Annotated in this window: 44 protein-coding genes and 4 pseudogenes (2 of these 48 cut by a window edge); 23 read left to right on the top strand and 25 right to left on the bottom strand. The window is 58.8% G+C overall.

Features of this window, described 5'->3' with window-relative positions; genetic code table 11:
• The 4 genes from LH19_RS25765 to LH19_RS25750 all read left to right on the top strand — a co-directional run.
• A protein-coding gene (locus tag LH19_RS25765) for a hypothetical protein (RefSeq protein WP_054734760.1) crosses the window boundary here: on the top strand, positions 1 to 365 show its end. It extends 949 nt beyond the left edge of the window; 365 of the gene's 1314 nt are visible here — the last part of the coding sequence; the start codon falls outside the window, past its left edge; its stop codon occupies positions 363 to 365.
• A gap of 98 nt (positions 366 to 463) precedes the next feature.
• Positions 464 to 2701, top strand: a complete 2238-nt coding sequence (locus tag LH19_RS25760; RefSeq protein WP_054734754.1) for a TonB-dependent receptor — start codon at positions 464 to 466, stop codon at positions 2699 to 2701.
• A 38-nt stretch (positions 2702 to 2739) separates the two neighbouring features.
• Positions 2740 to 4290, top strand: coding sequence for a carboxylesterase/lipase family protein (locus LH19_RS25755; RefSeq protein ID WP_158514503.1), 1551 nt, complete (start codon positions 2740 to 2742; stop codon positions 4288 to 4290).
• An 81-nt stretch (positions 4291 to 4371) separates the two neighbouring features.
• Entirely contained in the window at positions 4372 to 5583 is a 1212-nt protein-coding gene (locus tag LH19_RS25750) for a serine hydrolase domain-containing protein (protein WP_054734747.1), read from the top strand.
• A 397-nt stretch (positions 5584 to 5980) separates the two neighbouring features.
• On the opposite strand, the gene LH19_RS25745 is transcribed toward LH19_RS25750, so the two are convergent.
• The 3 genes from LH19_RS25745 to LH19_RS25735 form a co-directional block, all read right to left on the bottom strand.
• On the bottom strand, positions 5981 to 6370 hold the full coding sequence (locus LH19_RS25745) for a type II toxin-antitoxin system VapC family toxin (protein ID WP_054734744.1): 390 nt from the start codon (positions 6368 to 6370) through the stop codon (positions 5981 to 5983).
• Positions 6367 to 6612 (bottom strand): AbrB/MazE/SpoVT family DNA-binding domain-containing protein, encoded by a 246-nt coding sequence (locus LH19_RS25740; protein WP_054734742.1) that lies wholly within the window; start codon positions 6610 to 6612, stop codon positions 6367 to 6369. Before LH19_RS25740 ends, LH19_RS25745 begins: the two co-directional genes overlap by 4 nt.
• A gap of 217 nt (positions 6613 to 6829) precedes the next feature.
• Positions 6830 to 7327 carry a HipA N-terminal domain-containing protein gene (locus LH19_RS25735; RefSeq protein ID WP_082396406.1) on the bottom strand — a complete coding sequence of 166 codons (498 nt, stop codon included), beginning with the start codon at positions 7325 to 7327 and terminating at the stop codon, positions 6830 to 6832.
• A 202-nt stretch (positions 7328 to 7529) separates the two neighbouring features.
• Between LH19_RS25735 and LH19_RS25725 the strand changes: the two genes are divergently transcribed.
• From LH19_RS25725 to LH19_RS25710, 4 genes and pseudogenes are all read left to right on the top strand, one after another.
• Positions 7530 to 8117, top strand: coding sequence for an NAD(P)/FAD-dependent oxidoreductase (locus tag LH19_RS25725; protein ID WP_054734732.1), 588 nt, complete (start codon positions 7530 to 7532; stop codon positions 8115 to 8117).
• Positions 8118 to 8162: 45 nt separating this feature from the next.
• A pseudogene (locus LH19_RS28920) lies at positions 8163 to 8393 on the top strand (hypothetical protein); the annotation flags it as partial.
• 357 nt (positions 8394 to 8750) lie between these two features.
• Positions 8751 to 9086: a DUF4286 family protein gene (locus LH19_RS25715; protein ID WP_145923678.1), complete on the top strand. Its 336-nt coding sequence runs from the start codon at positions 8751 to 8753 to the stop codon at positions 9084 to 9086.
• Between the two features lie 137 nt (positions 9087 to 9223).
• Complete coding sequence (locus LH19_RS25710; RefSeq protein ID WP_082396405.1) at positions 9224 to 10450, top strand: molybdopterin molybdotransferase MoeA; 1227 nt, start codon at positions 9224 to 9226, stop codon at positions 10448 to 10450.
• A gap of 57 nt (positions 10451 to 10507) precedes the next feature.
• Here LH19_RS25710 and LH19_RS25705 read toward each other — a convergent pair whose 3' ends face one another.
• Together LH19_RS25705 and LH19_RS25700 are read right to left on the bottom strand one after the other, a co-directional pair.
• Positions 10508 to 11368, bottom strand: coding sequence for an NAD(P)-dependent oxidoreductase (locus tag LH19_RS25705; RefSeq protein WP_054734720.1), 861 nt, complete (start codon positions 11366 to 11368; stop codon positions 10508 to 10510).
• Positions 11365 to 12264: a TauD/TfdA dioxygenase family protein gene (locus LH19_RS25700; protein WP_054734717.1), complete on the bottom strand. Its 900-nt coding sequence runs from the start codon at positions 12262 to 12264 to the stop codon at positions 11365 to 11367. The genes LH19_RS25705 and LH19_RS25700 overlap by 4 nt, the downstream gene beginning before the upstream one ends.
• A 101-nt stretch (positions 12265 to 12365) precedes the next feature.
• On the opposite strand from LH19_RS25700, the gene LH19_RS25695 reads away from it, so the two are divergent.
• Entirely contained in the window at positions 12366 to 13529 is a 1164-nt protein-coding gene (locus LH19_RS25695) for an alpha-hydroxy acid oxidase (RefSeq protein WP_054734712.1), read from the top strand.
• A gap of 296 nt (positions 13530 to 13825) precedes the next feature.
• Here the strand turns inward: LH19_RS25695 and LH19_RS25690 are convergent, their stop codons facing one another.
• Positions 13826 to 14707 carry a patatin-like phospholipase family protein gene (locus LH19_RS25690; RefSeq protein WP_054734709.1) on the bottom strand — a complete coding sequence of 294 codons (882 nt, stop codon included), beginning with the start codon at positions 14705 to 14707 and terminating at the stop codon, positions 13826 to 13828.
• A 1-nt stretch (position 14708) separates the two neighbouring features.
• A complete protein-coding gene (locus LH19_RS25685; RefSeq protein WP_054734706.1) occupies positions 14709 to 17051 on the bottom strand; it encodes a TonB-dependent receptor in 2343 nt (780 codons plus the stop codon).
• 223 nt (positions 17052 to 17274) lie between these two features.
• Here LH19_RS25685 and LH19_RS25680 point away from each other — a divergent pair, with 223 nt between their 5' ends.
• Together LH19_RS25680 and LH19_RS25675 are read left to right on the top strand one after the other, a co-directional pair.
• On the top strand, positions 17275 to 17817 hold the full coding sequence (locus LH19_RS25680) for a TetR/AcrR family transcriptional regulator (protein ID WP_234716243.1): 543 nt from the start codon (positions 17275 to 17277) through the stop codon (positions 17815 to 17817).
• 88 nt (positions 17818 to 17905) lie between these two features.
• Positions 17906 to 19052: pseudogene (locus tag LH19_RS25675) on the top strand (IS701 family transposase); the annotation flags it as partial.
• 74 nt (positions 19053 to 19126) lie between these two features.
• Here the strand turns inward: LH19_RS25675 and istB are convergent.
• The 6 genes from istB to LH19_RS25645 all read right to left on the bottom strand — a co-directional run bounded on the left by istB (position 19127) and on the right by LH19_RS25645 (position 26672).
• Entirely contained in the window at positions 19127 to 19984 is an 858-nt protein-coding gene (gene istB, locus LH19_RS25670) for an IS21-like element helper ATPase IstB (protein WP_054734702.1), read from the bottom strand.
• Positions 19981 to 21237 carry an IS21 family transposase gene (gene istA / locus LH19_RS25665; RefSeq protein ID WP_054734700.1) on the bottom strand — a complete coding sequence of 419 codons (1257 nt, stop codon included), beginning with the start codon at positions 21235 to 21237 and terminating at the stop codon, positions 19981 to 19983. The genes istB and istA overlap by 4 nt, the downstream gene beginning before the upstream one ends.
• 786 nt (positions 21238 to 22023) lie before the next feature.
• Positions 22024 to 22815, bottom strand: a complete 792-nt coding sequence (locus LH19_RS25660; protein WP_054734698.1) for an enoyl-CoA hydratase-related protein — start codon at positions 22813 to 22815, stop codon at positions 22024 to 22026.
• 32 nt (positions 22816 to 22847) lie between these two features.
• Entirely contained in the window at positions 22848 to 23501 is a 654-nt protein-coding gene (locus tag LH19_RS25655) for a PaaI family thioesterase (protein ID WP_054734696.1), read from the bottom strand.
• Positions 23482 to 25110 carry an AMP-binding protein gene (locus LH19_RS25650; protein WP_158514500.1) on the bottom strand — a complete coding sequence of 543 codons (1629 nt, stop codon included), beginning with the start codon at positions 25108 to 25110 and terminating at the stop codon, positions 23482 to 23484. Before LH19_RS25650 ends, LH19_RS25655 begins: the two co-directional genes overlap by 20 nt.
• A 326-nt stretch (positions 25111 to 25436) precedes the next feature.
• Positions 25437 to 26672, bottom strand: a complete 1236-nt coding sequence (locus LH19_RS25645) for an acyl-CoA dehydrogenase family protein (protein WP_082396404.1) — start codon at positions 26670 to 26672, stop codon at positions 25437 to 25439.
• A gap of 121 nt (positions 26673 to 26793) precedes the next feature.
• Here LH19_RS25645 and LH19_RS25640 point away from each other — a divergent pair, with 121 nt between their 5' ends.
• Entirely contained in the window at positions 26794 to 27696 is a 903-nt protein-coding gene (locus tag LH19_RS25640) for a LysR family transcriptional regulator (protein ID WP_054734688.1), read from the top strand.
• Positions 27697 to 27820: 124 nt separating this feature from the next.
• On the opposite strand, the gene LH19_RS25635 is transcribed toward LH19_RS25640, so the two are convergent.
• Complete coding sequence (locus tag LH19_RS25635) at positions 27821 to 28840, bottom strand: DUF2889 domain-containing protein (protein ID WP_054734685.1); 1020 nt, start codon at positions 28838 to 28840, stop codon at positions 27821 to 27823.
• Between the two features lie 341 nt (positions 28841 to 29181).
• Here LH19_RS25635 and LH19_RS25630 point away from each other — a divergent pair, with 341 nt between their 5' ends.
• The 6 genes and pseudogenes from LH19_RS25630 (at position 29182) to LH19_RS25600 (ending at position 35917) form a co-directional block, all read left to right on the top strand.
• A complete protein-coding gene (locus LH19_RS25630) occupies positions 29182 to 31401 on the top strand; it encodes a TonB-dependent receptor (protein ID WP_054734681.1) in 2220 nt (739 codons plus the stop codon).
• 63 nt (positions 31402 to 31464) lie between these two features.
• On the top strand, positions 31465 to 32412 hold the full coding sequence (locus tag LH19_RS25625) for an SMP-30/gluconolactonase/LRE family protein (RefSeq protein WP_054734677.1): 948 nt from the start codon (positions 31465 to 31467) through the stop codon (positions 32410 to 32412).
• Positions 32330 to 33594, top strand: a pseudogene (gene mftD / locus LH19_RS25615) (pre-mycofactocin synthase MftD). The gene LH19_RS25625 and the pseudogene mftD overlap by 83 nt, the downstream one beginning before the upstream one ends.
• A complete protein-coding gene (locus tag LH19_RS25610; protein ID WP_234716242.1) occupies positions 33591 to 35006 on the top strand; it encodes an MFS transporter in 1416 nt (471 codons plus the stop codon). The pseudogene mftD and the gene LH19_RS25610 overlap by 4 nt, the downstream one beginning before the upstream one ends.
• Positions 35007 to 35008: 2 nt before the next feature.
• Entirely contained in the window at positions 35009 to 35443 is a 435-nt protein-coding gene (locus tag LH19_RS25605; RefSeq protein WP_054734668.1) for a cupin domain-containing protein, read from the top strand.
• Positions 35444 to 35539: 96 nt separating this feature from the next.
• The gene (locus tag LH19_RS25600) at positions 35540 to 35917 is read left to right on the top strand and encodes a cupin domain-containing protein (RefSeq protein ID WP_062913034.1); all 378 of its coding nucleotides are present in this window, start codon (positions 35540 to 35542) and stop codon (positions 35915 to 35917) included.
• Between the two features lie 130 nt (positions 35918 to 36047).
• On the opposite strand, the pseudogene LH19_RS25595 reads toward LH19_RS25600, so the two are convergent.
• Positions 36048 to 37350 (bottom strand): annotated as a pseudogene (locus LH19_RS25595) (IS701 family transposase); the annotation flags it as partial.
• Positions 37351 to 37462: 112 nt separating this feature from the next.
• Between LH19_RS25595 and LH19_RS25585 the strand changes: the two are divergent.
• Positions 37463 to 38634 (top strand): IS3-like element ISSpma3 family transposase gene (locus LH19_RS25585; RefSeq protein WP_145923318.1). Its coding sequence is split into 2 segments (ribosomal slippage): positions 37463 to 37715 and positions 37715 to 38634, totalling 1173 coding nucleotides; the frame shifts between segments, so codons are not numbered across the junction.
• Between the two features lie 75 nt (positions 38635 to 38709).
• Here the strand turns inward: LH19_RS25585 and LH19_RS25580 are convergent.
• The 5 genes from LH19_RS25580 to LH19_RS25560 form a co-directional block, all read right to left on the bottom strand.
• Positions 38710 to 40191: an aldehyde dehydrogenase gene (locus LH19_RS25580; RefSeq protein WP_054735412.1), complete on the bottom strand. Its 1482-nt coding sequence runs from the start codon at positions 40189 to 40191 to the stop codon at positions 38710 to 38712.
• A gap of 66 nt (positions 40192 to 40257) precedes the next feature.
• Positions 40258 to 41439, bottom strand: coding sequence for an amidohydrolase family protein (locus LH19_RS25575; protein WP_054735409.1), 1182 nt, complete (start codon positions 41437 to 41439; stop codon positions 40258 to 40260).
• A gap of 303 nt (positions 41440 to 41742) precedes the next feature.
• On the bottom strand, positions 41743 to 42858 hold the full coding sequence (locus LH19_RS28245; RefSeq protein ID WP_082396401.1) for an acyl-CoA dehydrogenase family protein: 1116 nt from the start codon (positions 42856 to 42858) through the stop codon (positions 41743 to 41745).
• Positions 42855 to 44081 (bottom strand): acyl-CoA dehydrogenase family protein, encoded by a 1227-nt coding sequence (locus tag LH19_RS25565; protein ID WP_054734660.1) that lies wholly within the window; start codon positions 44079 to 44081, stop codon positions 42855 to 42857. Before LH19_RS25565 ends, LH19_RS28245 begins: the two co-directional genes overlap by 4 nt.
• Complete coding sequence (locus LH19_RS25560) at positions 44081 to 45322, bottom strand: CaiB/BaiF CoA transferase family protein (RefSeq protein WP_054734657.1); 1242 nt, start codon at positions 45320 to 45322, stop codon at positions 44081 to 44083. The genes LH19_RS25565 and LH19_RS25560 overlap by 1 nt, the downstream gene beginning before the upstream one ends.
• A 308-nt stretch (positions 45323 to 45630) precedes the next feature.
• Between LH19_RS25560 and LH19_RS25555 the strand changes: the two genes are divergently transcribed.
• Complete coding sequence (locus LH19_RS25555; RefSeq protein WP_006954973.1) at positions 45631 to 46845, top strand: IS256-like element ISSpma2 family transposase; 1215 nt, start codon at positions 45631 to 45633, stop codon at positions 46843 to 46845.
• On the opposite strand, the gene LH19_RS28240 is transcribed toward LH19_RS25555, so the two are convergent.
• From LH19_RS28240 to LH19_RS25535, 4 genes are all read right to left on the bottom strand, one after another.
• Positions 46819 to 47547, bottom strand: a complete 729-nt coding sequence (locus LH19_RS28240) for an enoyl-CoA hydratase/isomerase family protein (RefSeq protein WP_082396400.1) — start codon at positions 47545 to 47547, stop codon at positions 46819 to 46821. The genes LH19_RS25555 and LH19_RS28240 overlap by 27 nt on opposite strands.
• A gap of 36 nt (positions 47548 to 47583) precedes the next feature.
• Positions 47584 to 48327, bottom strand: a complete 744-nt coding sequence (locus tag LH19_RS25545) for an enoyl-CoA hydratase/isomerase family protein (protein WP_167346308.1) — start codon at positions 48325 to 48327, stop codon at positions 47584 to 47586.
• Between the two features lie 40 nt (positions 48328 to 48367).
• Positions 48368 to 50623, bottom strand: coding sequence for a TonB-dependent receptor (locus tag LH19_RS28235; RefSeq protein WP_158514498.1), 2256 nt, complete (start codon positions 50621 to 50623; stop codon positions 48368 to 48370).
• Between the two features lie 258 nt (positions 50624 to 50881).
• The gene (locus LH19_RS25535) at positions 50882 to 51784 is read right to left on the bottom strand and encodes a LysR family transcriptional regulator (RefSeq protein ID WP_145923677.1); all 903 of its coding nucleotides are present in this window, start codon (positions 51782 to 51784) and stop codon (positions 50882 to 50884) included.
• Positions 51785 to 52127: 343 nt separating this feature from the next.
• On the opposite strand from LH19_RS25535, the gene LH19_RS25530 reads away from it, so the two are divergent.
• Together LH19_RS25530 and LH19_RS25525 are read left to right on the top strand one after the other, a co-directional pair.
• Complete coding sequence (locus LH19_RS25530; protein WP_006954973.1) at positions 52128 to 53342, top strand: IS256-like element ISSpma2 family transposase; 1215 nt, start codon at positions 52128 to 52130, stop codon at positions 53340 to 53342.
• Positions 53343 to 53603: 261 nt separating this feature from the next.
• The gene (locus LH19_RS25525) at positions 53604 to 55238 is read left to right on the top strand and encodes a GMC family oxidoreductase (RefSeq protein ID WP_054734639.1); all 1635 of its coding nucleotides are present in this window, start codon (positions 53604 to 53606) and stop codon (positions 55236 to 55238) included.
• Positions 55239 to 55567: 329 nt separating this feature from the next.
• Here the strand turns inward: LH19_RS25525 and LH19_RS25520 are convergent, their stop codons facing one another.
• Entirely contained in the window at positions 55568 to 56782 is a 1215-nt protein-coding gene (locus LH19_RS25520) for an IS256-like element ISSpma2 family transposase (protein WP_006954973.1), read from the bottom strand.
• Between the two features lie 185 nt (positions 56783 to 56967).
• On the opposite strand from LH19_RS25520, the gene LH19_RS25515 reads away from it, so the two are divergent.
• Positions 56968 to 57671 carry the 5' portion of a cytochrome P450 gene (locus tag LH19_RS25515; RefSeq protein WP_054734637.1) on the top strand. 265 nt of this gene lie beyond the right edge of the window, so the window shows 704 of its 969 coding nt (coding positions 1-704); the start codon lies at positions 56968 to 56970; its stop codon lies off the right edge, out of view.

The following is a 57671-nucleotide window of genomic DNA, read 5'->3' as shown; positions in this document are numbered from 1 at the left end:
GGCTGCATCTCGGCGCCAATGCCGCGGCGCGCGACTATCAGGAAATGCCGGGACGATTGCTCCCGCTGCCGAGCGCTGATCCCTATCGCTTCCTTATGACCTCACCCGAGCTCGTCGAACGTGCCCGGCAAATTTTCGACGGTCAGCCCGGCATCGAGATGGCCTATCCGTCCTCCGAGGGAGCTGCGGGCGAGCTCTCTGAAGTGATCAAGGCGGGCTACACGCGCCACGCCGGCATTTTCGGGGCGCACCGCCACCATCATGCCGCGACCGACATATTATCGACCGTCGTACCCGAGCCGCTTGCCGCTACGGCGCGTGGCTTTTGCGACCTCCTGAGCGCGATAGTCCCCAATCCCCGCTGAGGGCGGCCCCGGACGGGTGCCGTTTTCCGGCTTGACTCATTCGTCCTTATGCACAAAATTATCGATAATAATTGTAATAAGACGATGGGGAGAGACTTATGGGACGCCAGGCGCATCTTCTTTTCTGCACGGCTGCCATTTGGGCGGCTGCGTCAGCCACGCCCGCCTTCGGTCAGGAAGAGAGTCCCGAGGCCCTTCCGGCCGCCGAGGCAGCCGACGATGGCGCGATTGTTGTCACGGCGCGGCGCCGCGAAGAGCGGCTCGCCGACGTGCCGACCGCAGCTTCGGTCATCGATATCACTTCGCTCACCGACCGCGGCGGGGCGACGGGAAGCGGCGAACTCCTTGCCGACCAGCCGAGCGTGCGTTTCAACAATCTCAATTCATCGGTCACTTCCGAAATCTCGATCCGTGCCTCCTCGACCGCGCGCGCGACCAATGGCGATCCCAGCGTCGGGCTCTACCGCAATGGCGCCTATATCGCGGGCGGTCCGGTCGGCGGACGCAACTTCACCCGGCTCGACTTGCTCGACATCGGCCGCGTTGAGGTGCTGCGCGGCACGCAGGGTGCGCTTTACGGCCGCAATGCGGTCGGAGGCGCGATCAACATCATCTCGGCCGAGCCCCAATTCGACCTCTCGGGCTGGGCGAGCGCACGCTATGGTTTCGAAAACAACAGCTTCCAGATGCAGGGCGCGGTCAATGTCCCGCTCGCCGACGGCCTCGCTCTTCGCCTGAGCGGCGATCTTGTCGAGCAGGACAAGGGCTTCTTCTACAACCCGGACAATGACGTTTATTTCGACCGGCAGAAGGGGCATGGCCTTCGCGGCCAGCTGCGCCTTAAGCGCGGGCCCGTCGATGCGATCATCATTGCCGAGACGCAGCGGCTGACGACGCCCGCCATCCATTATCAGATTTTTATTCCAGCGGGCACGCCCGGCTTCCCGGGCGGCTATATCCAGGACCGCTTCCGCTATCCATGGAACACCGCGCCGCGCGCGAGTCAGGACGTCGACGGGCTGCAGGCGATCGTTCGCGTCGATCTCGGCGGCGCCGACCTCACCTCGACGACCTCGTTTCGCAAGCGCCATTCCGAATATGATCTCGACAATGATGCTATTAGCCCCGCAGAACTGGCGCGCGCTCGCGCTGCGGGAGAGGTCGGGGCGCTGACCCCGCTCGATCCGAACACCGCCTCCTATGTCGTCGATACGACCGACAATTTCTCGCAAGACATCCATGTCACCGGCTCGAACGGCCCGCTGGCCTGGCTGGTCGGCGCCGAGATGCTGCTGCTCGACAGCGATTTCTCGGTGACGACGACGCGCACGCCGACACTCGCCAATCCATCGCCGGGCAATATCGCCCCCGCGCGGCTCCATTTCGAAAGCTATGCGGCATATGGCTCGCTCGGTTACGACATCACCGAAAGTCTCAACCTGACCGGCGAGTTGCGCTACACCCGCGACAGCCGCAGCATTAGCGCGCGGCTCTATGATCTTGGCACCGGCCTGCCGACCGGCGGCCCCTCGCGGGTCATCGACGACAGCATCAACGCCGACAATCTCTCCTATAATGCGACACTCTCCTATAAGCTCACGCGTGACGTCCTTGCCTATGCCAAGGTCGGGAGCAGCTATCGCGCCGGCGGCTTCAACACGCGTCTCTCCGACCCGCGAGCCCCGAGCCCGGTGCAGGTCCTTTTCGGCAACGAGAACAGCACCTCCTACGAAGCGGGTTTCAAAGGAAGCCCGGTGCGCCGCGGCTATTTCGCGATCGCCGGCTATTATACCGAGCTTGAAGATCTGATCGCTCAGGTCGACGACGGTTGTGCGCTCACCAATCCGGCGTGTCCGGTCGCGGCGGTCGCCTATCTCACCAACGCGGGCGATGCGAAGAGCTGGGGCGTCGAGGCCGAGTATAGCCAGGGATTCGATCTCGGTGAGGGGAGCGGGCGTCTCGCGCTCAGCGGATCGCGCCAAGGTGGCAAGGTCAAGAGCGGCCGTTATGACGGCCTCGAGCTCGCGCAGGTCCCCGACTGGCTCGCCTCGGCCAACCTCAACCTGCGCTACCCGGTCACGAACGACATATCGCTCACCAGCAACGTTCTTGTCAGTGGCCAATGGGGCGGCAAGCAGGAGCTCACGGCGAGCTCGGTCGATCTCGACGACTATGTCCTCGTCAATCTTCGCGTCGGGGTCGAGGTCGGGAAGGTCAGCATCAGCGCCTTTGCGAACAACCTCTTCGACAAAATCTACTATGTTGCGCAGGCGCCGACGATCAATCGCTACAGCCAGCCCCGCGTCATCGGGGTCGAAGGACGCATCTCATTCTAGTGCCCCTCGCCGCTGGCCGGAAGGGGAAGGAAGCCGGCGTGCGGCATTGGGTGGCGATCGGGGTGCTTGCAGCCGCGGCGCTGCTCGCGCCGGCTCCGGCCGCTCTCGCGGCGGATGTCGCGCCGGCGGTGAAGCTGGCGCAGGGGCGCCTAGCCGGAACGAGCGAGGCTGGCATCGAGCGATTTTTCGACATCCCCTTCGCCGCGGCTCCGGTCGGCCCGCTGCGCTGGCGCGCGCCGCAAGCGGCGCCGCGCTGGACGGGCGTGCGCGGTGCCTCGAACTTGGGTCCCGCTTGCCCGCAGACGGTTCGGCCCGCGCTCGTCGCCGGCGGGGTCGCCGATCGTCAGTCCGAAGATTGCCTCCAGCTCAACATCTGGCGTCCCAAGGGCGCGAGAAAGCTTCCCGTGATGGTCTGGATTCACGGCGGCGCGCATGTCATCGGCTCGGGCACCTTCCCGGCGTTCGACGGCACCGCCTTCGCGCGGCAGGGCGTCATTCTCGTGACGATCAATTATCGCCTGGGGTCCCTTGGCTATTTCGCGCATCCGTCGCTCTCCAAGGGCGCGCCGCGCGGCGAGGCGATCGCCAATTATGGGCTGATGGACCAGCTTGCCGCACTGCGCTGGGTCCGGAAGAATATCGCAGCCTTTGGCGGCGATCCCCACCAGGTGACGCTGTTCGGCGAGTCTGCGGGCGCGATCGGGGTGACGACGATCCTGGCGCTGCCCGAGGCGAAGGGGCTCTTCGCGCGCGCGATCGTGCAGTCCGGCGTTGGGTTGCTCGATCCGCGTCCGCTCGCCGAGCAGGAAGCGCTCGGCGCCGCGCTGGCGCTGCGTGCCGGCGCTCGGATCGACGCATCGCCCGCCGAATTGCGCGCGCTTCCCGCCGCTGCGCTCGTCGCGGCGGGAGATGTCCGCACCGCAGGCGCCATGACCGGCCCGATCCTTGACGGCAAACTGATACGCGAAGCGCCCTGGCGCACCTTGTCGCGCGCCGAACCCGTCGATGTCCCGCTACTCGTCGGCGCCAACAGCAATGAAGCGAGCGTCATCCTAGCCATGGGCGTCCCGCCGGCAGCGGCGCTCGACTATCTCGGTCCCGACCCGGCCGCCGGCCGCGCGGCCTATGGGGCGGGACTTGCCGACGACGAGCTCGCCCGCCAGATACTCGGCGACGCCTGGTTCGTCGCACCCGCGCGCTGGCTCGCGGCGCGTACGGCGCGCGGCGCGCCCTCTTACCTCTATCATTTCGGCTATGTTGCGGCTGCCCGCCGCGACCGCGCGAAGGGGGCCGCGCATGGCTCCGAGATTCCATATCTGTTCGGGACACTCGACTATTTCGCCGCGCTTGCCGGGCCGGTCGACGAAGAAGATCGCCGCTTTGGAGAAGGTGTTTCCGCTTGCTGGATCGCCTTTGCCAAAACGGGCGTCCCGCGCTGCGCGCTGGTTCCCGATTGGCCGCGCTATTCCGAAGCCGACGACCGCCTTGCCCATTTTGCGCCGCGTTCGAGCGTCGTCGACGGATTTCGCAAGCCGCAGCTGGACCATCTGCTGAAGGTTCATTTCGGGAGCGGCCAACCCGGGCCCTAGCCCGTTCGGCCGCATAGCCCCTCCGGTTCGAAAATGTGCAACGAAGATTGGAGAGAGAAAATGGCTGGAAGAAAAAGACTGATGTGGATTGCCGCCGGTACGGCAATGGCCGGCGCCGCGGCGTTTGCCGCGCAGGCGAATTTCGGTAGCGGTGACGGCGGGGAGGGGCACTATATGGTGCAACTGCCGCCGGCGGTGCCCTCGGCCAAGGTCTCGCCTTTGGCGGCGCCCGCGACGGTGCCGGCCAGCCTCACGACGACCGTCGGAGGCTATAGCTACGACTGGACTGCGCTACAGGCCGCGATCGATGCCGATACCGAGGTTGCGAACGGCTATTTCATCGTCGGCAACGCGTCCGATCCCGCCTATCTCTTCGCCTATGAAAAGGGCAGCTTCGGCATCGACCGGGTTACCCCGCTGGCCTCGGCTTCCAAATGGTTTGCCGGCGCACTCGGCATGCGGATGGCGCAGGCCGGGATCGTCACGCTCGAGGATCCGATGCGACCACCGCTTGCCTTCTGGACGACGAGCGGCACCAAGAAGGACGTGAAGCTCAAACACACGCTGTCGATGACATCGGGCTTCAACGCGAGCCCGCTTGTCGGCGGTTGCCAACTGCTTCCCGGCCAGACCCTCTATAATTGCGCCAAGAGCATCCACGACCTGCGCTATGACATTTTGCGCCCCGGCAACGCACCGGGTGCGCAATATAGCTATGGACCGCACGGTATCCAGGTTGCCGGCGCCTATCTCGAGGCGAAGGATACCAGCATAGCGCCCGGCACCTCGCCGACGCGCGAGCGTAACTTTCACGAGCTTTTTGCGCAGCATGTGACGACTCCGCTCGGGATGACGAGCACGACCTGGTACGAGCCGGCGGGGAGCGCACCCACCAATCCGTGGGTCGCCGGCGGCGCTTTCTCTACCCCGCGCGACTATGCGAAGCTGCTGCGTGCCTTTCTCGGCGGCAGCTTCATAAGCGACATGGCCGCCTTCACCCAGCAACGAACCGCGGGGCTGCCGCGCGTCTTCGTGCCGGCGGGCGCGACGAATTGGGAATATGCCCTCGGCTCCTTCGTCGAATGCGACACGCCCGCGGCATGCGCGACATCGAAGATCAACTCATCGCCCGGCGCCTATGGCTGGACCGGATGGATCGACCGCGAGACCGGTTACTACGCCCTCATCGCAACCCAGATCGCGACCGGCGGCGACCGCAAGGGCGTCGAACTTGAGCAGGTCATGCAGGACCTCATCGAGGACGCGATCGCCAACCGTACTCCGGCGCCCTGAGAACCTCTCACAGATGCGCTCCTCCGGCGCGGCGGTCATCACCGCCGCGCCGCTTTTTATCGGGATCGAGGCGGTAGGATAGGGCACGTCTTTCGCCGGGAAGCGAAACCATTCCCGCTCTCGATGAGCCGCTGATCCCTTGGCCGAAGCCGGACCTCCTTCAATCAACCCGCAAAGGGTCCCGGCGCGCCGCTTGGACCTTCGTTTCGCTGCGGTGATTGCGGCACGCCCCGGCCCGCAACGCTGCACCTTGTTCGAAGGCTGCCGCGAGCACGGATTCGGGCGTAAACATGTAACCAATAGGTCCCTTAAGCTGTTAATATTTAACATAATCCTTATTATCGAACATTAGAAATTGGCATTCGAGAGCGATCTCGACGGTCGAATTTTTGATCGCTCAACGGATAATCACGACCTCGACCTCGACATCCGATTCGATCGCTTTCCAACCCTTGTCGGCCGTCCAGGCTGCCAGACCGTCACGCTTCGCCAAGGCCATGCAGAACCGATCGCCAAGCGACAGGCCTGCCGAGGCCGTTGATTTGCGAAGGCGGCCTGCGAGGTTTGCGAGTTCCTTGTCTGCCGGAATCCATTCAATCGGTAGCGGATCAAGCATTGCATCTATGTCGCGGCTATTCATACCTGCGTGAACGAAATAGCTCACGACCTCGCTATAGTTGATCACGCTCATTCGGGCATCCGAAATTGCTGCCGAAACCTTGTCGGCGCCGGGTTCAGAACGGATCATTGCGATCAGGGCCGATGCATCAAGTATAAACTCGCTCACTCGCCGCTATCCTCCCTGCGGTGGGCCAGAAACCTCTCGACCGACACATCGCGCCCGCCTTCGGCAAATCGCCTCGCAATGGCCTGCGCGCGCGCGACAGCTTGGGCTGCAGTGCGCAGGACTACTCCGTCTTCCGTCTCTTCAAGGAAGACGGCACCGCCGTCGCTCAGTCCCAATCGTTTCCGGATGTCAGCTGGCAGGCTCAATCGTCCCTGCGGCGTTATATTGACCTGAATTGTCATCTGACACTCCCATCACATCCTATGCCCACTAGCACAATATAGCCTCAATTTTTACTTTCAGCAACGGGTTGCCTAATATGGCACGAATTGCGTATCATGCCACGTTGGGACGCCGGTCAAACGGGTTAGCGCGATCTCAAGTCCAGACGGATTGCCGGAAAACGTCCGTCAAAATCCGTAAGAATCAGCTTTGTCCGCACCAGTTGCGCAAGGCTGATCAAGCTCCCTGACGCGCGATCTGCAGGGCCTTTAGTGCCAACCGTCCGGCTCGGTCGGACACAATGGCTGGGAGATCTCCGAGGTCTGCTGGCTCCCAAAGACCGGGCACCGCAACGCCATCGGCGATAGCGCTCTGGACGCTGGCTCCGAGCGCCGCGGCCCGTCGTCGAAGGGAAGGCAGGCCGAAGCCGCCGTCGTTGGCGAAGCGCTCGAAACTGTCAGCATCCACGTCCTCGAGGGTTGGCGCCCGCCCAAATCGCATTGCAAGCGTCGCGGACAGCTCGGGCCACATGTGCGTCAAAACGGCCTTGCACAGCGCGTCCCCAAACCGCTCCCCCCGTTTGGGCAGGGCATGCGAGAGTGGGCGGGCGTCTGAATCCGCCAGCCAATCGGGTGAATAGTTGAAGTGCATTGCTCCGCCGCGATCGACCGTCAGTTCGCCGGCAATGCTCTGATCCGACCAGACGATAAGGCGATCGAGAATGCTGGCATTCATGCGCGCTGGCTCGCGATGACGATCACGTCGGGTCGGGTCGGGTCGGGTCGGCGGATTTGGAGTTCGCAGCCCAAGCCGCCAAGGACCGTGACGCAGCGCGACGTCGTCACGTAAAGGTCCGGTTTCGGTCGCATGTTTCCAGTGTCCGGACCGAAGGCGGAAGAATAGCGGGCGTGACACTCGCTGACGGCGAGCGGATCGATTGCCGCCGACCGACCCCTGGTGTAATGCGCTGCTCCGCGATGTCGGCCTCGATGAACGATGGCCGCTCGAGCCGACGCGTATCCAGATCGTTCATATCGACAGGCCCGCGAGCATTGTCGGCGACATTCTGATATGCGCCGATCCGATCAGCGGCGTTTACTTTCGATCACAAAATCGCGGACAACAGATTCTCGTCGGATCGGTGCTGGCGGAGGATGAAAGAGAAACGGTCGATCCCGACCATTTGCCAGCCTATGTCGATGACGATTTCGCGCGCCTGAAACTGCACGCGCTGCAACACCGCCTTCCCGGTCTGTCTTATGCCGCTGCCGTCCACGGTTACAGCGGCCTCTATACAATCAATCGCAGCGACGTGCACCCCGTCGTCGGACCGACCCCGGTCGGCGGTCTCTATGTCGCCAAAGGCTGCAGCGGCCACGGCTTCAAGCTGGCGCCCTCGATTGGTTCGCTTATCGCACAAGCGATTACGGGAGAAAGCGGCTCGTTCGATACGGATGTTGACCCTGCTTTTCTGGCCCTTGATCGTCAGCCGATACTTCTCTCGACCAAGACCGCACTGGCGTAGCGGTGCGAATTCGGAATGGCCGATCGCCGGCAGGTCTCGTTGAGAATGGTGACACGCCTCGAAGAGGAGACCCGGATCGGCAAGGGCGGGACCCTGGCGGCGCAGCTGTCGCGGCTCGACCTGGTGGTGCTCGACCGCGTCATCCGCCACTGCGATATCGTCGAGACCGGCAACGATAGCTGGCGCTCCAAAAACGGCAGCCGACCGCCACCTTCGGCGCCTTCAAAGATCTATCTTGCGCTGCGTGCGGCCATCCTCGACAAACCTACATCATAACCGAAAAGGGGGTCCCTTTTGCGCGCCGATTGACACGCATCGGCATAGCCGTGCCTGCAGAAGAGAAACGCAACGGGGCACCAAAGCGACGGATTTCTCATGCAAATCAGCAACGAGAGATTGATGAAACCGGCATAGGAACCATCACATATTCTGGCAAATGCGGGACCATTCCGAAAAGCCGATTTTCAACCGCCAAATCACCCCGATCTGCATGCAGCCCGCGACATGTTGAAGTTCGCTTATTATTCTTGGAGAAATCGAATTCATTTGCCGCGACGGCATCGTTCCGCCCTAATGCCGAGGTAGGCTGTTATATATGCCAATTAAGTATTGCCGAACGAAAGGGGGACCGTCGTGATCGTCTCAAAGCTGATTGTTCTGTCAAACCCGGTTGAGGGCAAAGAGGATGAATTCAACAAATGGTACGATCAACAGCACGTGCCCGACATCATGAGAGTTCCCGGTGTCGTAGGAGCCCAACGGTTCAGGGGCGGAGCGGGCACGAAGTCGGGTGTGGGATCATTTCGTTACCTCGCCATATTCGATATCGAGAGTCCGGAGCCTGGACTCGTGGTGGATGAAATCATGCGTCGATCTGGAACCGATGAAATGCCTAGGAGCGATGCCATTTCATCGACGCGATTTGCGATGCTCTATGAGCCGATCGGAAACCGCCTGGAAAAGGCATAGTCCGCGAAAAGACAAGAGGTTGGTCCGCGATTTATGCTATCCCGTTTGCCGTGTCCGCTGCGGCGCCGAAAGGTTGAAGAATCGGCCCCTGCGTTGAATTGGCTAAGCGCGTCCGACCTTCGCCGTTGGAGAAGAGTATGAAATCTACGGCAGAATCCACGGCCGATACGATTTGCGTCGCGAAGAATAGCTTTGATAGTGCACAAGAGATTCTAGCGGACCATATACGTCGGCTGGACGTAGAAGTCGTCGGTATCGACGATGCTGGCGGGCGATGGCTGGCGGAGCCGGTGTTGGCTTGCCTCGATGCACCGCGATGGGATTGTGCGGCGATGGACGGCTATGCCGTACGTGATGCTGACCTTGATGGCGGTGCGTCAGTACTGCGCGACATCGGGACCCGGTATGCCGGCGCGGGCAAAGCGAATTGCATTGGTCCGGGTGAAGCGATGCGCGTGATGACGGGTGCGAATGTGCCGCTTGGTGCAGACCGGATCGTCATGATCGAAGATTGCCTTGTCGATTCCGGCACCATCGTTCTCAACGATCCACCGCTGGGGAAATCGCACATCCGACGCCGCGGTTCAGATTTTACCGCTGGGCAGATCCTGCTGCCGGCCGGCCGCATGCTGACTCCGACGGCTTTGGCGGCCGCGGCCGCGGCCGACCACGCTAAAGTGGCCGTGGTGCGGCAGCCGCGCGTCCTGCTGATCGCGACTGGTGACGAGATTGCTGCACCTGGATCTGCCTATCTCAGTGAGCGATCGATTCCGGACAGCCTCAGCGCGTCCATCGCGCTTCAATGTCGCCTAGCAGGTGGGGTCCTATTGTCTGAGAAACGCCTTGTCGACGCACCCGCTCTGATCCGCAGCGCGCTCAGCGGCTCGCCGGCAGATGTCGTCGTCATCATCGGCGGCGCATCGCACGGCGACCGAGACTTCAGCCAATCCGCGCTCATGCCGCTCGGCCTGCATATCGCATTCGCCGGCGTTTCGATAAAACCGGGAAAACCTGTCTGGTACGGCCATATCGGAAAGACGCACATTCTCGGCATTCCCGGTAGCCCAACTGCGGCGCTCACTGTTGCCCGCCTGTTTCTGGTCCCGCTTATCGCCGGCTTGTCGGGCGGCGATCCGGCAACGGCGCTGGACTGGCGACTGCAACCCACGTCGAAGCCCCTTCAATCCAATGGGTCCCGCGAAGCTTTCCTCTGCGCGACCTGCAGCAAGGGTGCGGTCGAAATATTCGACCGACAAGAGGCATCCGCCCAAGCGGCGCTCGCTTCGACAAACGCGATCGTTCGACGCGCCGCCAATGCCCCTGCCCAACCGGCGGGATCGCTCGTTCCCGTCCTGTCGATCTGAAACCGCCCCAATCTCGGAATCGGAGTCCCCAAAGCCCGGCCTGGGGAGAGCCTCCTCCTATGCCCCGGCTTCGCCCGGCCTCGAGTGCGCGATGGCCCAGTCGATGCGGTCAAGCACTGCTTGTCCCAATGCCACCTCTTCTCCCAGTTCCTTCGCCATGCCGATTGCCAGAGCAACGTCCTTGTGGCGCAGGGCAGCGATCCGCTCACGGTCTTCGGGAGCTTGACGCTCGCCCATGAGCCTGTTCCAGTTCGCGATCGTGAAGTTCGTGCCTGTGCTGACCGAGAGCAGGCTCACCGCCACATTCTCGGGAATGCCTGCCGCAACTGCCAACCGCATGCTCTCGACTGCAGCGACGACCCCGGCATTATAAAGCAAATTATTCGCCAGCTTGCCGGCCTGACCCGCCCCCAAATCGCCAAGCAGGAAGATATTCGCCGCCATGTGGCCGAAGAGCGTCCGGCACCGTTCGAGAACGGCATCGTCGCCGCCGATCATGAAAGTTAGCTTACCGGCGCGCGCACCGACGTCGCCGCCGCTTACGGCAGCATCGAGAACATCCACCCCGCGCGCGGCACATCGAGCGCCGATTTCCTTGATCGCTGACAAACTCATTGTGCTGTGAATCGCGATGATCGAGCCGGGCCGCATCGACCCCAGCAGTCCGCCCTCGCCGAGAACCACCGATCGGACCTGCTCCGTCGTCTGAACGACGATCGCCACAAGATCGGACCTTTCCGCGAGGTCGCCCAGAGAATTTGCGGCGTGCGCACCCAGTGCCTGCAGGTCGCGCATCGGCTCCGGGACATGGTCAAAGACCGTCAAAGCGAAGGGTGAGATCGCTATCCTTTCCGCCATCGGCTTGCCGATGTTCCCGAGCCCGACGAAGCCGACGCGCGAAATCTCGGATGTGGTCATAGGACAGCTTCCTTGGACGGTATCGCGCCTACGACAGCCGCTTGCCCTTTGGTAGAGGGGACCGAACCGTGCACGGGATTGACGATCACTCTTCGCAAGGTTCGCCGCGAACCGGGGATAGGCCGCGCCCGAGCATGCTGGAGCATGAAATTGTCCCAGACGAGGAGGTCGCGCGGACGCCAGTGATGGACATGGCAGTTTTCCGGAGCGAATAGAAGCCGATAGGCGCGCTGGATGATCCTTTCGCTCTCGTCGATAGACACGCCTTCGACATGGCTGGTCTGAAGTTCGGTTACGAACAGCAGTGGCTTGCCCGTTCGAGGGTGCCGCTTCAGCACGGGGTGACGAGTCCGAGGGAAGCTTTCGATGGAGGGCTCTTCGGCCATCAGGTCCAGCCTCGCTCGCTGGTTGTCCTCCTTCAGCCGCGCTTCCAGACTTTGTGCGTGAACAGCCGTCAGTCCGGCAAGATAATCTCGCTCCTCCGCTTCCAGATCGTCGACCGCCCCCTTGCAACTCGCGAAGTGCGTCGGGACCGCTGCCGTCGTGTCGATGTCGAGAGCGTAGAGCGAATTGACCACATGCTGATGCGGCGTATTGGCTCCATCCTGATGAAAGGGAAGCCGGTGAACGGTCCAGTCAGTCTCGGCTTCGACCGTCGACATCTGTGTGTGGAGCCTTCCGTCAGCGAATTCCGAGCAGACGGGACCAAAGATCGACATTAGCGCGACATGCGCGTCGGCATCCACATGTACGTCGCGGAACAAGAGCAGGCCATATTCGTCGAGCAGCTGCCGCAGTATCGCCGCATTTTCCTCGGCGATCGGAGCGCCGGGGTTCAGCTCCTTCACTTCGACACCTATCCGCCGCGACAGCGGCTCAAAACCAACCCCGACCATCCTGACCTCCAAAATCCCATTGTCCGACAATCCTACTTGCCCGGCGTCCTTGAATCAAGCATTGAGGAGAGGCATCGTTCCGGGTGCTTTTGAAGGCAACCATGCATGGCCGAGCAATGACGAAATCCCTCTCGCTGGAAGATTTTGACCGGGCGGCTCGCCGAAGGCTGCCGCACCCGTTGTACGCCTATATTGCAGGAGCCGCAGAGGACAATTTGAGCCTAGGCGACAACCGAACGGCAATGCGCAGCTGGAATTTCGTTCCGAGAACGCTTCGCGATGTGAGCGGCCGGACCATGCAAACCGAATTGTTCGGCACCGGCTACTCAGCGCCTATCGGCATCGCGCCGATGGGCCTGTCCGCCTTGATGGCGTTTGAAGGCGACAATCTGCTGGCACGGGCGGCGGCGAACGCAAAGATACCCATGATATTGAGCGGAACGTCGCTCATCCCGCTGGAAGAAGTCGTTCGGCATGTGCCGGGTATCTGGTTTCAGGCGTATCTTCCAGGCGAGGCGGCGCGCATCGAACCAATGATCGATCGTATTGCCGCCGCCGGCATCGAGACCCTGATCTTGACAGTCGATGTCTGTGTTTCCGCCAATCGCGAAAATCTCGTCCGGGCGCGATTCTCGACCCCTCTGCGGCCCTCGATCCGACTTGCCTGGGACGGGTTGACCCACCCTCGATGGCTGATCGGAACTCTCGCGCGTACATTCGCGGTCCGCGGCATGCCGCATTTCGAGAATAGTTCAGCGACCCAAGGCGCGCCGATTTTCGCTCGGACGGCAGAGCGCGATTTCGGTGCACGTGAAGCATTTTCATGGGAGCATGCACGCTTGATCCGGAAGCGCTGGGACGGCCGGCTCATTCTCAAGGGCATATTGTCGGCCGACGATGCCCGGATCGCGAAGGATATGGGAATCGACGGGGTTATTGTATCGAACCATGGCGGTCGCCAACTCGATGGCGCAGCCGCCCCGTTAACGGTCCTTCCTGCCATTGTGGATGCTGTCGGCGCGATGCCGGTCATGATCGACAGCGGTTTTCGCCGCGGGGGGGACGTGCTGAAGGCGATCGCGCTGGGAGCACGAATGGTCTTCATTGGCCGCCCTTTCCTGTTTGCCGCCGCCGCCTGGGGCGAAGCGGGTGCCGCGCAAGCGATCAGCCTCATCAAAGCCGAAATTGATCGCAACATGGCATTGCTGGGCGTCTCTTCACTGGCAGGCCTTGACCGGAGTTTCTTGACGCGCGCCGAGCCGTAGAGGGTTTACGCAAGGCGGGGCGCACGAGAGGCATCGCGCCGATTTTTGGATCTTTCTATCCGGCGCCATATGAGAGGTGATACGTAACACGGAGACGACGCCGATTGGGTGATGCCCCCGGTTTCAAAACGAATGTCCCCGAGGATATCTGAAGGTCGCGCACGACCAGTGGATCCGCCGTCTTATCCTCACTTCGACCATGCGCCGCGCGGCGTAGAAATGGGCCTTTCTATCCTGTGCGAACAGCGCGCCTATTGCTGTACCGTAACGTCCCTGATCCCAGCAAATTGCTGAATTCAATGCAGCGCATCAAATTGCAAAACTGAACAGTCGCGTAGTTGAAGCGCCTGGCTGCGCCCAGCTTCGGCAGCCGCCGTCCGCGTGCCGGTCGCGAGAGGGTTGGAACCCATAGCCAATCGCGATGACTCACTCGGACAAATAATCCTGACTTTTGTGTCGTTCTCCTCGAGTTTACGCCGCTGATCCGAAAGGTCGCGACCGAACGTTGCGGGCCCGTCCAGACCGACCGGCGATATGATGAGGACATGTGCAGCGCCTTCCGCCAAGTCAGCATTGTCAGAAGATCGAACACCGCCATCGATATAGCGCCGCCCATCGATCTTCACCGGCGGCCATATACCGGGAACTGCGCAACTTGCCGCAACAGCATCAATCAAATCGACACCGCTATTCCGATCAAACAGTCTTGGTTCTCCGCTGTCAGCGTCCACCGCCACCAATGTGATTGGACGGACAGGCCAATCGCGGCTAGGCAATCGATTGGCGATCACATCGAGACGCTCCGCCTCTCCTCCGACAGGCGCCATGGCCGCCAACCTGCGCGCGCGCTCGACAGGTGAGTCGACATCACCCACGAACTCCCCAAAAACCTGCAGTAGACGGCTGACAGCATCCGGCGGCGGCTCAACTTCACGCACTTGCAAGGCAGTCAGAACTTGACGTTGATAGTGCTCTTCTAGCGTAAGGCTTGCCGCAATCATGACGGCGACCACCGCGCCCGCCGACGTTCCAATAATCCGGTTGAAGCGATGCGGGTCAAGACCGCGTTCGCTTAACCCGAAGATCAATCCAGTCATCCAAGCGATTCCGGCGACACCGCCGCCGCCCAGTACGAGAGTATTGCCTTCCCCTGCGTGATGATCATCGTCCAAAGCCATGTCAGAATTTCGCGCCAAAAGTAACCAAAATCTGGCGTGGGTTGCCGTAGAATGCCGTCGCTACGCCCTCTCGCCCGACTTGCGGACGCAGGCGTCCTTGGGCATCGCGCAGCGGGGTACCGTCTGGTGCCGTGAACAGAATCTGATAGCCCGACGTTATATACCGCTTGTCGGTAATATTTTTGGCATGTAAACCAATGGAATAGCGGTCATTTTTCGATGACCAGACAAGACTGGCATCTAGTAGCCCGTATTTTGGCTGATCCAATAAGGGACTCGGCGTCTCCAGCTGAGTGGTCTTGCTCCGGTAGGAAACAGTCGTTGAGCCATGCAGCATTCCAGAAGCTACCGGTAAATCTATCCCGAGCTGACCGGACAACGTCCACTTCGGCGTATTCTGGAATCGCCGCAACTCTGCGACATCCACACCTCGGGCATCGATGAATCGAAGAAACTTTGCATCGATATAGCCGAGACTTCCCGAGACGTTGACGGCCGAGCCGCTGCCTGCGAAATCGCGCGCCAAAAGCGCCGACGTCTCGAATTCCAGACCCTTGAATCTTGCCTGGGCCGCGTTTGTCGTAATGCCGATGAACGTTTCGTTGCTGCCATCGCCGTCAGAATCAAATCCGACCGCCCCTGGAATCTGGACGTCCTTGTAATCTGCATAAAACCCGGCGAGCGCGAACCGCATTCGGCGATCGAACAGCGAAGCTTTCCAACCCACTTCATAGCTGTCCACGGTTTCAGGGTCGAAGGACATAAATTCGAAGACGTCCTCGGCGTCGACCACGCCGTTGTCGTTGAAATCACGCGCGGCAGTCGAAGCGCCGCGTGGATCGAACCCGCCACCCTTAAAGCCCTTGGCGTAGGACACATAAAGGGTATGGTCGGGGGTCGGTTTGTAGGTCAGCGACGCCCGCGGTGTAAATTTCCTGAAGGTTCGTTCGCCGCGGAAGTTCGAGGATGTAGAAAGCACGATCGGATTGCCGCCGAATATCGCCGACGTCCCCAGCCGATTCTGGCGGAGATTCTGGCCGACGCGGTGGTCCGAAGTATATCGCCCGCCCAAGGATAGTGCGAACTGGTCCGACAAATCGAAGGTGAAATCGCCGAACACCGACCATGTCCTGGTCTTGGCCAACGATTCCGTAGCCGAGTTGAGATTGGGCAGCGTTGTGAACACCAGCAGATCCAGGAATGTTTCGCTGTCAGCATCGAGGTAATAGAAGCCGATGAGTCCGTGCAGCCTGCTGGTGTCGTACAATAGCTGGAATTCTTGGCTGACCTGCTCGTTGCGGTAAGCGATTGGCCCGTCAGCGTCGATGGCCGGCAGCGCGTCGAAGTCGATAGGCGACGTACTGCTATCCTTACGCCAAGCCGAGATGCTCCTTATGGTGACGGCGTCCGTGAGTTCTGCAGAAGCAGTCATGGTTAGGCCATAAGCCGTGAGGTTTTGGCGCGGGTTATTCGCGCCAGCCCGCGTATCATAGACATCGCTCAGCACTGGAGTGCCAGAGAACACGCCCGGAATGACCCGGTGCCCATTGCGCGGGTCCGACTTATCCCGTGTATAATCGCCGGAAATGCGGATCAGCATATGGTCATCCGGCGAAGCGAACTCCACGGTGCCGCGTCCGGCCCAGATATCCTTGTTATAGTTTTCGAGACCGTTGGTCAGATTGTGTCCAAAGCCGCCGCGCGACAGCCGAGCAACCGAACCGCCCACCCTAAGCTGGTTGCCGATAGGAGCGCTGACCGTGACAATTCCGTCCGCTTGATCGTAGCTGCCATAAGCGGCGCGCAGCTTCAGCTCGAATTGATCCGGCAATCGCCTGGTAACATACTTCACCGCCCCACCGATGGAGTTCCGACCATATAATGTTCCTTGCGGGCCGCGCAAAACTTCGATTCGTTCCACGTCGTAAATGTCGAGAATCGCGGCCTGCGGGCGGTTGAGGTAAACATCGTCGATATAGATGCCGACCCCTCCCTCGAAACCCGACACCGGATCCTGCTGTCCTGTCCCGCGAATGAACGCCGTGAGGGTCGAATTGGTACCGCGCGAATTTTCTAGCGTAACGTTCGGCGTCGTCGCGGCAATGTCGGTGATGTCGATTGCGCCTCGAGCTTCGAGTTCGGATCCGGAATATGCAGTGACAGCCACGGGCACGTCGAGCAAATTCTCCGCGCGCCGACGCGCCGTTACAACGATATCTCCAGCAGACTCTACGGCTGCGCCCTGCCCTTCTTGCGGTCCATCCTGCGCCATGGCTGGCTGTATGATGGTCGCCACGAGCAGAACGCCAGAGGCCCAGCGTGCGGTCAATAAATTGCGATTCATTTGACTCTTCCCCTCCCGTGTCCCACCATTGCAAGACACAATGGCGAGTTATGAATTATGATTCATTTTTCTATGTTCAATTATCATTTATGATTCACAATTCAAGGTTTAATTGCGGGATTGCCTTCGCGTGAAAACGGACGCACGCCAAAACGTTTCAGTGGATCCACCTATGCGCAAGGTTCCTCGCACTCGACGGGGCCGAGAGACTCTGGTCACGATAATGGAGGCCGCTCTTCAGGAGTTCGGCGAAAAGGGTTTCCACGAAGGATCGATCAGCGAGATAAGTCGACGCGCCAACCTCGCGCCGGGTGGCATTTACAATTATTTCGACTCCAAGGACGAGATATTCCGGGCGCTGGTGACGGACATCAATGTGCAATTTCGCGACCAGATTGCTGCCCAGGTGCGTACCGCAGCAGATGAGATGACCGCGGAAAAGCGAGTATTGGAGACCGGGATCAACTTCGTTCGCCAGCACAAGGGGATATACCGGATCGTTACCGAAGCCGAATTTATTTATCCCGAGGGCCACCGTGCGCTTTATGAGGCCCTCGTCGAACGGGTGGGCAACCGACTGCGAGATGGAGCGCTAAGTGGTGAAATTCGTCCCGATGTTGGTGAAATTCACGCCTGGGCGATCATCGGCATAAATGTGATGTTAGCGTTACGCTACGGCGTCTGGGCCGCCGACGAAGCCCCGGATCGTGTTTCGGCCGTTGTCAATGATATGCTAAAGCACGGCTTGAACAGCCGGACGACCTAGCACTACTTTGGCAGAAGCTTGATTTTTGGGATTCCCATTTGGGTTGACGAGTGATTCATAGGGAGCCGACGTTGGAAGGGTGTCGGCGATGGATGGTGATTGGCGGGATGAGTTGGAGCGTTGGCTGGCGCCCTATCTGAAGGGTCTTGGCCATAAGGCCCGGCAGCGGATGTGCCCGGCCTATGTTGCCGGCCTATGTTGCCGGCCTGATCGGCCCGGGGGATCGCAAGAGCATCCAGCCGATGGCGGCGCGGTCGAGCGAAGTGGGATACGATCGCCTGCATCACTTCATCGGCGCGGGTCTGTGGGATAGCGCACCGCTGGAGGCGACATTGTGGGACCAGGCCGATACGCTGGTCGGCGGCGGCAAGGCATGGCTGATCATCGACGATACTGCGCTGCCGAAGAAGGGGACGGCATCCGTCGGCGTGGCGCCGCAATATGCATCGGCGCTGGGCAAGAATGCGAACTGCCAGACGCTCGTATCGGTGACGCTGGCATCGCGAGAGGTGCCGATCATGCTGAGCTTGCGCCTGTTTCTGCCAGAGAGTTGGGCGAATGACGAGGCGCGCATGGTCAAGGCCGGTGTGCCCGAGCCCTTTCGCCCCTATCGTACCAAGCCGGCGACCGCGATCGAGGAGATCGACCGGGTCATCGCTGCCGGGGTGCGGTTCGGCTGTGTGCTCGCGGATGCCGGATACGGCCTCTCAGCCCCTTTCCGTCAGGCGCTCAGCGCCAGGGACCTGCGCTGGGCGGTCGGGATCCCCCGGCACCAGAAGGTGTATCCCGCCGACGTGCAACTGATCTTCCCTGTGGCGGGACGCGGACGCCCCCGGCGGCACCATGTTCCGGACACCCCATCGCGTGCCGCCCACGCCATGCTCGAGGGCGTAAAATGGCGACAGGTCAGTTGGCGCCGAGGAACGAAGGGGCGCCTGAGCGCGCGCTTTGCCGCCATGCGCGTGCGCATCGCCGACGGACCGCCGCAACGCATCGGCGCTTCGGGCGCGCAGCACATGCCCGGGGAAGAAGCATGGCTGGTCGGCGAGCATCGCTCCAGCGGCGAGCGCAAATATTATCTCTCGAACCTGCCCGCAGATACGCCGGTCAAGGATATCGCCGGCGCCATCAAGGCGCGCTGGATCTGCGAACAGGCGCACCAGCAACTCAAGGAAGAGCTTGGCCTCGACCATTTTGAAGGCCGATCCTGGACAGGTCTCCATCGCCATGCCCTCTGTCAATGGGCCCTGAAGTTTCCGCAGATGTGGGCAGTTAAAATTCCCGATGTCGGTGGTTGGGGGGGCGGTGATCAGCCGTGCTCGGGATCTTGATTTCCTTTCATTGGTGGTCGGCCGCGGCGCTTCGGCGCTGGCGGATTGAACGAGGCGGCGCTGCGCAGGTTTTCGGGCACGAGAGCGGCGTGCTCTCGCATGCGATAGCTGGATCCCTCGATCTGGATGACGACGGCGTGATGGAGGAGCCTGTCGAGCAGTGCGGTCGCGACGACGGGATCGCCGAAGACCTCACCCCACTCGGCGAAGCCGCGGTTGGAGGTAAGGATCATGGCGCCCTTTTCGTATCGGGCGTTGACGAGCTGGAAGAACAGGTTCGCGCCGCCCGGCGTGACCGGCAGGTATCCGATTTCGTCAACGACGAGCAGCGATGCCCTGGTGAGGAAGCGGATCTTCTCTCGAAGCGTGCCCTCGCGCTCGGCCTTGGCGAGCTGGGCGATCAGGTCGGCGAGCGGGATGAAGTAGACCGCTTTGCCAGCACGGACAGCTTCGACGGCAAGCGCCGTGGCAATGTGGCTCTTGCCGGTGCCAGGAGGTCCGAGCAGGTGGACCACCTCGGCGCGCTCGATGAAGTCGAGGCCGGCCAGCGCCAGGATGCGGTTCTTGTCGAGCGAGGGCTGGAACGAGAAGTCGTAGCCGGCGAGCGTCTTGACCACCGGCAGCCGAGCCATGCGCAGGGCCGCCTTGATGCGCCGGTTCTCGCGCAGCGACAGCTCTTCGCCGAGCAACTCGTCGAGCGCCTCGATGCCGTCGATCTGGCCCTGCTCGATGCGCCTGAGGGTCGCATCCAGGATTTCGAGGGCCCTGGGCATCTTGAGGCTGACGAGGCTCCGGCGGATCGAGTCTACGCGCGCAGAAGGAGCCGCGCCGTTCATGGCCGTCTCTCCGTTGCCAGGCCCGCGCCGATCGCTTCATAAATCGCCAGCGAGCGCAGCGGCACGTGATCCCCGATCCGACCGATCGTCATTGTCGGCCGATCCGGCGTCCGCGGCTGCGGCCGTCCGGTGCGATGGCGCCGATCGATACGATATTGCCGGCGCCCTTCGAGCACGGAGTGCTCGGCAACAACGATGCCCCGGTCGATGATACGGATCAGGTCCGGCAGTTGCTCGATCTCGACGATCCGGCGCGCCCGGTCGGGCACGCTATAGAAGTTGCCGCCAACCGATACGAAGCCGTCATGGGTCACCCGCCTCTCGAGCTTCAGGACCGCATTGAAGCGGTGCTCAGGCAGGCGCTGCAGCTCGCCCTGCTCTTCGGCAAAGGCTTCGGTGACCACGCGCTGGGTCGTGCCATGGACCCGCACGTTGGCGACCGTGTCGAGCCAGACGATAAGCTGGGCATTGAGGTCCTCCATGTTGCGGAAGGAGCGTCCCAGGAAGAAGTCCTCGCGGATGTAACGGAACGGCCGCTCGACTTTCCCTTTCGTCTTCGCACGATAGGGTCGACACGCCCTCGGCTGGAAGCGATAGTGCTTCGCCAGCGCCAGCAGCGAGCTGTTGTAAACGATGTGGCCCTGATCGTCCTCACCCGTGACCGCCGTCTTCATCCGGTCGTAGAGGATTTCGATCGGTACGCCGTCCATCGCCTCGAACGCCTGCATATGGCAACGCAGCAGCGTCTGGAGATCCTGGTGCAGCACAAAGCGAGCGAAGAGGAAGCGCGAGTAGCCCAGCACCATGCTGAACAGCCAGACAATGCGCGCCATGCCAGGATCATCGGTAAATTCGACGACGAAGCGCGCGAAGTCGACCTGGCCCTGTACGCCCGCCCTGGTTTCAAAGCGGACCTCGTAAGGCTTGGGATCGTGATCGGGACGGATCGCCGCCAGGTAACGCTTCACCGCCGTGTAGGCGCCCGAGTAGCCCATTTCCCTGATCTCGCGGGTCAGGCGCGACGCCGTCAGGTCCGGGAACGTCATGATGCGCTCGCGCAGGAACTCCATGTAAGGCGCGATCTTGCACGGCCGTCCGATCTTTCGCGGACCATAGGCCGGCGCTTCCACGCCGCGCTCGATATATTTGCGAACGGTCTTGGGATCGCGGCCCGTCCGGCGGGCAATCGCCGTCACCGACAGCCCCTGCCGATGCAACTCCAATATCATCATCGCTTCTCCAAGTCGGATCATCGGCGCCGCCTCCCATCAGGAGACCTTCTCGCGCCGATTTTGGCGTTCCCCAATGAGCCGGGGTTAACCCCGGCTCATTGGGGAACCAGGTCCAACAATCGGGGAATTTTCAAAGCCCACTTTTGCGGAGAATTACACGCCCACTGACACCCTCATGACAATGATCGCCTATGCCTTCCTGCAATCCCGCCGCCTCGCTCAGGCGGGACGGAAAAAAAAGAATCGCAGGTCCGCCGCCACAGCCCAGCCTGCCAGCGGTCCGGCAGGCCATCCTTGATTACCTCTCACGACCCCCACCGACGTATTGCCCTCATTGCAGAACACCGCTGGAAAACATGCCAATCAAGCTTCTGCCAAAGTAGTGCTAGCTCCTCGAGTCCTCGGCCTTTCGCGTCGCCAGGAACGCCTGGCACTGCACGTCGACCTTGGATTGAGTAGAAACGGACGCCACGAACCGTTCGATCAAGTCCTTCTTGTTCAAAAGCGAAGGACTCGAGGGGCGAGGATCACCGAAGGCGTTCGGCAACTTCCACGTTGGCGGTGGAGAAGTCTGGGCTTCTCCCAGATCCCGTCAGGCCTTCAGAGTCAGATGGAGCGGCGAAGAAGCAGAAATAAGCTCTTGGTCTTTGCCCAGCAAAATCCATTCGTTGACCATGATGGATTCCTGCTATTTCTTAACCTCGCGGGCGGCAACAGGCATCCCGCGGCCGAGCGGTGTGCCGCGATATATGTGCCCATTGATCCAAGACCCAGATGGGCTGCCCACCCTCGATGGTCGGCGCCTATTTAACGCCCGTTGAATTTTGGATTTCGCTTTTCGGCGCGCGCGAGAGCGGCCTCGCGCGTGTCCTCTGTGCGCGCAAGCGAGGCCGTCTGAGACTGTTCATAGCGATAACCGTCGCGGAGGGTCATATCCTCCGTCAAGCCAAAAGAACGTTTTGCCGCTTCGACCGCGAGCGGCGGCTTGCGGGCAATCGTCGCAGCAATTTCACGGGCATAATCCAGCAGCTGCGTCCGCGGAACACATGCCGACGCCACATTCATGCGAAGCAATTCCAATCCGGTGATCCGCTCGCCCGTGAAGATCGCCAGACGCGCATCCGATGCCCCGAACGACCTTATGAGGTGGCGAACGCCTCCTGACATACCATGATCGATCTCGGTCATTGCCAGAAAGGATTCTTCGGCGACGATCAGGATGTCGCATAACAGAGCAAGCACCGCGCCGCCGCCGACCGCAGCCCCGTTCATTGCCGCGATGACCGGCTTTGGACATTCCGCCAGGGAATCGAGCATCGAGCGAACCAGCCGGTTGTGGCGAGCATAGCCGCCGGGAGCACCTTCCAGTGCGTTTCGTTCCGACAGATCGGCGCCGGCTGAAAAGACAGTGCCTGCTCCCGTAAAAACGATCGACCGCACGGCATCGGTTTCACCCAGGATGTCAAACACCCGCACCAGTTCGACGCGCAGCACATGATCCTGAGCGTTGACAGGTGGATGGGTGATGGTGACGAGCGCAACCCCTTCCTCGACCCCGACCTCGAACCGCTTTAGGTTCTGGAGTCCAATTTTGCTCATACTTGCCCTCCCGGCGGCAATGCTTTGCCGCCTCATGACGATTTGGAATGCGGCTGGTTTGCTCGCGATTCCACGAAAAGGCCTTCTGCCTCTGCGCACAATACACCCCGACAGCGTATCTCGCCTTTCAAAATACGTTTGCGCCCCGCTTCCTTCCCGTACCAACCTGTCACGTCCAGTTCCTCTTCGACAGGTGTGATCGAACGAAAATCAACGGCGAGACGCGCCGTGGGGGACGTCGGCCGCGCGGTTGAATTGACAAGGACGCCTAGCACTTCGTCGAACAGAAGCGCGACGATCCCGCCGTGAACTGCGCCACTTCCGCCGCGAAAATGCCTACCGAAAACAACCTTCCCTGAAACTGAACGCGTATCTCGCCGCGAAACGACAAACGGCGGCAACATCAAAAGACCGCGCCCCGGCAGCAACTGCCGCTCGGCGATATCGGTAGAGGTGGCCTGCGTCTTCGCCAGGATCCGGGTGTGCTTCCGAATATCTGCCTCGATCCGCTGGCCGACACCGACATCGGGCGAAGCGTCTGACAGTTGATCGAGAAAATCACGCACCGCAGCGAGGAGACTGCCATAAACACGTGCCCGCTCAGTCGGCACCTCGTTTGCGTCCCATTGTGTCATAACAGTCACCTGATCGCGCAAAAAGTGTGAATCAACGGCGCCGTTCGTCACGCCCTATAACCAGACCCATTGCCTCGAAATCCCATGTCGAGTCGGTGATACCCCGCTCTCTCAGCTTGAACTTCTGAACACGGTTGACCACGGATTTGGGGAACTCATCCATCACTTCGACATATCGCGGTACGGCATAATATGGCAGTGCGCCTTTGAAGAATTCAAAAAGCTCTTCCGGGGTAATCTTGGAGCCGCCTGTCAAGACGACGCAAGCTTTGATGTCGTCCTCGCCGACCGGCGATGGCACGCCATGAACCGCCGCCGCGGCAATGGAGGCATGCTGAAGCAGCGCCTCTTCCAGTTCGGTCGATGAGATGTTCTCGCCCCGACGACGCAGGGAATCTGATTTGCGGTCGGCAAAGAACAAAGTGCCCTCTTCATCGAGACGACCATAATCGCCAGTGTGGTGCCACAGGTTGCGCCAGGCTTTAGCCGTCGCGTCCGGGTTATTCCAATATCCAGAAAACATGACATTGGGCAGCAATGGCCGGACGACAATCTCTCCAACCTCGCCGGTCACGACTTCGTTATCGCCCTCGTCCAATATCTTGAGTTCGACGTGAGGCGCGACCTTGCCGGCCCCGCCCGGGGTAAGGTCGATTCCGGCTGGGGTAATGGTTGCAGGATTGCACTCGGTCTGGCCGTAGACTTCCGAATTGATCGGGATAGCGAACCGCTCAAAAAAAAGCTTCCATGTCTCGGGGGTAGTGGGGACGCATGTCGCGAGGCGGATGCCATGGCTTTTGTCGGATTCCTTTGGCGATTGAGCCAGGATCATATTGACCATCGATCCCATGATCCGGATCACCGTGGCTCCCAACTCTCCGGCTCGATCAATAAACGTAGAAGCATGAAAAACCGGTTCTATGATTGCCCTGCCTCCGCAGGACAGAGCGGATGCCAGCACCCAGATCTGTGCGTTGGTGTGGAACAGCGGCGTTGCAGTCATCAGTGTGTCGGCACCTTCATGCCAGCCAGCTCGCCGCAAAATCTCCGGTATCCAAGTGTAATAGCCGTGGCTGATCATGCACCCCTTAGACGGACCCGTCGTTCCCGAAGTGTACAGGATTACGCAAAGGTCATGGCCAGCCAACTCCACAGCCATTGGCGCGGAAGCAGACGCCACGCACGTTTCATAGGAGTGGATATCAAGCTCTGTCCCAATCAACGCGCCCTTTATGGCATCGCAGTCATCCAGTCCGATGGCGACCCGCAGATCGGGGAGCATATCCGCCACCGACGCTATCTGTCGTGCTCCCAGCACATCCACCAGCACCACCGCCGCGCCCGACTCCGCCATCTGATGGCGGAGAAACTCGCCCTTGAGATAAGTATTGATGGGCACCTGAATCGCCCCGATTTTCGCTATCGCGAAGATCGCGAAAACATACTCATCACAATTGGGAAGCATTATGGCTACGCGGTCGCCCTTGCGAACGCCCAGCGATTGCAGACTCGCAGCAAGGCGATCACTCTGATCATCGACCTGTCCGTAAGAAAGCCATTCTCCGTCGCATAGAATATAATCTTGATCAGCATATTTAGCCGCCGCATCTCGCAGCATGTCACCCAGAACCTGGATTCGAGTAGCAGGGAATTCTGTCACGATCCTCTCCATATGTGTTATAGTTAATCTGCAAATCAGCAGCAACACCAAACTATTGCGAAGGCAATCTTCGAAAAGGCGGCCCAGACCTGCTCATGCGAAAATCGGGGAACTTGCATGTGGATCCCCAATCGTCCCTTCACCTATCCGCCTCTCGGATGGCAAATCCAATATCGTGTCTGCGATCAGCGATACGCTTGAACTATCGGTCAGCGATGGGAGCCGCGGCACGGCATTGCGCAGGATCGGAAACGACTTTGGCAATCCACCTTCCTTCGCGTCGCGACAAGGAAAACCGCAATTCGATCACCGGCGACACCAGTCCGTCAGAGATCGAAATCGCCCGCAAAAAGATTGTTCGCGATTTGTCGTCGAAGGATTTCAGAAGACCCATCAGCGACCATCACCTTGCGCAGCGATATATATGCACTCGTGAGATGCATGTCGTTGGCGAATCCCATTGCACCATGGATTTGCATAACTCGATCGACGGCCAATCGACCGGCTTCGACAGCAAGGGTTTTCGCCATAGCGACTTCCTTTTGCGCACGCTTCCCTTGGTCCAACAGCTCAGCAGCATTGCGGGCGACGAGATGCGCCGCATGTACTTGCATCGCCGATTCAGCCAGCGGGAATGAAACGCCTTGGTGAGACTTGATCGGAGCGCCGAATGTTTCACGGGTCCCGGCATAGTCAATTCCGGTTTCCAAGGCCCAGCGCGCCGTTCCGACCGCGCGCGCAGCGTTATAAATTCGACCGAGTCCGACACCCAGCATGGCCAATTCAAAGCCGCGATGAAGCTCGCCCAACAGTTGCTCAGGCTCTATCCGGACCGCATCGAATCGCAGCTGCCCCTCGTCAGAACCGCTCGCTCCCCACATTTTGATCAGGCTTTCGACCTCAAATCCGGGCGCATCCGTCGAAACTATGAATGCGCTAATTCCGCCGCGCCGCGCTTGTGCCAACTCAGGCGACGTGACTGCGAATACGATCGCATGATCAGCATAGGGTGCATTTGTAATCCAGATCTTGGATCCGGTGAGCCGCCAGCCATCCCCATCAACGGTCGCCTGGGTTTTTATCATAGTCGCATCGGAGCCCGCGCCGGGCTCCGACAAAGCAAAGCACAAGCTTTTCTTTCCGCTCATGAGATCGGGAAGTACCGCGTCCCGAAACGGCGGCCGCAGTCGCGCCAGAAGCGGGCTGGGGCCGCGCGACCAGTGGGCGATCACGCCGTGGCCAAGCCAATAGCGCGCCGAACATATGTGGAATACACGTTCCCAAGCCGCGAAATAGGCCAAATAGCCCATCCCAGCGCCGCCCAAGGCCTCAGGCACGCACATCGTATAAAAACCCAATTCGGCCGATTGCTGACGGATATCTCTTATAATCGACCAGACTTCGGGCGATGTACGGCCTTCTGCCGTGTAACGACGTCGAGAATCGTCGAGGATATGTGCATATTTGTCGTGTGCCGGGAGCACAACTTTTTTCAGGAATGCAGTCAGGCTTTCACGAAGCGCAATAATTTCTTCCGGATAGTCACTTGCTATTGCACTCATTGACTGGCCCCTCCCTGCAGCAGGCGGGTTTAGCGCGCCTCGTTCTAGGACGCAGACATTGCTATATCCCCTTGCTTCGGTCCAATATCGTTAAACCGTCTATCGATAGGAAAAATTTATCATGGAACTGCGCCACCTGCGCCATTTTGTCGCCCTCGCGCACGCCAAAAATTTTCACCGCGCGGCGGCAAACCTGAATCTTGCCCAACCGGCGCTGTCGGTATCGATTCGCAAGTTCGAAGAGGAATTGGGTGTTCAATTGGTGATACGCCATTCGCGCGGGGTAACACTCACACCGGAAGGCGAAGTGACGGCCACCCAGGCTCAAGATATCCTGCGACGCGCTGATGAGGTCCGCGCTTTTGCATCGCAAGTGTCGCAAGGAGTGCGGGGGCGATTGGCGATCGGTTTCGTCGCATCGGCAACGTTCAGCCTCATCCCGTCGATTGTTGCGATATTTCGCAAGCGATTTCCCGATGTGAAGCTGCGACTTCGCGAAACGACGCACGTCGAAATCACTCGCAGCCTGCTCAATGGCGAGCTTGATATTGGTATCATCCGCACACCTCTATCGGTGCGCCCGGGCGTCGAACTTATCCCGTTGACCGCCGACAATATGGTTCTCGCGATTCCAAAGGATCATCCCTTTGCTTCGCAGACCCGCGTCGAAATGGAAGATCTGAAAGATGAACCTCTGATCCTGTATAGCCGCAGTGGAACGTCCAGCTTGCGAACACTGATCGATCTGAATTTCAGCGCGCTCGGCATCACTCCCACGGTCGTTGAAGAGGTAGCGCATCTCCACACCATGATTGCGTTGGTCGAAAGCGGTTTAGGCTTGGCTTTCGTTCCGTCGGTCGCGCGATTATTTGCTCATGATCGCGTGGCAATAGCGAATGTATATTTCCGGGGTACCGCTATTCCTACGGGACTTGCGTTGGCGTATCCCATGGATGGGTTGCGCCTCCTTGGGAGTCAATTTCGCAGTATCTGCATCGAGCAGAATTGGGGAAATCCATCATAGCAAAATCTATCGATCCTGCCGGGCGTTCGAAAGAAAAATGACTGACCTGCTCCGGATATAATTTGGCGCACGCGGGGATCCATTGCCCGATCCAAGCCGCCCCCGCATTCCCCGCGAAATGCAATCAATCATCCTCTTTTGGCAAAAGTTTTGCGAGCGAGGGCAGATCGGCAAACGACCGCAGGACGTCGTTGAGATGCGTACAGCCATGCGTTCCCGCCAACGTGTCGAGCACACTCTGCCGGAATTGATTGACGTTCAGCCCAACCATGCGGGCGGCGTTTGTCGCGGCTCCGGGGCACTCACGGAACGGCAGGATATGCGGCCAGACCTGAAGCGACAACAGTGTCCCGCTAGCTTCGTCGATGTCGGCGTGGACGCGATATTCGTGAATGGCAGTGCGCTTGCCCTGCGGATTGGGTCCGCTATCCTGAAAGCCCGCATCGACCTTGAGAACATCCTTTACACGCCAAAGGTCGATCCGCCGCGCCCGGCGCGCCTGTGGCCTACGTTCCTGAACCGGCATGGCGTGCCAACCGGCAAGATCCCCAGGGTTTACCAGGGAACCGACTTCGGTCGCCGACTGACCTTCATGATCAACGCGACCATCGTCGGTCAGTGAGCTCGCTCCTTTCGCAAAGCCGGTGCAGATATCAATCATCTTGCCCTTGTTGCCGACGGTCGATTGCATGCCCGTGCGGCGCAACATATGTTGCCAATCGCCGGTCCAGCGCGACCATATCCAGCTCGCAACAAGGCTGGCGCCCGCAAAGTCGTCGAGTAACTGAAAGGTCAGCGAGCCGCGCATGTCACCAAGCGCTGCCACAAGCGCATGACGGCTCGCCCCGCCAGCGCGAACCCCGATCATTTCAGCCAAGTGCGGGTGATCGGGTATCGCCGAAAGCTCGAGAATCTCGCGCTTCGACGAAGCGAGAATGTGAATCTCACCCGTCGCCAGTTCGACCGGATCGCCAGACAAAGGGGTCAACAGATCGCGCCCCCTTCCGATCAACCGCCAGGATTCGCCAAAGCCGGTCGGCCATTCGGAATCAATCGAGGTGGTGCGGCGGACCGATCCCGGTCGGCGCAGCGGTGCGGGGCCAGCCGACTGGCGGGCAATGCGAAATTGCTGGGGCGCGTTCAAAATCCGACTCCTATTTCGCTGGCATACAACAGTGCCGTCAAGGCGCAAATTTTGGCCATTCAAATATCCACTGCGGACAACTTCGAGCATTATTCTGCCAAACTCTTCGCAATGGCCAGACGATTTGGGCAAGGCACTGACACCCAATTGCTGGTGTGCGGTCCTTCAAGGAGGCCAACTTAAGCGCCCCACCCTTCCCTCACCGGGCATAAATCCACATAAGCGATTTGATCTGCGTATCAACGCAGCGTCATTCGATATTGGACACGAACCAACGTTCAATTAAATTCTCCCGCGGAAGCGACAGAATAGCGGGCTCGCGGGCACCAGGGAGGTGCCTGATGAAGCTAGCGGCGCTCCAAGGGAGAGGGAAGATGAATTTGAAAAGGCCATCGGCTGCCTATGCGGTGTTCTTTGCCACCACGGGTTATGCGGTTTTTTCTGTGCCTGCGCTCGCGCAACAGGCGTCAGTCGCAGCGGACGACACCCAGGCTGGTCCAGAAGAGATCGTCGTAACGGCACAACGCCGCTCCGAGCGCCTGCAGGATGTTCCAATCGCGATTACCGTTGTCGGAAGCGAGCAACTGGAGCGTGCCGGCGTCACCGACGTGCAGGACTTGGGCACCGTGGCGCCCTCACTCAATATCACCCGGTTTGGCGGGGCTGCGAGCCTTCGTATCCGAGGTGTAGGGTCGTCGATCATCTCGGAAGGCCAGGAAAATTCCGTCTCGATATACGTTAATGGCGTCCTTCAGCAGAGCGCGGAAGCAGCGTTATTTTCATTGAGCAACATCGAACGGGTCGAAGTCCTGAAGGGTCCGCAAGGTACGCTGTTCGGACGAAATTCAACTGGCGGAGTCGTCAGCGTGACAACAAAGGCTCCGAGTCAGATTCCCGCAGCGGACATCTCGCTCAGCTACGGAAACTTCGGAACGATTGAAGCGGGCGCCTATGGAACGATAGGGGTCACCCCCAACCTTGCCACGGACATTGCTTTCCATAGTCTCGATCAAGACAAGGGCTGGGGCACCAACATCTTCAACGGCAAAGATATTTTCCAGCGAAACAGCTTTATAGTAAGAAATCAATGGGCCTGGACGCCGGGGAGTTCCACAGAGATCACCTTGGCTGGGAGCTATTTCGATAATTTTGAGGAAAATCGCGCGGTCCGGCCGGCGCAGGGTACGTCGACCCTCGGCGGCAACGGCTTTCCGGGATTTTATAATATCAATTCCAACTCACCAGCCTTCGTTAAACGGAAAGGCTATGATTTCAGCCTAAATGCAAAACATGACATAGGATGGGCGACATTAATCAATATTTTTGGCTATAGCTATGTTGATGCCCAAACGCCGGCCGATCCCGATGCAAGCCCGTTCGATTTTGCTAGCCTCGATAGGCAGAGCACCCTCAACAAGGGATATTCGGAAGAATTGCAGATTCAATCTAATCCAGACTCCAGCATATTCGGCTTTCCTATCACCTGGATTGCCGGATTTTATTACCTTCATACCTACGCTGGGTATGTACCCAATCCAGCTATTATTCTGACAGGTACAAATTATGGTGCCTTCGCTCCAGTTGCGATCACTGGAGTACTTAGAACGAACTCCTATTCTGGATTTGGTCAGACAACGATAACGGTCCTGCCAAACACGCATTTGACCGGCGGTGTTCGTTATACGAGCGACAAAAGGATACTCGACAACCAGACGATTTATAAGTTTCCGCTTCTACCGTTGGCCGAAAATCACCAGGAAGGCACGTTCAACAAATTTACTTATAAATTTACGCTGGACCATAGGTTCAGCGATGATCTGATGATTTACGGAACGCACAGCACAGGATTCAAGGCTGGTACGTTCAACCTTGTCGATTTCGGCGCGCCATCGGTGAAGCCAGAGCTTCTCAAGGCCTATGAAATTGGTACAAAGATGTCATTGCCAGACGGGCGTATTCGGCTCGACATCTCGGCTTATCATTATGATTACAACAATATTCAGGCTCAGGTCTACAGCGCCGGTGCGACAGGTATCGTCCAGCTTATTAATGCGGCGAAAGCCAAGATCAATGGAATTGATATAGATTTTACTGCTGTTCCGATAGAAAATCTAAATATTCGAGCAGGCCTCGCATATACTGATGCGAAATATAAATCATTTCCTACAGCGACCTTTTATGCCCCCCTCCCGGGCGGTGGCACGATTCAGAGGGTCGGTGATGCTGCCGGAAACAATATCATCAATACTCCTAAGTTTGGTTTCAATGTTGGTGCTGACTACGAATTTATAATGGCTACAGGAAAATTTGTTCTGAGTACGCAGTACAGCCATCAAAGTAAATTTTATTGGGACTTTGAAAATTCGTTTGAGGCCGCGCCGCGCGATATATTAAACGCCTCCGTCGAACTCGAACTCGATTCCGGCCTTAGTTTCCGCATATGGGGGCGCAATCTCCTGAAGGATCGCTATGCGGACCAAGGTCAAATATCGGCCTTCGGCTATCTGGAAGCGCCTGGCGCGCCGCGCACCTATGGTGTGGAATTGGGAGCCCATTTCTAGCCATTTCGGCGCAATCCGAGAAAGCGCCATCCAGCTTTTGAACGTCTTTCGAAAGGTAACGCAATGGATTTCGAAATAGTGGGCGAGGGTTTTATGGTGCCTGAAGGCCCTGTCGCTTTTCCAGATGACTCGGTGGTTTTCGTCGAGATTGCCGGCGGAAGACTGACCCGACTTTGGGGCGATGGCCGTTCCGAAGTCGTCGCAACACTCGGCGGCGGGCCAAATGGCGCGGCGTTGGGGCCGGATGGGGCGCTTTACGTCTGCAACAACGGCGGTTTCACGTGGGAACGTGACGCGCAGGGGAAGCTTGTGATCATTGGCACCAAAACCTCCGACTATCAGGGCGGCCGCATCGAGCGTGTGGATCTTTCGACGGGAAAGTTCGAACGGATATATACACATTGTGGTGACCGCATGCTGAAGGGTCCAAATGACCTGGTCATCGACAAAAGCGGGGGTATCTGGTTCTCCGACTATGGAAAACACACGCACGACACGCGCGATCTTTCCGGCCTTTTCTATGCACACTGCGACGGCTCGAAGATCGAGTGCGTAGTTGACGGCGAGCTTTCGCTGAACGGCGTAGGCCTGTCGCCCGACGAAAGCACAGTCTATGTGGCCGACACGATGAGCGCGCGCCTTTGGGCTTATGACCTTGAAGCGCCCGGCGTCGTACAGCGACCAACGGACGAGAGAGACAATCCGCTGCTTCTGGGGGGCATCGTTCCGGCGCGCCTAGCCGCGACCGTGCCGGGCAATGTCCTAATCGACAGTCTTGCCGTTACCGAAGCCGGTAACGTCTGTGTGGGAACGCTGCTCGATGGCGGCATCTCGACGATCTTTCCTGACGGCACTAGCCGACACGATGCCTTCCCGGACGTCTTGTGCACCAACATCTGCTTTGGCGGCGCGGATCGGCGAACGGCCTATGTTACGCTGTCCAAAACCGGACGGATCGCTCGAGCACGATGGCCGGAGCCCGGACTGGCACTCAACTTCAATCCCTATTGATGCGCTGCTGACAGGCGCGACCATGCCGCTGACGCTTAACCGGAATGTGGCGGTATTCGACGATGTCGGCTTTTTTCCTCGCGTCGGAATGGCGCTTGCGTCGGCCCGTGATCTGGACACGATGGTTTTGACCCAGCGACGCAAGATGCCCGTCATCATCGCGCCCGCAGGCATCCAGGCGGTGTGGCCCCACGGCGACCTGCCGTTGCCAGAGCCGCTGCGGGCGCCGGCATTGCGATGGCCGTGAGCAATTTCGCGGGGTCTCCGTTGGAAGAGATCGTCCTAGCCAATCCTGCCACATTCTTCCAGCTTTACTGGTCTGGAAGCCGCGACGACATCGCGTACAGGGTGGAGCGCGCCAAACAGCTGGGTGTGAAAGCACTCATTCTCACGCTGGATGCGACCGCCTATGCGAGCAGGGATTGGGGCTCTCCCTCGGTCCCGGAACGCATCGATTTGATGAACGCAATGCGCTTCTTCCCGGTCGCGCTCTCGCGTCCCCAATGGCTGTTGCGCTTTCCGCTCAGCGACAGGTTTCCAGACCTCAAGGTTCCCAACCTGTCGACCGCGAAGGACGGTGTCCCCGCGATGTTCGAGGGCGTAATGCGCTGGGTGCAAACACCGCGTCCGGCGTGGGAGGGCGTCGCGTGGCTGCGCAGATTGTGGGGCGGTCCCCTGATGGTGAAAGCAATTTTCCATCCAGACGATGCGCGTCGCGATGTCGACAGTGGTGCCAGCGCAATCTCGGTTTCGAACTACGGTGGCAACAATCTCGATACCACGCCCGCCGCACTGCGGGCGTTGCCGACAATCGCGCGCCCCGTCGGCGGAGACGCGGAGGTTCTTTTCGACGGCGGTGTTCGCCGCGGTGGAGATATTGTCAAGGCGCTGACGCTTGGCGCTCGGGCTGTGCTCGTCGGGCGACTGTGGATATTCGGCCTCGCCGCCGATGGTGAGCGCGGCGGCGTGGGCGAGGTGCTACAGATTCTTCGAGCAGGTATTGACGACACACTAGTGCGACTAGGCCAAGATTCGATAGCGGACGTGTCTCAAGACGACCTGCTGTTGCCCCGTGATTTCGAGCTACAGTCCACGTCGAGAAGAACCTCCGCTGTCACCAAATATACTTCGCCTGGCCCGGCTTTCGCTGGTTCGAGGTCTCTGGAGAGGAGTGCGCTGTGACAATCGGCACAGGAGTATCCGCCAAAGGATCCGATCCGTGCCTCCCCGATCCATCGGACTATCCCTCTCCGGCGATGGGTTGGCTCACTGTGGCGATACTGTTCGTTCTTTACATACTATCGCTGATCGACCGCAATGTGATGGCGCTGATGGTGGACGCCATCAAGGCGGATCTACACATCAGCGATTTTCAGATCAGCCTGCTACAGGGCACCGCCTTCGGAATCGCCTACTGCCTGTGCGCTATTCCCGTCGGTATGGCGCTCGACCGGTTCAGCCGAAGATGGGTGCTGTTCTTCTCTGTCATCCTTTGGAGTCTGGCGGCGGCGTCCTGCGGCGTGGGGACCTCTTTCGGCGCGCTATTGGCTTCGCGGGCCGCAGTAGGCGCCGGCGAATCGGGCTTAAGCACAGGCAGCTATTCTATAATCGGCGATAGCTTCCCTGCTCATCGGGTCTCGCTCGCAATGTCTGTGTTGATAATGGGCGGGGTTATGGGAGCCGGAATCGTTTTTCTCATCGGTGGCCCTATCGTCGCTGCGGTCCTGAAGGGAGGCCCCACTGTGTGGCCAATCCTCGGTGTGATTCAGCCCTGGCAGAAAGTTTTCATCCTGACAGCTGCCCCCGGCCTCGTGCTCGCATTCTTGGCATTCCTGTTCCGCGAGCCACCTCGACAGGGCCATGCTGGCAATCGGGATACCAGGCTCGTTGCAACGGATTTCTGCGAAGTGCGGGTCTATTTGCGATCCAATCGCACTCTATTCACCGCAATCTTCATCGGCTTTGGACTGACCTATGCTGGCATGATTGGCTCGCAACTTTGGACACCGACTTATTTCGGCAGGGTCTATGGGTGGGATCCCGCCAAGATTGGCATCGTTCTGGGCATCACCAATATTGTCGCTGCGGCCTTCATGCCGGTTCACGGATGGATCGTGGATATGGTGTTCCGGCGCGGTCGCCAAGACGCGCACCTGCTTTGGTGCTTGATCACTGTCTCGATAGCGCTGCCTTGTGGGACGGCGGCATATCTCGTCACAGACGCATGGGTAGCCGTGTTCTTCTATGGCTTATACATGGCTTTAATTCTTTCGACGGCGAGCCTAGGTGCCGCCGTCACTCAAATCGTCACGCCATCACGGTTGCGCGGACGCGTATCCGCGCTTTACGTGCTGACGATCGGTCTGATCGCGATTGCCGGTGGACCGTCACTGGTAGGCTTCCTCACTACGGAAATTCTGAGTAACGACCGGCTGGTCGGCGTTTCACTGATCATCTCTCTGCTGTGCGTGCTGTTGCCTGCCATTGCGCTGTTTGCAGCGGGTCAGAAGATGGTGCCGCGGGCGATCGACGCTGCGAGCAACGGCATTGACGATCGAACGAAGAATTTGCTTCAGAGCATAAGTGGAGATTAGAAATGATGGCGGTCAACAATCCGGGCAATCTGCTCCGTCGCTGGGAACAGCTGCCGTTCATCGACATATTGCGCGGCATCAGGATATGCGTTCTTGACGTTGTTCCGGGTCAGGATGCGGCCGGCCCGGTTCTGGTCTGTCTGCAATACCCGCCAGCGTACGAGGCACCGGCACATTGGCACACCGTCGCGCACATCGAAGTTGTTCTGAGCGGCACGCTGTATGTCGGGGAAATGGTAGAGCCGGAAGGCTCGGTTCGAATGGTTGGCGCGAAGGTGAAGTACGGTCCCCTCTCAACCAGAAATGACGGCTGCAAGGTGCTCGAGATATTTCCGAACGGATCGCTTGAAGCGGTCGCTGGGCATGACGGCGAACCTGGAGCGGGTTGGCTCGCACCGGAAGTGATTGAGATAGGCAATTTGATCGGCCTGAAATGAGGACGGGCATATTTTTGCCGGGGATATCTAATCAAACTACATGGGCTTATCGATTCGAAGACCCGTTAATGCCACGCAAGGAAAGGGAGCAAACCGATGACAAAGATTATGATAAGGGAAGAAGAGAGCTGCAAAATGATGACTGCGGCGGAGTTTGCGATCGAGAGATTTGGAGAGAACTTCGATCTCTCCAAATTCTCCGAGGAAGCGCTCGCAACCAAGATGAGGATCTTCCATGAAGGGAGTGATTTAGCTCCGCAGCTTTTCGAAACACAGATGCTTCCCAATGCGGTTGCGGCTGTCCACTCACATGAAGAAGATGAAATCATCTATATTCTCGCGGGAGAGATGATTGTAGGAAATCGAACTCTCAAGCGAGGTACATCGCTCTTTATTGCTGCAAATACTCTCTATGGGTTTCAATCTGGTCCAGAGGGGCTGCAGTTCCTTAATTTTCGGCCCCATAGATGCTGATAGTTTCGATCAGAAACACGCCGACGCTCACAGCTAGCACTACTTTGGCAGAAGCTTGATTGGCATGTTTTCCAGCGGTGTTCTGCAATGAGGGCAATGTGTCGGTGGGGGTCGTGAGAGGTAATCAAGGATGGCCTGCCGGACCGCTGGCAGGCTGGGCTGTGGCGGCGGACCTGCGATTCTTTTTTTTCCGTCCCGCCTGAGCGAGGCGGCGGGATTGCAGGAAGGCATAGGCGATCATTGTCATGAGGGCATGGCGATGGAGACCTGTCCAGGATCGGCCTTCAAAATGGTCGAGGCCAAGCTCTTCCTTGAGTTGCTGGTGCGCCTGTTCGCAGATCCAGCGCGCCTTGATGGCGCCGGCGATATCCTTGACCGGCGTATCTGCGGGCAGGTTCGAGAGATAATATTTGCGCTCGCCGCTGGAGCGATGCTCGCCGACCAGCCATGCTTCTTCCCCGGGCATGTGCTGCGCGCCCGAAGCGCCGATGCGTTGCGGCGGTCCGTCGGCGATGCGCACGCGCATGGCGGCAAAGCGCGCGCTCAGGCGCCCCTTCGTTCCTCGGCGCCAACTGACCTGTCGCCATTTTACGCCCTCGAGCATGGCGTGGGCGGCACGCGATGGGGTGTCCGGAACATGGTGCCGCCGGGGGCGTCCGCGTCCCGCCACAGGGAAGATCAGTTGCACGTCGGCGGGATACACCTTCTGGTGCCGGGGGATCCCGACCGCCCAGCGCAGGTCCCTGGCGCTGAGCGCCTGACGGAAAGGGGCTGAGAGGCCGTATCCGGCATCCGCGAGCACACAGCCGAACCGCACCCCGGCAGCGATGACCCGGTCGATCTCCTCGATCGCGGTCGCCGGCTTGGTACGATAGGGGCGAAAGGGCTCGGGCACACCGGCCTTGACCATGCGCGCCTCGTCATTCGCCCAACTCTCTGGCAGAAACAGGCGCAAGCTCAGCATGATCGGCACCTCTCGCGATGCCAGCGTCACCGATACGAGCGTCTGGCAGTTCGCATTCTTGCCCAGCGCCGATGCATATTGCGGCGCCACGCCGACGGATGCCGTCCCCTTCTTCGGCAGCGCAGTATCGTCGATGATCAGCCATGCCTTGCCGCCGCCGACCAGCGTATCGGCCTGGTCCCACAATGTCGCCTCCAGCGGTGCGCTATCCCACAGACCCGCGCCGATGAAGTGATGCAGGCGATCGTATCCCACTTCGCTCGACCGCGCCGCCATCGGCTGGATGCTCTTGCGATCCCCCGGGCCGATCAGGCCGGCAACATAGGCCGGCAACATAGGCCGGGCACATCCGCTGCCGGGCCTTATGGCCAAGACCCTTCAGATAGGGCGCCAGCCAACGCTCCAACTCATCCCGCCTGTCAGTGGGCGTGTAATTCTCCGCAAAAGTGGGCTTTGAAAATTCCCCGATTGTTGGACCTGGTTCCCCAATGAGCCGGGGTTAACCCCGGCTCATTGTGACGTGACCCCCTGATTTTCCTCCAACAGTGATTAGAGTCCGGCCTTGAAGGAAGGACGGACAGATGAAGCGTTTGAGGTTTTCGGAAGAGCAGATCATCGGGGTATTGAAGGAAGCGGAGGCGGGCGCGAAGACCGGCGAGCTGGCGCGGCGACACGGGGTGTCGGAAGCAACGATCTACAACTGGAAGGCCAAGTATGGCGGCCTGGAGGTGTCCGAGGCGAAGCGGCTGCGCTCGCTCGAGGACGAGAACGCGAAGCTGAAGCGGCTGCTTGCGGACTCGATGCTCGACAATGCGGCGCTGAAGGATCTTCTCACAAAAAAATGGTGACGCCCGCCGTTCAGCGGGAAGCGGTCGCCCATCTCCAGGCTTGCCATGGGATGAGCGAGCGGCGGGCGTGCCGTGTCACAGGGGCCGATCGGAAGAGCATGCGCTACCGGTCGCAGCGTGGTGACGATGCCGAGGTTCGGGAGAAGCTGCGCGAGCTGGCGCAGCAGCGTCGCCGGTTCGGTTATCGACGCCTGCATATCCTGCTGCGCCGGGAGGGCGTGATGATCAACAGGAAGAAGACTCAGCGCCTGTATCGGGAGGAAGGACTGATGGTCCGACGAAGACGTAACCGGCGCCGGGCGATCGGTGCTCGGGCGCCCGCACCGGTGCTGGCGCTACCGAACCAGCGGTGGAGCCTCGACTTCGTGCATGATCAGATGGCGTCAGGCCGGCGGTTCCGGGTGCTCAACATCGTCGACGACGTGACGCGGGAGTGCCTGCGCGCGGTGCCCGACACGTCGATCTCCGGGCGCCGGGTCGTGCGCGAGCTCAGCGATCTGATCGAGGAACGCGGCAGGCCGGGGATGATCGTCAGCGACAACGGGACCGAGCTGACATCGAACGCGGTGCTCGCATGGTGCGGTGAGGTCGGCGTCGAGTGGCATTATATCGCACCCGGCAAGCCGATGCAGAACGGCTATGTCGAGAGCTTCAATGGCCGGATGCGTGATGAGCTTCTGAACGAGACGCTGTTCCTCGACCTCGACCATGCCCGCACAGTGATCGCGGCCTGGGCCGAAGATTACAACCAGTCGCGGCCGCACTCGGCACTTGGATATGAGACACCGGCGGCGTTCGCCGCCGAACTGCATAAGCAATGGCCTGCGCAGCTACGCCCTTCGGGCTCCGCTGCGCAGGCCATTGCTTACACCGCGCTCATGCGCAACAAAGCTGCTGGGCTCTAATCCCGGCTGGTGGAAACCAGGGGGTCACGTCACACCCCTGCTGTGTCGGGACGGCAACCACAGAAGTCCCTGACCCTAAATATCAAGTCCGCGAGGCATGGCATCGAGAATCATCGTCTTAGATTCGAGGAAGGGAAGCAAACCCTCCCTCCCGCCTTCGCGGCCAATTCCGGATTGCTTGAAACCGCCAAAAGCAATGGTAAAATCATTCCGATAGCTGTTGTGGCCAACCGTACCCGATCGAAGTTTACGCCCAAAGCTGTAAGCCCGGTCAATATCGTTCGTGAATACCGATGCATTCAGTCCGTAAATCGTATCATTAGCAATTTTGATCGCATCCCTCTCATCATCGACGGGAATAACACAGAGGACAGGACCAAAAATCTCCTTTTGAGCGATGGCAAGGTTGTTATCGACGTTTGCAAACACGGTTGGTTCGAAATAGAAACCACGATCAAATTGGGGAGGGCGTTTCCCGCCCGCGACTAGCAAGGCGCCGTCCGCCTTCCCCTGTGCAACACAGCTTTCAACGCGTTCGCGCTGACGGCCCGTGGCAAGCGGCCCCATCTGAGAGGCGGCATCGTTGGGATCACCTACTCTAAGCGAACCAAAGGACGCGGCAAGAGCTTCGACAAACGCATCGTGGCGTGATCGGCTGACAATGATGCGAGTGAGCGAGGCGCAAACCTGTCCGGCAAGATAGGGGGCGGCCGCCGCTATCGTCGTAGCAGCGGATTCAAGATCATAATCATCCAAAATAACGCCGGCCGACTTGCCGCCCAATTCCAGCGTACACCGCGCCACGCGGTCACCGCAGATCGAGGCGATACGCCGACCTGCTGCGGTCGATCCGGTAAATGTCACCTTATCAACGCCGCTGTGTCGCACGAGCAGTTCCGAAACCTCCCGGTCGGCGGTCAGGACGTTAACGACCCCTTTCGGTATGCCCACCTTCCCGCAAATCTCGGCGAACAGATAGGCCGATGCCGGAGCTTCTGGAGACGCCTTTAAAACGATGGTGCATCCCGCCAGCAATGCAGGGGCGCATTTGGCGGCAAGCAGGAAGGCAGGCCCGTTCCAGGGAATAATCGCAGCGACCACTCCAACCGGCTCGCGTACGAGCAATCCAACATTGCCTTGCGACGGTGTGTGCCGCTCCACGAATGGAAAAGTCTCCGCCAAGTCGGCATAATATCGGAAAAATGGCCCCAAACCAGCCGAGCCTTGTGACGCATCACTGGCAAGAATACCGGATTCCGATGTCCAGATATGAGCAAGGTCAGTCACCCTGGCGTCGAGTTCGTCCGCGATCGCGTGGAGAAAACCGGCGCGCTGGGAGTGCGACATGCGCGGCCACGGGCCCTCGTCAAAAGCTCTCCGCGCCGCCACAACGGCCCGATCAATATCGCCATTGCCCGCCTCGGCAACGCGAGCGAAGATATTTTCGCTCGCGCTATCGATCACGTCGATCATGCCGGTGCCGGCTGGTTTAACCCAGTCGCCATTTATGAATAGACGATCAGGATGCTCGAGCGGAGCAATCGTTGCAGGGGTTATCACCCATTATCTCCCTTGAGGATGCTGTAGCTTATATCCCTTCGAGACGAGGGATAACGTCAAATGTCAGCCAATGCCGGTCAAGTAAGCGGCGTTTTCAAACATAATCTTGCGGTTTACGGATGGAAGATTATCCGGGCCAATTTCATGCTCGAAGTCGCGGGGATTGAGCATGCCTTCAGGATGCGGCCAATCCGATCCGAAGAGGACGCGATCAGCGCCGATCAATTCGATCGCCTCGTCGATATTGTCTTCCCAAAAAGGTGCGACCCAAACGTTCCGCTTGAACATCTCCACGGGGTCCCCCTTGAAATAGTCGGGGATTAGGAAGCTCGCACGATGCAGCCCCTTTAAAAGGCCGGGAAGAAACTCCGCGCCGTTTTCGATCGACGCGATGTGCAGATTGGGAAAACGTTCGAACAGGCGATCGCAGACGAGTGCTGCGAGATAGTTCATGATGGGGCGTTCATGTCCCACCGAAGCTTGAAGCGGCGATGCCCCCTCGCCGATGATGTTGGGGTCATAGGGCGCATAACGGTCAAGCCCGAAACCGCCCACTTCAGCGACATGCGGTACGAGCACAACGCCGGCTTCTTCGATGCGGGCCCAGATTGGATCGAACATCGGATTGCCCGGCGATTTCCAGCCATCTTTCGTGTAAACTGCGCTGGGCCGTACGACGATCACTTTGGCACCCTTTTCGAGCATCCAGTCGACTTCTCGCACGGCCGCGTCGACGTCGCCCATCGCCAAATATGGGCTGCTGAAAATCCGCCCGGAATGCACGAAGCCCCAGTCATCGAGCAGCCATTCATTGAAGGCATGAAATGCTACCGCTGCAGCAACGGGATCTTCCTGCATCCCTTCCTCATAAGCCATGCCAAGCGTCGGAAGCATCCAGACATATTTGACATCTTGTGCGTCCATTATCTTCAATCGGGCGACAGGGTCACGATAAGATGCCGGAATCGGTTCGCGCTCTGCGAGACACTGGTCGAGCGTTTTTTTTTGCGGGTTTCCGCGAAAATACTCGGTCATGGCGCCCGGCTTGACGATCGGATCGAAAGTCGGATTGTTAACGGTCATATTGATCTTGCCAGCGACAAGAAGTCGCACCTTGCCGCCTACGTCTGCGCGTTGCACGGTGCGCGGCCCCCACCCTTTGGGTAGATGACGTGTAAAGGCATCCACCGGTTCGTAATAATGTTGATCGGCGTCAAACACGACGTCTGCATTTTCTTTGGTCATGACCTTCTCCGAATGACTCATATCGCTTTATTTAATCTGGAAGGCGCAGATATTGTATCGCTACCCCTGATACAGAAGATAGGGACACAGACGCCCAATTGATTTCGGTCTACAATGCAAACGGGCAACGTCCGCACGCCTTCTCTCCTTTGTGCGCGATAGCCGCGTTCGCTGAAGGAACATCGTGCTGCCGCCATGCTTGGCCTAAAAGCTATGTCGCGCCGTGACGCGCGTCAAATATCGTTTATGCAGCGCGCGATAGCCCATCTATATCACTTGCATCCGACAGCGAGAGCAGTTGGCTTATGATGGTCCCCTCAGCATGTCCTCGCTTAGTCTGCCGATATGGAAATCCGCTCCGCCGAACAGGCGGTCTAGGACGGTCATGCGCTTTAGCGCCTGGCCAACGGCACACTCCTCCGTCACGCCCATTGCGCCGTGCAGCTGCACACATTGTTCGATCGCCCAAATGCCCGCATGACCGAGCTGGATTTTGGCAGCGCTGAGAGCGGTGCTGCGCTCCCGCCAACCGCCCGCGGTCGCCGCCGCGAGAATCAAAGAGCGCAACTCCTCGATTGCGATGTAGATATCCGCGAGCCGGTGCCGCAAAACTTGCGATGCGGACAACGGTCGGCCGAATTGCTCGCGTGTGGACAAGTGATTTTTGGTCGCTTCGAGACTCGTTTCCAGGCAGCCCAGCCCCTCGCTCACGGCAAGGAAGGTCGATGACCAGATGGCCTCATCGATTACCTGTTTTGCATCCTCACCACTCAACTGCAGGCGGACAGACGACGGCAGTAAGACGGATTCAAAACATATATCCGCTGCCTGTGTGCCATCGATCAGTCGATAGGCATCGACGGAGATTCCGTGCGAGGCGGCGGGAATAATGAAGACTGCGGGACCGATTTCGTCTGTGGTTGCACTTACGAAAAATGCCTCCGCGTCCCCGCCATAAAGGATCATCCGCTTCGCCCCGGATAGCCGATATCCGTCGCCATGGCGTTCCGCATGGGTGCGAATGGACGCGCCCATGGGATCGAGCGGCGTTTCTTCGCTGGCAAGCGCGATTCTGAGCCTGCCAGACCGAACATCTTGGCTATGGCGTTGAAGCCATGCACCGGATCCATATCGCAACGTGAGAGACGCGGTCGAACCGGAAACCATGAAAGGCGTTGATTGGATTTGCTCTCCCAAAGCGGCGGCGAGCAGCGCCTGATCGACGAACGATCCGCCAAAGCCACCTTCATCGACCGGGTCCAACACAGACAGCCATCCCTGCTGGGCAAATTCAGGCCACAGTTGCCGCCATGGATGGTCGATGGCATTTACCAGGCGCTTGGCCAGCGTGCGAGCAAACGCGCCTGCGCTTTCGTGCAGCATGCGCTGGTCATCGGATAAGTGATTGACGGCACTCATGACAATACCGACTTGGCGATTATGTCTCGCTGCACCTCGTTCGTCCCGGCGGAGATCGACGCCTTCCGGAGAAAGAGATAATTGGGCGTGATCGCATCGAAGCGCGCGTTACTTTCATCCGTCGCGGAATACATTGCCTCGAGATCGTAAGGCAGTGATGCCGTCCCCAAGACTTCCCCGATCAGCCGCGTATAGTCTTGGTGAAGCTCGGTCCCTCGGATCTTGAGCAGCGACGCCTCCGGTCGAACGGTCAGGTCCGGGATATCAAGGACACGCAACGCCGTCGCCTGAAGCGCCTGAAGTCGGACGTCGAGCAGGACAATGCGATCCCTTAGCCGTGAATTTTCTATTGGTCGCCGGCCATCGCGATCAGTGCGTTGCGCCACGTCAAGCAGCCGCCGGCGTAAGGTGACTGCAAACCCGGGACTGGAAACGAGAATGCGTTCATGGCCGATGTTCGACTTTAAAATGTCCCAAGCGCACCCTTCCTCGCCAATCAGATTCCCTTCCGGGACAAAGACATCGTCGAAAAACAGCTGATTGAGGACGTGCAGACCATCAAGCGTGATAATTGGTCGGATATCGATCCCCGGACTAGCCATATCGACGGCGAACATCGATATGCCGTCCTGCTTCTTGCCCCTCACGTCGGTCCGCGCCAAGAGCAGGCACTTGTCGGACCAGTGGGCCTGCGTCGTCCATATCTTTGTGCCATCAATGCGATAACCGCCGTCGACCCGCGTTGCCCGGCACTTTAACGATGCAAGGTCCGAACCGGCCCCCGGTTCTGAAAATCCCTGACACCATATGTCGGACCCATCCAGAATCCGGGGTAGATACTGCCGCTGTTGCGCTTCGTTGCCATATGCGATCAGCACCGGTCCCACGGTGATAAGCCCCATGGGAATGAGGGGCGGCGCGCCCAGAAGCGCCAGTTCGGTTTCAAAGGCCCAGCGCGTGGAGATATCCCATCCGGTACCCCCAAACGCCACCGGCCAACCCGGCGCGATCCATCCCTTTTCGAAAAGTGCGCGGTGCCACGCGAGCAGTTCGTCCTTCGAAGCCGGCTTGCCGAGTAATATGCGGCGCGCCAGTGCTTCGGGGACGTGGTCGCCGACGAAACGCCGCACCTCGCTTCGGAATTCCTGCAGATCCTGATCGGAAGATATATCGGCCACTGCCCCGCCCTCAAGCACTTGCCCGTCGTAGAGCGCGCCCATCATCAAACGACCCCGGCCGCTTTCAATTTTTCAAGTTCGGCGGCGCCCAATCCAACTTCGGCAAGCACCTCAGCGGTATGTTCGCCAAGCGCGGGGGCCGGACGGACGGTCTCATATCGCTGACCCTCAACCATTGCGGGCCAGCCAGGCATCGCGAACTTGCCGACCGCAGGATGGTCCTTGATCTCGAATGCATCACGCTCCTTCAAGTGGGGATCGTCGAGCACTTCCATTTTGCTGTTCGTGGGAACAATCGGAATGTCGTGAAGGCAGGCAATATCTACCCACTCCTGAGCTGTCTTAGTCAAGAACACGTCTCTCAAAGTGTATATCAACTGAGGATCACTGCCGAAAAACTCGATCGGCAGAGTCATGTCGTGCTGGCCCATCAGATCTTCCCGACCAATTGCCTTGCACAGATTAACCCAGAATTTCGGTTCGATAGCGCCCAGTTGGATGTTCTTTCCATCTTTGCACTTATAGTGGCTATATTTTGGCCGCTCGTGCGGGGACGTACCGAACGGAGGCGGTGGCTGCCGACGGTCATAAATCTTGTCATAATTCCACTGAACCACGGCATCCGTTTGCTGCAACGCGATGACGGCATCGCACGCTGCGGTATCGATAAACACGCCCTCGCCCGTGCGCTTTCGATGTTCGAGAGCCGCGAGAGCAGTCATCGCCGCATAGATTGCGGCGACCAACGGGCCGTCCAACGAGCCACCGAAATACTGCGGAAAATCGCCTCCTCCGAGTTGTTCCCACATCAACCCTTCATCGTCCTCCTTCAATGCGACGCCGCCGCCGACCGATTGAAACTGATAGCCGTGGCCGGGAATTTTGCCGTATTTTCCGCGTCGGCCGAACCCATTGGCCTGACAATAAATAATGTCGGGCTTGACCTTGCATTGCTCTTGATACCCGATCCCCAGCTTATCGCAGGCATCGGAGGCAAAGCCATCGATAAAGATGTCGGCGGTCTTCAATAAATCGAAGAATATCGCGCGCCCGCGGTCGTCGCGAAGATTCAATTCAACACTTCGCTTGTTGCGGTTGCAAACGAGATGAAAGGGGCTGTTTTCGGGTGCCATCAGTCCACCGAGAACACGCAGGTAATCGCCTTGGCCGGGACGCTCGATCTTTATCACGTCGGCGCCGAGATCACCAAGCAGTCTGCTGGTATTATCGCCCGTTGGCAGCCACGCGCATTCGATAACACGTATTCCGCTGAGTAAACTTATCACTTGGTCTCTCCTATGTTCGCCGGCTCTGGAAAATCGTCCAAGAGTCCATGTTCCTATTCGGGTTCGCAATATCCGGCGGCATGCATCCCCAAGCCCTGGATCGACATGCTGTGATTCAAATCCTCCCGAAAAGATTTTCGCAGTCTCAAGCGTTAGCGTCCGCGCTCGTGGTGTAATTTCCGGTGTAGGCGATGGTGTATTCCGGGGTGGGGCATGCCCCACCCCGGAATGCGGCGTCGCTGGTGGCCACCGGGTTCATCGTTATGGTGGAGTTTGCACACTTCAACCGTGACGAAGAGGAGTTCCCGATGACCGAGGACAGATTACTGATCGAAGAGCTTGCTGCGAAGGGCGGCCAACCGGATTTTTTGCGCACCATCGCCGAGAACGTGCTGCAGCTGATCATGGAGGCCGACGTTGATGGCCTGATCGGCGCGGGTCGCCACGAACGCAGCAGCGAGCGCGCGACCTGGCGCAACGGCTATCGCGACCGTTCGCTGGATACCCGGGTAGGCACGCTGAACCTGAAAATCCCCAAGCTGCGTGCTGGGTCCTACTTTCCGGGCTTCCTTGAGCCCCGCAAGATGGTCGAGAAAGCGCTGGTTGCGGTGATCCAGGAAGCGTGGATCGGCGGGGTCAGCACCCGGCGGGTCGATGAACTCGTCCAGGCCATGGGCATGACCGGCATCTCCAAGTCCACCGTCTCCAAGCTTTGCAAGGACATTGACGAGCGCGTCCATGCCTTTCTGAAACGCCCGCTCACCGGCGAATGGCCGTATCTCTGGCTCGATGCCACCTATCTCAAGGTACGCGAAGGCGGGCGGATCATCAGCGTTGCCGCAATAATCGCCATGGCCGTCAACACCGAGGGCCGGCGCGAGATCGTCGGCCTGCATATCGGCCCCTCGGAAGCGGAGGTCTTCTGGTCCGACTTCCTGAAGGACCTTGTTCGGCGCGGTCTTACCGGCGTGAAGCTGGTCATCTCCGATGCTCACGAGGGCCTCAAGGGCGCGATCACCCGCGTCATGGGCGCCACCTGGCAGCGCTGCCGGGTGCACTTCATGCGCAATGCCCTGTCCTATGTGCCCAAGGGCCAGAACACTGTCGTCGCCGCCGCGATCCGCCAGGTCTTCCTGCAGCCCGATCAGAAAAGCGCAACGCAGGTCTGGCGACAGGTCGCCGACCAGTTGCGCACCCGTTGGCCCAAGCTCGGCGCCTGCATGGACGAGGCCGAAACCGACGTGCTCGCCTACACCGGCTTTCCCACCCAGCACCGCACGAAGTTACACTCAACCAATCCGCTCGAGCGGCTCAACAAGGAGGTCAAGCGCCGCGCCGACGTCGTCGGAATCTTCCCGAACGAAGACAGCATCATCCGCCTCGTCGGGGCTGTGCTGATGGAGCAGAACGACGAGTGGCAGCTCCAGCACCGATACATGCAGATCGAAGGCATGGCCGAACTCAACCAACCCATGATCGAGGAGGAAAATCAGCCCCTACACATCACCGCCAAAGCCGCCTGACGATGGCCCACGGCCACAGCCGAAATTACACCACCTTGACGGACGCGACCGTCTCAAGCGAAGCGCTGCCTTGGTATATGACAGCAACGATCCGGCGCGCGGGGATAGATCGGCAGCAATCTGTCTTGCTCGAGGAAGCAGGTGGTCGCGGTCATGAATTTCGTGCACCGCGCCAAATTTTTTCGCGTCTTGAGCCCCAAGTTTTTCGCCAGTCAGCAAGAAATAACCCGCGCGCGACGCACCGAGTATCTCGCCCCATATGAGCTGGACGCCATCGCCAGGCGCAACATTCATCCGGAAGTGATTGCTGTCCGAAAACACCGCCTCGTGACACGCCAGCACGATATCGGCCGATACGGGCAAATCAGAACGAACCGTCGCGGGACCGTTGACCGCGGCAATTACGATCTTGTTAAAATCGATCCACGCATTGAGAAGGCGCTGTTCCAATGCCCAGATGTTTCGCCAACCCAGGCCGTGAAAGCCCTTTGCCTCCAGCCTATTGCAAAAAGCGACCTGTGAGCCGGTCAGTATCACCACATTGAAGTCCGCAGAGCGTTCGGCCCATGCCAGAAAAACAATCAGTTCACGCACGACCTCTGCGGCCCATATCAATGATTCTTGGTTGGAGTGCAGGCGAACTTCAGCGACTCCGCCGGAAACGGCGACTTCGATATGGGCCCAGTCAGGCTTGTCACTCACGCACGCCTCCGCACTCGCCGCATTGCGAGATGGCCACTAATCGACCTCCTTGCCGGACATGCCAGCCGCGTACATGGCAAGGCCTTCGATCGACATCCCGTGGCTGAGCATTTGCTGAAATCCGTGCCGGTCGCGTAAGCGTAGCGCCGCCTTAGTATATGTAATGAGCCACTCTGGCCTTCTCGCGAATTGTGCAGCCATCTTACGCGCGCGCGGCATCAGCGCATTTTTTTTGTGGATTTCGTGAACGCAACCCAGTCGCCGCGCTTCTTCAGCCATAATCCGCTCTTCCATCAGATAGAAATAGCCGACACGGGCTTCGCCTAGCCGGCTCGCCATAACCAATTGCGCACCATCGCCAGGAACCATCCCGCGCGGAAAATGACCGAGTTCCGCGAATTCGGTATCCGGAGAGGCAAGCACGATATCCGCCAGCATTGGAATTTCCGGATGATAATGCACCGGCCCGTTGACCGCCGCGATCACGATAATGTTCAAATTCATCAGCGCGCCGAGCATCCGCTGCTGCCCTGCCCAGACATCGCGCCATTTTAGCTCATTAAAATCAAAGGTGACGCTATCCGCGCAAAAGGTTTCCCCGACGCCGGTTAAAATCAGAACCTTGATGGCGGATTGGGCCGACAGTGCTTCGAAAAGCTGAGTCAGTTCGAATCCCGCGCGGCCATTCCAGATGAGCGCGGCCCCATCGGTGTGTAGCACGGCTTCCATTACACCGTCAGATTCGCTGACTCTGATCGTCCTGTAGTTCGCTATGCTCATCGAAAGGGCCGCCTCGTCGCTGGAAATAGTGCGTTCGTACTTAGAATTCCGCCGACGCACGAAGTCCATATGTGATTGGCGGAGCAACCGTCTGGAAGAGCCCAAAACCAGCGGATGTGACGTTGATGCTCGAATATTTCAGGTCGGTCGCGTTGTTGATGTAGAAACCGAGCCGGTAACTTCTGATTCCGCTGCCGTTGAGTTCGCGCTCGATATAGCCCGACAGGTTAATTATGGCATAGCCTCCCGTCCGCGAATATTGAAGCGGGCCTTGCGCGCCTGGGAAGAAATCATAGCCCGACGTATAACGCGTGAGAGCATTCAAATGCGCATCGAAGCCACCGCCGATGGGGCCGTGGAGTTCAAATCCCACTGAGCCCGTGAAGGAAGGCGCCCGCGGCAGCCGGGTTCCTGTAAGATCGGCACGCGAGCTGACGAGTCCACCGGTAACAGGATCGATTACGGCGATCGCAGCATTGGGATACGAAGTATATTCCGTATGCAGGTAGCCCGCGACGCCAAAGAGCTTGAGCCAGTTGGTTGGTTCAAAGTTTGCATCAATTTCCGCGCCATACCCCTCGGCGCCAGCCGCGTTCTCCAGAACATTTGCACCTGTTGAAATATCGATGATCGATACCTGTATATCTCTGTAATTATAGTAGAAAGCTGCTAGGTTAAGCCGCAGACGACGATCGTCCGAGACGAATTTGGCTCCGACCTCAAAGCTGTCAATTTTTTCAGCGTTTACAGGATCTTCAGACACAAATACCGGGGTGTTGTACCCGAATTCCTTATATCCCCGGTTCCAGCTCGCATAAACATTGACGGCGTCGAAGTCATAACTGGCAACAACCCGCGGCGTGAAAACAGACTCCTTACCATGACTCGAAAACGAGGAAGGAGAACCTGGCGGCGCGAATGCCAACAATGCATTGGGCGCCACATTCGCAGAGAAATCGCGGCTATCGATCGTATATCGACCGCCCAGCGTAATCTTTAGTCGCTCTATCGGGGTCAGGTAGATCTCACCAAACGCCGAAAAAGATTCAGTTTTGACATAATTCTCGACCGTCAGATCGGTCAGCCCGCCAAAGGCGATACCAGACAACTCGGCTTCGTGAAACGCGTCATCGTTAAAATAATAAATGCCAGACAGAAAGTTTACTGGCCCATCAAATGTCGACGAAATCTGCAAATCTTCAGACCAGGTCTTTCCCCCTTGGTTCGTTCCATAGTTGTATAGGGCAAATGTGGATGAAAGACCCGTATCTACGGTATTATACGCTCGATCATTCCTGTACGACGTGGTGCTTGTTATATCGAAATTACTACCGGTGTAGCTAAGGCGCAAGTTAAAGGAATCGGCGCGTAGGCGACTTGGCGTCGCCCCATCATTTAGCGCAACTTCGTAGAAGCCTCTTACAGGATTGAGATCGGCCCCCGGGATGGGAATGGCGCAGGAACCGCATAGAGGTGCATCGGCGCGTTCTGCTTGAGCACCGTCATATGCCTTTTGCCGGACATATTCATACGACAGGAGGGCGGAAAAATCTGGCGTCGCCTGCCAAAGCAGTTTTGCACGGAGCGTTGTCCCGGACCGTCCCCCCCATTTCGCTCCGTCGACCACATTGGTGATATAGCCGTCGTCTCCGAATTTTAGTGCCCCAAGCCGGATGGCAACATTGTCTCCCAAGGGCGCATTAAGCACGAGTTCGCCGCGGTACTGGTCAAACCGTCCATATTCCCCCAAAGCATGTCCAGAAAACGAACCGAGTTCGGGGTTGGCCGTCTGATAAAGGATCGTGCCTCCGGTCGCGTTTCGCCCGTAGAGAGTGCCTTGCGCGCCCTTGAGGACCTGAACGGAAGTATCGAAAAGATTCGTTGTCTGCCCGTAGCCGCGCTCGATATAAGCGCCATCGATGTAACTGGACACTGCGCTTTCCAGGCCAGGGAGCGGATTGGATGTGCCAACTCCACGAATATACGGCTGGGTGAACCCATAGCCACTTTCGAATGTCAGGCCGGGCGTAACAATCTGAATATCCTGAACCGTGACAATGCCTAGGTCATGAGCCTGCTCTGCTCCAACCGCGGTAATAGAGATCGGCACATCTTGAAGATTTTCCGACCGACGCTGTGCCGTTACAACTATTTCGGAATTTGATCCGGCGGGCACTTCGTCATCGGCCGTGGCGTCGGTTGCTGCGGCCTGAGCGCAGGCGGGGGGAGCAAACATCAGCGCAACCGATATGGCAGCAAGACCAATGCCGGAAAGCTGCCGCTGTAAGATACGCATAAAAATCCCCTCCATTTTTCATAGCCGGATCGTTATGTCCGGTTGTTGATAAGCGCGAGCAGATGCCAGTCGCACGATCGGGATCCTGAAAGGGGTTCCAGCGACAACATGGCGCCTGACACTGCACGACAGTCAATCGTGATCAATGACGGTGATTTAATGCGATGGCAGAGCCACCGCCGTCCAATATAAAAGATGGGGAAATCGATACATCAGCGATATCGTCTACGAGCGGTTCATCACCCTATGGACGGGCTGCTATCCACTATTTTGCTGCAAAACCTCGATTGCCACGCCCGCAAAATTTGCCGTTAGCGGCCGCCCCTGTCCTTCACGAACAGCCATCGCAAAGCCGAGTTCAATGGGCGAACCTTTACAGGTTAGATCGACAAAATTCAGACGGTCGGGACTGGAGCGACGAACGATCGATGGAACGAGTGCTGCCCCCAGCCCGCATTCAACAAGAGATAGCATGGTATGTATATGAGACGCCTCTTCCACCACGACGGGAGCGATTCCGATTGCACTGAAATTGATGTCGATCATCGTACGCACCCAAGGCTCTGTCGTTCTGCTCCACAGGATCATGGCTTGATTCGCCAGATCCTCCAGTTTGATTTCCGACCGCTCCGCAAACGCGTGGCCATAGGGCAATGCCAGTACAAGTCGATCAACACTAAGGGGTGTTAATATGAGGCCAGTCACGTCAAATAGCGGCGTTCGCAAAAGCCCGGCGTCCAGGTCACCGCTCAGCAGCCCCGCAACGATTTCCGCAGAGACTTGTTCGCTAAGCTTGAGAGTCACATTTGGGAAAAGCGCACGAAATCTCGGAATGAGGCTCGGAATGAGATTGAAAGTTGCCGATCCCACGAATCCCAACCTTAGCAAACCGCGGGTTCCGCCCAATGATTCTTTGGCAAACAGCCTGATATTGTCCGCGACACGCACGACCTCTTGAGCCTGTTCTACTACCAACGCCCCTTCTGTTGTAAGCGTTACGCCCCGAGAATGCCGCTCAATCAGCTGTACGCCGAGCTCCTCTTCAAGGCGGCGAATGGACACGGACAACGGCGGCTGCGACATATGAAGCGCTTCGGCAGCGCGATGGAAATTCTGATATTCTGCCAACGCTAGAAGCTGGCGAAGCTGACGTAACTCCACGACCAACCCAATCCTAAAATAAATGAATAAACAGTATGATAGACGGTGCAATCTTGCGGCAAGAATAGCGCGGCGTGGCGCTCGAGCCTGCCAAAGGCTACACAATATCAGCCAAAAGCGATATGCCAAAAATATCGCATTCCGCAGAATGGATATTGGACCTGCGGCCCCTTACACCCGATTTTGGTTAGCGTCCGCGCTCGTGGTGTAATTTCCGGTGTAGGCGATGGTGTATTCCGGGGTGGGGCATGCCCCACCCCGGAATGCGGCGTCGCTGGTGGCCACCGGGTTCATCGTTATGGTGGAGTTTGCACACTTCAACCGTGACGAAGAGGAGTTCCCGATGACCGAGGACAGATTACTGATCGAAGAGCTTGCTGCGAAGGGCGGCCAACCGGATTTTTTGCGCACCATCGCCGAGAACGTGCTGCAGCTGATCATGGAGGCCGACGTTGATGGCCTGATCGGCGCGGGTCGCCACGAACGCAGCAGCGAGCGCGCGACCTGGCGCAACGGCTATCGCGACCGTTCGCTGGATACCCGGGTAGGCACGCTGAACCTGAAAATCCCCAAGCTGCGTGCTGGGTCCTACTTTCCGGGCTTCCTTGAGCCCCGCAAGATGGTCGAGAAAGCGCTGGTTGCGGTGATCCAGGAAGCGTGGATCGGCGGGGTCAGCACCCGGCGGGTCGATGAACTCGTCCAGGCCATGGGCATGACCGGCATCTCCAAGTCCACCGTCTCCAAGCTTTGCAAGGACATTGACGAGCGCGTCCATGCCTTTCTGAAACGCCCGCTCACCGGCGAATGGCCGTATCTCTGGCTCGATGCCACCTATCTCAAGGTACGCGAAGGCGGGCGGATCATCAGCGTTGCCGCAATAATCGCCATGGCCGTCAACACCGAGGGCCGGCGCGAGATCGTCGGCCTGCATATCGGCCCCTCGGAAGCGGAGGTCTTCTGGTCCGACTTCCTGAAGGACCTTGTTCGGCGCGGTCTTACCGGCGTGAAGCTGGTCATCTCCGATGCTCACGAGGGCCTCAAGGGCGCGATCACCCGCGTCATGGGCGCCACCTGGCAGCGCTGCCGGGTGCACTTCATGCGCAATGCCCTGTCCTATGTGCCCAAGGGCCAGAACACTGTCGTCGCCGCCGCGATCCGCCAGGTCTTCCTGCAGCCCGATCAGAAAAGCGCAACGCAGGTCTGGCGACAGGTCGCCGACCAGTTGCGCACCCGTTGGCCCAAGCTCGGCGCCTGCATGGACGAGGCCGAAACCGACGTGCTCGCCTACACCGGCTTTCCCACCCAGCACCGCACGAAGTTACACTCAACCAATCCGCTCGAGCGGCTCAACAAGGAGGTCAAGCGCCGCGCCGACGTCGTCGGAATCTTCCCGAACGAAGACAGCATCATCCGCCTCGTCGGGGCTGTGCTGATGGAGCAGAACGACGAGTGGCAGCTCCAGCACCGATACATGCAGATCGAAGGCATGGCCGAACTCAACCAACCCATGATCGAGGAGGAAAATCAGCCCCTACACATCACCGCCAAAGCCGCCTGACGATGGCCCACGGCCACAGCCGAAATTACACCACCTTGACGGACGCGACCCGATTTTGAGTGCTCCAGATCGACTCACGCCGAAGTCGTCGTAGGAGGGATGTTTTGAAGGGACTCGCCATAACTCCGCCCTTGGATGGGCAAGGACCCAACGTGCCGTTGCAGCCAATATCCGAACAATGTCGCCGGTACGCGATCGTCAACGCCATCTATATCTGCCATCCCAACGGCGCTCAACCCGCGCACGAAGGATAACGGCGAAATGTCAGATCGTTACGACTATGTGGTGGTGGGCGGAGGATCGTCCGGTGCCGTTATCGCCAGCCGACTTTCCGCCGCAGGCGCAAGCGTTCTTCTTTTGGAGGCCGGCGGCACCGATCGACGACTCGATGTTATCGTACCCGGCCTGCTTGCGGGGGCGTATAAATCCGCCAACTGGAAATACCCTACCGAACCCGATCCAAGCCGCACCAACACGCCGGAGGTTCAGATGGCAGGGAAACTCATGGGCGGCGGCGGGTCAATTAATTCCTGTGTTTTCATTCGCGGCAACCGCGCAGATTATGATCATTGGGCCGCGCTTGGTTGTGACGGCTGGGACTATGCTTCGGTCCTGCCAAGCTTTCGCCGAATGGAAACATGGCAGGGCGGCGCCAATGAGTTCCGTGGCGGAGACGGGCCGATCAGCGTCGGCGAACAAACCGACCGAGGCACCGCAAACTCCGCATTTTACGCAGCAGCGCAGCAAGCAGGCTATCCGATAGCAGATGATTATAACGGCGATAGCCAGCATGGGATAAGTTGGGTTCAACTCAATCATCGTAAGGGCAAGAGATCGCAATCATCGCGGGAATTTGTTTCGCGTATTGCGTCCAAGACATTTCTAAAAATTATCACGGGTGCGGTTGCACGCCGCGTCATCATCGAATCTGATCGCGCCGTTGGCGTGGAATACCGTTGTGCAGGCGAAATCAAAATTGCCCGGGCCGATGTCGAGGTGATTTTGAGCGCGGGTGCTTATGGCTCTCCCAAGCTTTTGATGCTGTCCGGCATCGGGCCAAGGCGTTCGCTTGAGAGCTTCGGAATTGAAGTGAAAGCCGACAGCCCAGGCGTCGGTCAAAATCTGCAGGATCATCCGGCGTCAATGATGCGATGGCGCGCGAAGGGCGTCCGGACGATGAACAAAATGGGATTGACCGATGCGGTCAAAGGCCTGGGTCAGTATTTGTTCAAAGGAACGGGATTTCTGGCCATGACGGCGGTCCCGGTTCAGGTGTTGGCTCAATCCGATGGCGGTACCGCACACCCAAATCTTCAGCTTTGCTTCGCGCCGTTCGCGCTGTCGCGCGAGCCGGACGAGAACGGCATGTTTGATGTCAAGCTGACCAAGGAGCAAGGCTTTTACACATCATCCATTCTGCTGCATCCGCGAACCAGGGGTAGCGTCACTTTGAGAAGTGCAAATCCCGATGATTTTCCGGTTATCAGCCACCAATTCTATACGCATCCGGATGATCTGCGCGACATCATGATTGGGATGGACGAGATCAAGCGTATCATGGCGCAGCCGGCGATGGCGGCCATCACGGATGGCATGATGCTACCTGAAGCAGGACTTAATACCGCTGAAGACTGGAAGCAGTACACGCGCATGATCACCCATTCCGCACATCATCCGGTAGGCACCTGCAAAATGGGCACCGATGATATGGCGGTGCTCGATCCACAGCTGCGCGTGAGAGGCATTCGAGGCTTGCGCGTATGCGACGCCTCGATCATGCCCGTCATACCTTCTGGCAATACGAATGCTCCGTCGATGATGATCGGAGAACGCGGGGCCGAACTGATTTTTCGAGATAGCAATGCCATCGCTAGCGAAAAACAGATAGCCGCCTGAACAACCAGCTTTGCCCTTAGCACTCGCATTCATATTCGAAAAGGACCGACGTTCCGATGTCTGAAGGAAATATGCACAAAGGCCATCAAGTCGATTTGCATTTTGAAAATTATGCGTCCGAGCATGTCGATAACTACACTGAACACGTCAATCAGATCAGGGAAACCTGCCCCGTCGCGTGGACCGATGGACACTGGAGTCCCAAGGATACCGGTTTTTGGCTGTTGACCCGCTATGACGACGTCCGACGGGCGGCAATGAACTATCGCCAGTTTTCCAGGTCGCGTCCGTCAAGGTGGTGTAATTTCGGCTGTGGCCGTGGGCCATCGTCAGGCGGCTTTGGCGGTGATGTGTAGGGGCTGATTTTCCTCCTCGATCATGGGTTGGTTGAGTTCGGCCATGCCTTCGATCTGCATGTATCGGTGCTGGAGCTGCCACTCGTCGTTCTGCTCCATCAGCACAGCCCCGACGAGGCGGATGATGCTGTCTTCGTTCGGGAAGATTCCGACGACGTCGGCGCGGCGCTTGACCTCCTTGTTGAGCCGCTCGAGCGGATTGGTTGAGTGTAACTTCGTGCGGTGCTGGGTGGGAAAGCCGGTGTAGGCGAGCACGTCGGTTTCGGCCTCGTCCATGCAGGCGCCGAGCTTGGGCCAACGGGTGCGCAACTGGTCGGCGACCTGTCGCCAGACCTGCGTTGCGCTTTTCTGATCGGGCTGCAGGAAGACCTGGCGGATCGCGGCGGCGACGACAGTGTTCTGGCCCTTGGGCACATAGGACAGGGCATTGCGCATGAAGTGCACCCGGCAGCGCTGCCAGGTGGCGCCCATGACGCGGGTGATCGCGCCCTTGAGGCCCTCGTGAGCATCGGAGATGACCAGCTTCACGCCGGTAAGACCGCGCCGAACAAGGTCCTTCAGGAAGTCGGACCAGAAGACCTCCGCTTCCGAGGGGCCGATATGCAGGCCGACGATCTCGCGCCGGCCCTCGGTGTTGACGGCCATGGCGATTATTGCGGCAACGCTGATGATCCGCCCGCCTTCGCGTACCTTGAGATAGGTGGCATCGAGCCAGAGATACGGCCATTCGCCGGTGAGCGGGCGTTTCAGAAAGGCATGGACGCGCTCGTCAATGTCCTTGCAAAGCTTGGAGACGGTGGACTTGGAGATGCCGGTCATGCCCATGGCCTGGACGAGTTCATCGACCCGCCGGGTGCTGACCCCGCCGATCCACGCTTCCTGGATCACCGCAACCAGCGCTTTCTCGACCATCTTGCGGGGCTCAAGGAAGCCCGGAAAGTAGGACCCAGCACGCAGCTTGGGGATTTTCAGGTTCAGCGTGCCTACCCGGGTATCCAGCGAACGGTCGCGATAGCCGTTGCGCCAGGTCGCGCGCTCGCTGCTGCGTTCGTGGCGACCCGCGCCGATCAGGCCATCAACGTCGGCCTCCATGATCAGCTGCAGCACGTTCTCGGCGATGGTGCGCAAAAAATCCGGTTGGCCGCCCTTCGCAGCAAGCTCTTCGATCAGTAATCTGTCCTCGGTCATCGGGAACTCCTCTTCGTCACGGTTGAAGTGTGCAAACTCCACCATAACGATGAACCCGGTGGCCACCAGCGACGCCGCATTCCGGGGTGGGGCATGCCCCACCCCGGAATACACCATCGCCTACACCGGAAATTACACCACGAGCGCGGACGCTAACGTTTTCCACAGCACAGGGTGCAAATCCCATGCAGCAGGATCTCGATGTTTTCCGGATGGTTCCGCTTGAGACGGACCCGCCGATTCATACGAAAATTCGCTCTGTGTTGACGCCCTTCTTCGTTCCAAGCGCCCTTGATCCGCTGGACGATGCTATCCGCAAAATCACGGTCGATCTTATCGACGAATGCGTCCGCAACAGCCCTGTCGACTTTGCCACGCAATTCTCGATCATCCTGCCCTCGCGCGTTTTTTTCGAGATCATTCTGGGAGAAGATCCAAAAGAAATCCAATGGATCGTCGATCTGACACAAGTGCTTATCACTGATCCCGCCACAGCCGAGCAAGGCGCACCCAAACTGCTTCAATGGTGTGCAGATACGCTCGAGGGCCGCCGGAAACGAGGTCAAACGGAGGATCTGATAGGCGTCGTTGCGCATATGGGTAATGGTCCCGAGCTATTCCTCGAAGAGCGCGAGCGTATCGAGATACTAAATCTTCTTATCTTGGCGGGTATGGAAACCACTGCCAACGGAATAAGTTCGGTGGTCCATACGTTCGCGACCAACCCGGACGCCCGAGCGGAATTGCGGGATGCCGATCCACAACGCATCGATAAAGTTGTCGATGAGTTTCTGCGCTATGCCTCCCCGGTAACATCGGCAGGCCGAACGCTGGTATCCAATGATGAATCATTTGGATGCCCGATGCAGAAGGGCGAACGCGTGACTTT

The sequence above is a fragment of the Sphingopyxis macrogoltabida genome (assembly GCF_001314325.1).
In the GTDB taxonomy this organism is placed as follows: Bacteria; Pseudomonadota; Alphaproteobacteria; order Sphingomonadales; family Sphingomonadaceae; genus Sphingopyxis; species Sphingopyxis macrogoltabida.
This window is presented reverse-complemented; position numbering and strand designations above follow the sequence as displayed.

Coding starts and splice junctions, on each gene's coding strand:
- istB (WP_054734702.1), bottom strand. CDS start 19,984: ATGAACGGCGCGGCTCCTTCTGCGCGCGTAGACTCGATCCGCCGGAGC.
- LH19_RS25700 (WP_054734717.1), bottom strand. CDS start 12,264: ATGGTCGGGGTTGGTTTTGAGCCGCTGTCGCGGCGGATAGGTGTCGAA.
- LH19_RS25760 (WP_054734754.1), top strand. CDS start 464: ATGGGACGCCAGGCGCATCTTCTTTTCTGCACGGCTGCCATTTGGGCG.
- LH19_RS25695 (WP_054734712.1), top strand. CDS start 12,366: ATGCATGGCCGAGCAATGACGAAATCCCTCTCGCTGGAAGATTTTGAC.
- LH19_RS25710 (WP_082396405.1), top strand. CDS start 9,224: ATGAAATCTACGGCAGAATCCACGGCCGATACGATTTGCGTCGCGAAG.
- LH19_RS25530 (WP_006954973.1), top strand. CDS start 52,128: ATGACCGAGGACAGATTACTGATCGAAGAGCTTGCTGCGAAGGGCGGC.
- LH19_RS25600 (WP_062913034.1), top strand. CDS start 35,540: ATGACAAAGATTATGATAAGGGAAGAAGAGAGCTGCAAAATGATGACT.
- LH19_RS25690 (WP_054734709.1), bottom strand. CDS start 14,707: ATGGCTTTGGACGATGATCATCACGCAGGGGAAGGCAATACTCTCGTA.
- LH19_RS25660 (WP_054734698.1), bottom strand. CDS start 22,815: ATGAGCAAAATTGGACTCCAGAACCTAAAGCGGTTCGAGGTCGGGGTC.
- LH19_RS25555 (WP_006954973.1), top strand. CDS start 45,631: ATGACCGAGGACAGATTACTGATCGAAGAGCTTGCTGCGAAGGGCGGC.
- LH19_RS25575 (WP_054735409.1), bottom strand. CDS start 41,439: ATGACCAAAGAAAATGCAGACGTCGTGTTTGACGCCGATCAACATTAT.
- LH19_RS25735 (WP_082396406.1), bottom strand. CDS start 7,327: ATGAATGCCAGCATTCTCGATCGCCTTATCGTCTGGTCGGATCAGAGC.
- LH19_RS25625 (WP_054734677.1), top strand. CDS start 31,465: ATGGATTTCGAAATAGTGGGCGAGGGTTTTATGGTGCCTGAAGGCCCT.
- LH19_RS25685 (WP_054734706.1), bottom strand. CDS start 17,051: ATGAATCGCAATTTATTGACCGCACGCTGGGCCTCTGGCGTTCTGCTC.
- LH19_RS28235 (WP_158514498.1), bottom strand. CDS start 50,623: ATGCGTATCTTACAGCGGCAGCTTTCCGGCATTGGTCTTGCTGCCATA.
- LH19_RS25740 (WP_054734742.1), bottom strand. CDS start 6,612: ATGACAATTCAGGTCAATATAACGCCGCAGGGACGATTGAGCCTGCCA.
- LH19_RS25645 (WP_082396404.1), bottom strand. CDS start 26,672: ATGAGTGCAATAGCAAGTGACTATCCGGAAGAAATTATTGCGCTTCGT.
- LH19_RS25565 (WP_054734660.1), bottom strand. CDS start 44,081: ATGATGGGCGCGCTCTACGACGGGCAAGTGCTTGAGGGCGGGGCAGTG.
- LH19_RS25605 (WP_054734668.1), top strand. CDS start 35,009: ATGATGGCGGTCAACAATCCGGGCAATCTGCTCCGTCGCTGGGAACAG.
- LH19_RS25640 (WP_054734688.1), top strand. CDS start 26,794: ATGGAACTGCGCCACCTGCGCCATTTTGTCGCCCTCGCGCACGCCAAA.
- istA (WP_054734700.1), bottom strand. CDS start 21,237: ATGATCCGACTTGGAGAAGCGATGATGATATTGGAGTTGCATCGGCAG.
- LH19_RS25545 (WP_167346308.1), bottom strand. CDS start 48,327: ATGAGCATAGCGAACTACAGGACGATCAGAGTCAGCGAATCTGACGGT.
- LH19_RS25750 (WP_054734747.1), top strand. CDS start 4,372: ATGTGGATTGCCGCCGGTACGGCAATGGCCGGCGCCGCGGCGTTTGCC.
- LH19_RS25525 (WP_054734639.1), top strand. CDS start 53,604: ATGTCAGATCGTTACGACTATGTGGTGGTGGGCGGAGGATCGTCCGGT.
- LH19_RS25520 (WP_006954973.1), bottom strand. CDS start 56,782: ATGACCGAGGACAGATTACTGATCGAAGAGCTTGCTGCGAAGGGCGGC.
- LH19_RS25630 (WP_054734681.1), top strand. CDS start 29,182: ATGAAGCTAGCGGCGCTCCAAGGGAGAGGGAAGATGAATTTGAAAAGG.
- LH19_RS25705 (WP_054734720.1), bottom strand. CDS start 11,368: ATGACCACATCCGAGATTTCGCGCGTCGGCTTCGTCGGGCTCGGGAAC.
- LH19_RS28245 (WP_082396401.1), bottom strand. CDS start 42,858: ATGAGTGCCGTCAATCACTTATCCGATGACCAGCGCATGCTGCACGAA.
- LH19_RS25680 (WP_234716243.1), top strand. CDS start 17,275: ATGGAGGCCGCTCTTCAGGAGTTCGGCGAAAAGGGTTTCCACGAAGGA.